Annotated in this window: 65 protein-coding genes, 2 tRNA genes and 1 pseudogene (2 of these 68 running past the window's edge); 33 read left to right on the top strand and 35 right to left on the bottom strand. The window is 62.5% G+C overall.

The genetic code is table 11. From position 1 onward, the window contains the following. Positions 1–457: the final stretch of an FAD-binding oxidoreductase gene (locus tag NKJ73_RS13595; RefSeq protein WP_352569759.1), read on the top strand. The gene continues 932 nt to the left of window position 1, outside the view; only the last 457 of its 1389 coding nucleotides appear in the window; its start codon lies off the left edge, out of view; it ends in the stop codon at positions 455–457. 40 nt (positions 458–497) lie between these two features. On the opposite strand, the gene NKJ73_RS13590 is transcribed toward NKJ73_RS13595, so the two are convergent. Continuing rightward, on the bottom strand, positions 498–1433 hold the full coding sequence (locus NKJ73_RS13590; protein WP_352569757.1) for a bifunctional helix-turn-helix transcriptional regulator/GNAT family N-acetyltransferase: 936 nt from the start codon (positions 1431–1433) through the stop codon (positions 498–500). A 217-nt stretch (positions 1434–1650) separates the two neighbouring features. Here NKJ73_RS13590 and groES point away from each other — a divergent pair, with 217 nt between their 5' ends. Both groES and groL read left to right on the top strand, forming a co-directional pair. Then, positions 1651–1947 (top strand): co-chaperone GroES, encoded by a 297-nt coding sequence (groES, locus tag NKJ73_RS13585; protein ID WP_006203049.1) that lies wholly within the window; start codon positions 1651–1653, stop codon positions 1945–1947. 62 nt (positions 1948–2009) lie between these two features. After that, complete coding sequence (groL, locus tag NKJ73_RS13580) at positions 2010–3665, top strand: chaperonin GroEL (protein ID WP_352541606.1); 1656 nt, start codon at positions 2010–2012, stop codon at positions 3663–3665. A 246-nt stretch (positions 3666–3911) separates the two neighbouring features. Here groL and NKJ73_RS13575 read toward each other — a convergent pair whose 3' ends face one another. After that, positions 3912–4511, bottom strand: a complete 600-nt coding sequence (locus NKJ73_RS13575) for a TetR/AcrR family transcriptional regulator (RefSeq protein ID WP_352517833.1) — start codon at positions 4509–4511, stop codon at positions 3912–3914. 144 nt (positions 4512–4655) lie between these two features. On the opposite strand from NKJ73_RS13575, the gene NKJ73_RS13570 reads away from it, so the two are divergent. Genes NKJ73_RS13570 through NKJ73_RS13560 form a run of 3 tightly spaced genes read left to right on the top strand, consistent with a single transcriptional unit; the run spans position 4656 to position 6518 of the window. After that, a complete protein-coding gene (locus NKJ73_RS13570; protein WP_352569826.1) occupies positions 4656–5618 on the top strand; it encodes a zinc-dependent alcohol dehydrogenase family protein in 963 nt (320 codons plus the stop codon). Positions 5619–5668: 50 nt separating this feature from the next. Then, entirely contained in the window at positions 5669–6115 is a 447-nt protein-coding gene (locus tag NKJ73_RS13565; RefSeq protein ID WP_352569755.1) for an OsmC family protein, read from the top strand. A 16-nt stretch (positions 6116–6131) separates the two neighbouring features. Further along, entirely contained in the window at positions 6132–6518 is a 387-nt protein-coding gene (locus NKJ73_RS13560; protein WP_352569753.1) for a nuclear transport factor 2 family protein, read from the top strand. 26 nt (positions 6519–6544) lie between these two features. Here the strand turns inward: NKJ73_RS13560 and NKJ73_RS13555 are convergent, their stop codons facing one another. Together NKJ73_RS13555 and NKJ73_RS13550 are read right to left on the bottom strand one after the other, a co-directional pair. Continuing rightward, complete coding sequence (locus NKJ73_RS13555; RefSeq protein WP_023677602.1) at positions 6545–7156, bottom strand: LysE family translocator; 612 nt, start codon at positions 7154–7156, stop codon at positions 6545–6547. Between the two features lie 86 nt (positions 7157–7242). Next, complete coding sequence (locus NKJ73_RS13550; protein ID WP_352569751.1) at positions 7243–7662, bottom strand: nuclear transport factor 2 family protein; 420 nt, start codon at positions 7660–7662, stop codon at positions 7243–7245. Positions 7663–7826: 164 nt separating this feature from the next. Here NKJ73_RS13550 and NKJ73_RS13545 point away from each other — a divergent pair, with 164 nt between their 5' ends. Beyond that, positions 7827–8756 (top strand): AraC family transcriptional regulator, encoded by a 930-nt coding sequence (locus NKJ73_RS13545; RefSeq protein WP_352569749.1) that lies wholly within the window; start codon positions 7827–7829, stop codon positions 8754–8756. A 37-nt stretch (positions 8757–8793) separates the two neighbouring features. On the opposite strand, the gene NKJ73_RS13540 is transcribed toward NKJ73_RS13545, so the two are convergent. The 7 genes from NKJ73_RS13540 to NKJ73_RS13510 all read right to left on the bottom strand — a co-directional run bounded on the left by NKJ73_RS13540 (position 8794) and on the right by NKJ73_RS13510 (position 12296). Then, the gene (locus NKJ73_RS13540; protein ID WP_352569825.1) at positions 8794–9132 is read right to left on the bottom strand and encodes a YkgJ family cysteine cluster protein; all 339 of its coding nucleotides are present in this window, start codon (positions 9130–9132) and stop codon (positions 8794–8796) included. Positions 9133–9182: 50 nt separating this feature from the next. Further along, positions 9183–9347: a hypothetical protein gene (locus NKJ73_RS13535; protein WP_352569748.1), complete on the bottom strand. Its 165-nt coding sequence runs from the start codon at positions 9345–9347 to the stop codon at positions 9183–9185. 1 nt (position 9348) lies between these two features. Then, positions 9349–9756 carry a hypothetical protein gene (locus NKJ73_RS13530; RefSeq protein WP_352503387.1) on the bottom strand — a complete coding sequence of 136 codons (408 nt, stop codon included), beginning with the start codon at positions 9754–9756 and terminating at the stop codon, positions 9349–9351. Beyond that, on the bottom strand, positions 9756–9983 hold the full coding sequence (locus NKJ73_RS13525) for a hypothetical protein (protein WP_023677608.1): 228 nt from the start codon (positions 9981–9983) through the stop codon (positions 9756–9758). Before NKJ73_RS13525 ends, NKJ73_RS13530 begins: the two co-directional genes overlap by 1 nt. 344 nt (positions 9984–10327) lie before the next feature. Then, the gene (locus NKJ73_RS13520; RefSeq protein ID WP_010915421.1) at positions 10328–10537 is read right to left on the bottom strand and encodes a cold-shock protein; all 210 of its coding nucleotides are present in this window, start codon (positions 10535–10537) and stop codon (positions 10328–10330) included. Between the two features lie 439 nt (positions 10538–10976). Continuing rightward, positions 10977–11768, bottom strand: a complete 792-nt coding sequence (locus NKJ73_RS13515) for an SDR family oxidoreductase (RefSeq protein WP_352569747.1) — start codon at positions 11766–11768, stop codon at positions 10977–10979. Positions 11769–11834: 66 nt separating this feature from the next. Then, positions 11835–12296, bottom strand: a complete 462-nt coding sequence (locus NKJ73_RS13510; protein WP_352569746.1) for a RidA family protein — start codon at positions 12294–12296, stop codon at positions 11835–11837. Positions 12297–12393: 97 nt separating this feature from the next. Here NKJ73_RS13510 and NKJ73_RS13505 point away from each other — a divergent pair, with 97 nt between their 5' ends. After that, positions 12394–13245, top strand: coding sequence for a LysR family transcriptional regulator (locus tag NKJ73_RS13505; RefSeq protein ID WP_352569744.1), 852 nt, complete (start codon positions 12394–12396; stop codon positions 13243–13245). 18 nt (positions 13246–13263) lie between these two features. Here NKJ73_RS13505 and NKJ73_RS13500 read toward each other — a convergent pair whose 3' ends face one another. Together NKJ73_RS13500 and NKJ73_RS13495 are read right to left on the bottom strand one after the other, a co-directional pair. Next, positions 13264–14019: an SDR family NAD(P)-dependent oxidoreductase gene (locus NKJ73_RS13500; RefSeq protein ID WP_352472658.1), complete on the bottom strand. Its 756-nt coding sequence runs from the start codon at positions 14017–14019 to the stop codon at positions 13264–13266. Between the two features lie 77 nt (positions 14020–14096). Further along, positions 14097–14765 carry a glutathione S-transferase family protein gene (locus NKJ73_RS13495; RefSeq protein WP_352569743.1) on the bottom strand — a complete coding sequence of 223 codons (669 nt, stop codon included), beginning with the start codon at positions 14763–14765 and terminating at the stop codon, positions 14097–14099. Positions 14766–14911: 146 nt separating this feature from the next. Between NKJ73_RS13495 and NKJ73_RS13490 the strand changes: the two genes are divergently transcribed. Beyond that, complete coding sequence (locus tag NKJ73_RS13490) at positions 14912–15091, top strand: CsbD family protein (RefSeq protein ID WP_254820647.1); 180 nt, start codon at positions 14912–14914, stop codon at positions 15089–15091. A gap of 64 nt (positions 15092–15155) precedes the next feature. Here NKJ73_RS13490 and NKJ73_RS13485 read toward each other — a convergent pair whose 3' ends face one another. Further along, entirely contained in the window at positions 15156–16286 is a 1131-nt protein-coding gene (locus tag NKJ73_RS13485) for a metallophosphoesterase (protein WP_352569742.1), read from the bottom strand. A gap of 119 nt (positions 16287–16405) precedes the next feature. Between NKJ73_RS13485 and NKJ73_RS13480 the strand changes: the two genes are divergently transcribed. Continuing rightward, the gene (locus NKJ73_RS13480; protein ID WP_352569741.1) at positions 16406–16999 is read left to right on the top strand and encodes a hypothetical protein; all 594 of its coding nucleotides are present in this window, start codon (positions 16406–16408) and stop codon (positions 16997–16999) included. A 62-nt stretch (positions 17000–17061) separates the two neighbouring features. Here NKJ73_RS13480 and NKJ73_RS13475 read toward each other — a convergent pair whose 3' ends face one another. Further along, positions 17062–17655, bottom strand: a complete 594-nt coding sequence (locus NKJ73_RS13475; RefSeq protein ID WP_352468363.1) for a TetR/AcrR family transcriptional regulator — start codon at positions 17653–17655, stop codon at positions 17062–17064. 150 nt (positions 17656–17805) lie between these two features. Between NKJ73_RS13475 and NKJ73_RS13470 the strand changes: the two genes are divergently transcribed. The 5 genes from NKJ73_RS13470 (at position 17806) to NKJ73_RS13450 (ending at position 22242) form a co-directional block, all read left to right on the top strand. Next, a complete protein-coding gene (locus NKJ73_RS13470; RefSeq protein WP_352569740.1) occupies positions 17806–18588 on the top strand; it encodes an NIPSNAP family protein in 783 nt (260 codons plus the stop codon). A gap of 113 nt (positions 18589–18701) precedes the next feature. Further along, on the top strand, positions 18702–19460 hold the full coding sequence (locus NKJ73_RS13465; RefSeq protein WP_023677620.1) for an SDR family NAD(P)-dependent oxidoreductase: 759 nt from the start codon (positions 18702–18704) through the stop codon (positions 19458–19460). A gap of 263 nt (positions 19461–19723) precedes the next feature. Next, on the top strand, positions 19724–21121 hold the full coding sequence (gene fumC / locus NKJ73_RS13460; RefSeq protein ID WP_352569739.1) for a class II fumarate hydratase: 1398 nt from the start codon (positions 19724–19726) through the stop codon (positions 21119–21121). 128 nt (positions 21122–21249) lie between these two features. After that, positions 21250–21684, top strand: a complete 435-nt coding sequence (locus NKJ73_RS13455; protein WP_023677622.1) for a DoxX family protein — start codon at positions 21250–21252, stop codon at positions 21682–21684. 144 nt (positions 21685–21828) lie between these two features. Next, entirely contained in the window at positions 21829–22242 is a 414-nt protein-coding gene (locus NKJ73_RS13450) for a DoxX family protein (protein WP_352569738.1), read from the top strand. Positions 22243–22260: 18 nt separating this feature from the next. Here the strand turns inward: NKJ73_RS13450 and NKJ73_RS13445 are convergent, their stop codons facing one another. The 3 genes from NKJ73_RS13445 to NKJ73_RS13435 form a co-directional block, all read right to left on the bottom strand. Further along, the gene (locus NKJ73_RS13445; RefSeq protein ID WP_352569737.1) at positions 22261–22887 is read right to left on the bottom strand and encodes a hypothetical protein; all 627 of its coding nucleotides are present in this window, start codon (positions 22885–22887) and stop codon (positions 22261–22263) included. A gap of 63 nt (positions 22888–22950) precedes the next feature. After that, a complete protein-coding gene (gene ppx / locus NKJ73_RS13440; protein WP_352569736.1) occupies positions 22951–24483 on the bottom strand; it encodes an exopolyphosphatase in 1533 nt (510 codons plus the stop codon). Next, entirely contained in the window at positions 24483–26684 is a 2202-nt protein-coding gene (locus tag NKJ73_RS13435; RefSeq protein WP_352458380.1) for an RNA degradosome polyphosphate kinase, read from the bottom strand. The genes ppx and NKJ73_RS13435 overlap by 1 nt, the downstream gene beginning before the upstream one ends. Positions 26685–26833: 149 nt before the next feature. Here NKJ73_RS13435 and NKJ73_RS13430 point away from each other — a divergent pair, with 149 nt between their 5' ends. Both NKJ73_RS13430 and NKJ73_RS13425 read left to right on the top strand, forming a co-directional pair. Further along, positions 26834–27079 carry a zinc-finger domain-containing protein gene (locus tag NKJ73_RS13430; protein ID WP_352569735.1) on the top strand — a complete coding sequence of 82 codons (246 nt, stop codon included), beginning with the start codon at positions 26834–26836 and terminating at the stop codon, positions 27077–27079. A 19-nt stretch (positions 27080–27098) separates the two neighbouring features. Further along, entirely contained in the window at positions 27099–28313 is a 1215-nt protein-coding gene (locus NKJ73_RS13425) for an FAD-dependent monooxygenase (RefSeq protein WP_352569734.1), read from the top strand. Positions 28314–28340: 27 nt separating this feature from the next. Here the strand turns inward: NKJ73_RS13425 and NKJ73_RS13420 are convergent, their stop codons facing one another. Continuing rightward, positions 28341–28976, bottom strand: coding sequence for a TIGR02117 family protein (locus NKJ73_RS13420; protein ID WP_352569733.1), 636 nt, complete (start codon positions 28974–28976; stop codon positions 28341–28343). Positions 28977–29080: 104 nt separating this feature from the next. Here NKJ73_RS13420 and NKJ73_RS13415 point away from each other — a divergent pair, with 104 nt between their 5' ends. The 3 genes from NKJ73_RS13415 to NKJ73_RS13405 are packed head-to-tail and all read left to right on the top strand — an operon-like array spanning position 29081 to position 31107. Further along, complete coding sequence (locus NKJ73_RS13415; RefSeq protein ID WP_023719742.1) at positions 29081–29344, top strand: metal-sensing transcriptional repressor; 264 nt, start codon at positions 29081–29083, stop codon at positions 29342–29344. Then, positions 29341–30363, top strand: a complete 1023-nt coding sequence (locus NKJ73_RS13410) for a cation diffusion facilitator family transporter (RefSeq protein WP_502894598.1) — start codon at positions 29341–29343, stop codon at positions 30361–30363. The genes NKJ73_RS13415 and NKJ73_RS13410 overlap by 4 nt, the downstream gene beginning before the upstream one ends. Positions 30364–30393: 30 nt before the next feature. Next, complete coding sequence (locus NKJ73_RS13405; protein WP_352569732.1) at positions 30394–31107, top strand: HoxN/HupN/NixA family nickel/cobalt transporter; 714 nt, start codon at positions 30394–30396, stop codon at positions 31105–31107. A gap of 74 nt (positions 31108–31181) precedes the next feature. Here NKJ73_RS13405 and NKJ73_RS13400 read toward each other — a convergent pair whose 3' ends face one another. From NKJ73_RS13400 to NKJ73_RS13375, 6 genes and pseudogenes are all read right to left on the bottom strand, one after another. After that, a complete protein-coding gene (locus tag NKJ73_RS13400; protein WP_352569731.1) occupies positions 31182–31298 on the bottom strand; it encodes a cupredoxin domain-containing protein in 117 nt (38 codons plus the stop codon). Between the two features lie 77 nt (positions 31299–31375). Next, positions 31376–31699, bottom strand: a pseudogene (locus NKJ73_RS13395) (copper oxidase); the annotation flags it as partial. Between the two features lie 254 nt (positions 31700–31953). Beyond that, positions 31954–32703, bottom strand: coding sequence for an amino acid ABC transporter ATP-binding protein (locus NKJ73_RS13390; protein ID WP_502905376.1), 750 nt, complete (start codon positions 32701–32703; stop codon positions 31954–31956). Between the two features lie 70 nt (positions 32704–32773). Further along, positions 32774–33931, bottom strand: a complete 1158-nt coding sequence (locus NKJ73_RS13385) for an amino acid ABC transporter permease (protein WP_352569728.1) — start codon at positions 33929–33931, stop codon at positions 32774–32776. Between the two features lie 4 nt (positions 33932–33935). Continuing rightward, a complete protein-coding gene (locus NKJ73_RS13380) occupies positions 33936–35123 on the bottom strand; it encodes an amino acid ABC transporter permease (RefSeq protein WP_023677634.1) in 1188 nt (395 codons plus the stop codon). A gap of 63 nt (positions 35124–35186) precedes the next feature. Continuing rightward, entirely contained in the window at positions 35187–36215 is a 1029-nt protein-coding gene (locus NKJ73_RS13375; RefSeq protein ID WP_023677635.1) for an amino acid ABC transporter substrate-binding protein, read from the bottom strand. Between the two features lie 427 nt (positions 36216–36642). Here NKJ73_RS13375 and NKJ73_RS13370 point away from each other — a divergent pair, with 427 nt between their 5' ends. The 4 genes from NKJ73_RS13370 to NKJ73_RS13355 all read left to right on the top strand — a co-directional run bounded on the left by NKJ73_RS13370 (position 36643) and on the right by NKJ73_RS13355 (position 39692). Continuing rightward, positions 36643–37812, top strand: coding sequence for a cystathionine beta-lyase (locus NKJ73_RS13370; RefSeq protein WP_352569727.1), 1170 nt, complete (start codon positions 36643–36645; stop codon positions 37810–37812). 253 nt (positions 37813–38065) lie between these two features. Continuing rightward, positions 38066–38737: an RNA polymerase sigma factor gene (locus NKJ73_RS13365; RefSeq protein WP_023677637.1), complete on the top strand. Its 672-nt coding sequence runs from the start codon at positions 38066–38068 to the stop codon at positions 38735–38737. Positions 38738–38841: 104 nt separating this feature from the next. Beyond that, a complete protein-coding gene (locus NKJ73_RS13360; RefSeq protein WP_023677638.1) occupies positions 38842–39366 on the top strand; it encodes a DUF4142 domain-containing protein in 525 nt (174 codons plus the stop codon). A gap of 14 nt (positions 39367–39380) precedes the next feature. Next, the gene (locus tag NKJ73_RS13355) at positions 39381–39692 is read left to right on the top strand and encodes a cupredoxin domain-containing protein (protein WP_352569824.1); all 312 of its coding nucleotides are present in this window, start codon (positions 39381–39383) and stop codon (positions 39690–39692) included. Positions 39693–39799: 107 nt separating this feature from the next. Here NKJ73_RS13355 and NKJ73_RS13350 read toward each other — a convergent pair whose 3' ends face one another. The 3 genes from NKJ73_RS13350 to NKJ73_RS13340 form a co-directional block, all read right to left on the bottom strand. Continuing rightward, a complete protein-coding gene (locus NKJ73_RS13350; RefSeq protein ID WP_352569726.1) occupies positions 39800–41020 on the bottom strand; it encodes an anion transporter in 1221 nt (406 codons plus the stop codon). Between the two features lie 59 nt (positions 41021–41079). Beyond that, positions 41080–41156, bottom strand: a tRNA-Arg gene (locus NKJ73_RS13345). A gap of 60 nt (positions 41157–41216) precedes the next feature. Then, positions 41217–41522 (bottom strand): ETC complex I subunit, encoded by a 306-nt coding sequence (locus NKJ73_RS13340; protein ID WP_023677641.1) that lies wholly within the window; start codon positions 41520–41522, stop codon positions 41217–41219. Between the two features lie 160 nt (positions 41523–41682). Between NKJ73_RS13340 and NKJ73_RS13335 the strand changes: the two genes are divergently transcribed. Next, a tRNA-Pro gene (locus NKJ73_RS13335) sits at positions 41683–41759 on the top strand. A 123-nt stretch (positions 41760–41882) separates the two neighbouring features. Here NKJ73_RS13335 and NKJ73_RS13330 read toward each other — a convergent pair. Then, positions 41883–42710: an alpha/beta fold hydrolase gene (locus NKJ73_RS13330; RefSeq protein WP_352569725.1), complete on the bottom strand. Its 828-nt coding sequence runs from the start codon at positions 42708–42710 to the stop codon at positions 41883–41885. 131 nt (positions 42711–42841) lie between these two features. On the opposite strand from NKJ73_RS13330, the gene NKJ73_RS13325 reads away from it, so the two are divergent. After that, the gene (locus NKJ73_RS13325) at positions 42842–43870 is read left to right on the top strand and encodes a GlxA family transcriptional regulator (RefSeq protein WP_352569724.1); all 1029 of its coding nucleotides are present in this window, start codon (positions 42842–42844) and stop codon (positions 43868–43870) included. Between the two features lie 441 nt (positions 43871–44311). On the opposite strand, the gene hdaA is transcribed toward NKJ73_RS13325, so the two are convergent. The 3 genes from hdaA to NKJ73_RS13310 are packed head-to-tail and all read right to left on the bottom strand — an operon-like array spanning position 44312 to position 46774. Beyond that, on the bottom strand, positions 44312–45013 hold the full coding sequence (gene hdaA, locus NKJ73_RS13320; protein ID WP_352569823.1) for a DnaA regulatory inactivator HdaA: 702 nt from the start codon (positions 45011–45013) through the stop codon (positions 44312–44314). Between the two features lie 5 nt (positions 45014–45018). Beyond that, positions 45019–46245 (bottom strand): AI-2E family transporter, encoded by a 1227-nt coding sequence (locus NKJ73_RS13315; protein ID WP_352569723.1) that lies wholly within the window; start codon positions 46243–46245, stop codon positions 45019–45021. After that, complete coding sequence (locus NKJ73_RS13310) at positions 46217–46774, bottom strand: CDP-alcohol phosphatidyltransferase family protein (protein WP_023677645.1); 558 nt, start codon at positions 46772–46774, stop codon at positions 46217–46219. Before NKJ73_RS13310 ends, NKJ73_RS13315 begins: the two co-directional genes overlap by 29 nt. A 200-nt stretch (positions 46775–46974) precedes the next feature. On the opposite strand from NKJ73_RS13310, the gene NKJ73_RS13305 reads away from it, so the two are divergent. The 7 genes from NKJ73_RS13305 to NKJ73_RS13275 all read left to right on the top strand — a co-directional run bounded on the left by NKJ73_RS13305 (position 46975) and on the right by NKJ73_RS13275 (position 51720). Next, positions 46975–47625 (top strand): glutathione S-transferase family protein, encoded by a 651-nt coding sequence (locus tag NKJ73_RS13305; protein ID WP_352569721.1) that lies wholly within the window; start codon positions 46975–46977, stop codon positions 47623–47625. Between the two features lie 133 nt (positions 47626–47758). Then, positions 47759–48391 (top strand): hypothetical protein, encoded by a 633-nt coding sequence (locus NKJ73_RS13300; protein WP_352569720.1) that lies wholly within the window; start codon positions 47759–47761, stop codon positions 48389–48391. A gap of 135 nt (positions 48392–48526) precedes the next feature. Continuing rightward, entirely contained in the window at positions 48527–48934 is a 408-nt protein-coding gene (locus NKJ73_RS13295) for a hypothetical protein (RefSeq protein ID WP_352569719.1), read from the top strand. Positions 48935–49043: 109 nt separating this feature from the next. Further along, entirely contained in the window at positions 49044–50108 is a 1065-nt protein-coding gene (gene purM, locus NKJ73_RS13290) for a phosphoribosylformylglycinamidine cyclo-ligase (RefSeq protein ID WP_352472623.1), read from the top strand. Next, positions 50105–50812 carry a phosphoribosylglycinamide formyltransferase gene (gene purN / locus NKJ73_RS13285; RefSeq protein ID WP_352457663.1) on the top strand — a complete coding sequence of 236 codons (708 nt, stop codon included), beginning with the start codon at positions 50105–50107 and terminating at the stop codon, positions 50810–50812. Before purM ends, purN begins: the two co-directional genes overlap by 4 nt. Before the next feature lie 50 nt (positions 50813–50862). Beyond that, positions 50863–51195 (top strand): hypothetical protein, encoded by a 333-nt coding sequence (locus tag NKJ73_RS13280; protein ID WP_352569718.1) that lies wholly within the window; start codon positions 50863–50865, stop codon positions 51193–51195. 9 nt (positions 51196–51204) lie between these two features. Next, the gene (locus NKJ73_RS13275) at positions 51205–51720 is read left to right on the top strand and encodes a SixA phosphatase family protein (protein WP_352569716.1); all 516 of its coding nucleotides are present in this window, start codon (positions 51205–51207) and stop codon (positions 51718–51720) included. Positions 51721–51830: 110 nt separating this feature from the next. Here NKJ73_RS13275 and NKJ73_RS13270 read toward each other — a convergent pair whose 3' ends face one another. The 3 genes from NKJ73_RS13270 to NKJ73_RS13260 form a co-directional block, all read right to left on the bottom strand. Beyond that, entirely contained in the window at positions 51831–52103 is a 273-nt protein-coding gene (locus NKJ73_RS13270) for a DUF680 domain-containing protein (RefSeq protein ID WP_352452971.1), read from the bottom strand. A 276-nt stretch (positions 52104–52379) separates the two neighbouring features. Continuing rightward, the gene (locus NKJ73_RS13265) at positions 52380–52616 is read right to left on the bottom strand and encodes a DUF680 domain-containing protein (protein ID WP_352452970.1); all 237 of its coding nucleotides are present in this window, start codon (positions 52614–52616) and stop codon (positions 52380–52382) included. A 377-nt stretch (positions 52617–52993) separates the two neighbouring features. After that, on the bottom strand, positions 52994–53244 hold the 3' end of the coding sequence (locus NKJ73_RS13260; protein ID WP_502905375.1) for a cation:proton antiporter domain-containing protein. It continues 1972 nt past the right edge of the window; the window shows 251 of its 2223 coding nt (coding positions 1973–2223); its start codon lies off the right edge, out of view; it ends in the stop codon at positions 52994–52996.

Genomic DNA, 53244 nt, shown 5'->3' with positions numbered 1-53244 from the left:
CGGGGACAGCCTCTTTCCGCGCGGGCGGCGCTACTACTGGAAGGCGCAGTTCATGCGCGAAATCACAGATCAGGCGATCGATACCATGCTTGCGGCTTACATGACTGCACCCAGCGAATCGCTTCTAGTCCTGCAGCAGGTTGGCGGCGCCATCTCGCGAGTACCGATGGACGGAACGCCCTACGCCAACAGAGATGCACTTTACGATTGCTTCCCGATATCGATCTGGGACAATCCGTCTGACGACGAAACGCACATCCGATGGGCGCGCGACCTGTGGGATGCAATGAGACCGTTCTCGACCGGCGGCGTCTACGCCAATAATCTCGGCGAAGAGGGCACTGATCGGGTTCTGGCGGCTTACGGCGAGAATTATCCGAGGTTGGCCGCACTAAAGAACAAGTATGATCCCACCAATTTCTTTCGCTTGAACCAAAACATTAAGCCTGCGACCTGAGCGACCGCCCCAGGCCGATGCTCGAAATTCTGCGGCGCTGCTACAGCTCCAAATTCCAGTTCTGGCCGACCAGATCCTTGCCGAAGGAATGGTGGCGCTCCTCGTTGGTCAATTTAAAGCCCGCAGCCTCATAGATGTGGCGAGCGGCGGCGAGCACGTCGTTGGTCCACAGCGTCAGTGTCCTGTAGCCCCTGGCGCGGCAAAAGCCGACACATTCCTCGACCAGCCGCTTGCCGATGCCGAGGCCGCGCGCCGACGGCTCGACATAGAGCAGGCGCAACTTCGCCACCGCGTCCGACTGGCGCACGACGAAGACCGAGCCGACGACCTCCCCTTCCCGCTCGGCGATCCAGCTGCGTTCCCATTTCGGATCGAAGGATTTGACGAAGGCACCGAGGATTTCGGCGACCAGCGCTTCATAGGTTTCGTCCCAGCCATATTCCTGCGCGTAGAGCAGGCCCTGGCGATGAATGATCCAGCCGATGTCGCCGACTTGCAGGGGCCGCAGCATATAGGGAATTTTGGGTTCGGCGCTTCCGCCCAGCAAACGCTGCACCGTCTGCATGGCCTTGACCAGCCTGTCCTGTTCGGGAACTGGAAGCCGTTCGAGCAAAGCCGCGACCTGGTCGTGCGAACCCTGGTTCAGCGGCGCGAAGGCCTGCCGCCCGGCCTTGGTCAGCGCGATCGATGAGCGCCGCGCATCCGCCTCGATCGTGGCGCGCTCGACCAGATCACGCTCCTCGAACTTCTTCAGCAGCCGGCTGAGATAACCGGCATCGAGGCCGAGATCGCGCGCAAGGTCGGTGGCGGTCAGGCCATCGCGATGCGCCAGCTCATAGAGCACCCGCGCCTCGGTCAGCGAGAAGGTGCTTTTCAGCAGCCCTTCGTCGAGCAGCCCGATCTGGCGGGTGTAGAAGCGGTTGAAGGCCCGCACCGCGTCGATCCGCTCCTTGCCTGGGTGATGATGAATGGTCATGGCATCCTCCTCCCGGCAAGATCAGCGATTTAGTTGACTTGGTCAAGTATCCGTTTGAAGCAATTGTCCTGATTATGCCCAGCGGGCGCCTTGACTCGCACGAGCTGCCAGCCTATTTCAGCGCCACGTTAGCACTCCCCCAAGATGAGTGCTAACCACATGTCCGGCGCCGCCGGACGGAGGAACTGTTCTCACCATTCTCATCGAGGAATAAAAAATGGCAAAGTCGAAGTTCCGCCCGCTTCATGACCGCGTGGTCGTTCGTCGGGTCGAATCCGAATCCAAGACCGCGGGCGGGATCATCATCCCCGATACGGCTAAGGAAAAGCCGCAGGAAGGCGAGATCATCGCCGTCGGTTCCGGCGCCCGCGACGAAGCCGGCAAGCTCGTCCCGCTGGACGTCAAGGCCGGTGACCGCATCCTGTTCGGCAAGTGGTCGGGCACCGAAGTCAAGCTCAATGGCGAAGACCTTCTGATCATGAAGGAATCCGACATCATGGGCATCATCGGCTGAATATCGGCCTCACCCTCGTTTAAATCTTCGGGCTCAATCCAAGCCCCTGCCAGGAGCTAAAAATGGCTGCCAAAGACGTAAAATTCTCCCGCGACGCTCGTGAGCGCATGCTGCGCGGCGTCAACATCCTCGCCGACGCGGTGAAGGTCACGCTCGGCCCCAAGGGCCGCAACGTCGTCATCGACAAGTCGTTCGGCGCACCGCGCATCACCAAGGACGGCGTCACCGTCGCCAAGGAAATCGAGCTTGAGGACAAGTTCGAAAACATGGGCGCGCAGATGGTCCGCGAAGTTGCTTCGAAGACCAACGACATCGCCGGCGACGGCACCACCACCGCGACCGTTCTGGCACAATCGATCGTCCAGGAAGGCCACAAGTCGGTTGCCGCCGGCATGAACCCGATGGACCTCAAGCGCGGCATCGACCTCGCCGTCGCCGACGTCGTCGCGACGCTGATCAAGAACGCCAAGAAGATCAAGACCTCGGAAGAGGTTGCCCAGGTCGGCACTATCGCCGGCAATGGCGACGTGTCGGTCGGCTCGATGATCGCGGAAGCGATGCAGAAGGTCGGCAATGAGGGCGTCATCACCGTCGAGGAAGCAAAGACCGCCGAGACCGAGCTTGAAGTCGTTGAAGGCATGCAGTTCGACCGCGGCTATCTCTCGCCCTACTTCGTCACCAACGCCGAGAAGATGGTTGCGGATCTGGAAGACGCCTACATTCTTCTCCACGAGAAGAAGCTCTCCAACCTGCAGGCCATGCTGCCGATCCTCGAGGCCGTCGTGCAGACCTCGAAGCCGCTGGTCATCATCTCGGAAGATGTCGAAGGCGAGGCCCTGGCCACGCTGGTCGTCAACAAGCTGCGTGGCGGCCTGAAGATCGCTGCCGTCAAGGCGCCGGGCTTCGGTGATCGCCGCAAGGCCATGCTGGAAGACATCGCCATCCTCACCGGTGGCCAGGTCATTTCCGAAGACCTCGGCATCAAGCTCGAGAATGTCGGCCTGAACATGCTCGGCCGCGCCAAGAAGGTGTCGATCTCCAAGGAGAACACCACCATCGTCGACGGCGCCGGCAAGAAGGCCGAAATCCAGGGCCGCGTCGCCCAGATCAAGCAGCAGATCGAGGAGACCACCTCGGACTACGACAAGGAGAAGCTGCAGGAACGTCTCGCCAAGCTGGCGGGCGGCGTTGCCGTCATCCGCGTCGGCGGTGCGACCGAAGTGGAAGTCAAGGAAAAGAAGGACCGCGTCGATGACGCCCTCAACGCGACCCGCGCGGCCGTCGAAGAAGGCATCGTTCCCGGCGGCGGCGTCGCACTGCTGCGCGCTTCGCTGAGCATCAAGGCAACCGGCGCCAACTCCGACCAGGCCGCCGGCATCAACATCGTGCGCCGCGCGCTGCAGGCTCCGGCCCGCCAGATCGCGGCCAACGCCGGTGCGGAAGCATCGATCGTTGCCGGCAAGATCCTTGAGAACAAGGGGGCAACCTTCGGCTACAACGCCCAGACCGGCGAATATGGCGACATGATCGCCATGGGTATCGTCGATCCGGTCAAGGTTGTGCGCACGGCTCTGCAGGACGCGGCCTCGGTCGCCGGCCTGCTGGTCACCACCGAAGCCATGATCGCGGAGGCTCCGAAGAAGGAGTCGGCTGGCGGCGGCATGCCTGGCGGCATGGGCGGCGGCGGCATGGGCGGCATGGGCGGCATGGACTTCTAATCCAGCCAATCTCGCAAGCTTACGGAAAGGGCGGCAGCGATGCCGCCCTTTTTCGTTGATGTGGCGGAGATTGAGAGGCCGTCCGATCTCAAGTAAGCAGGCGCATATCCCGCAGGACGCGTCTGTTCGGCCACCATGCCGTTACTTCCAGGCGTCGCGGCGGCGCAGAACATCAATCGTCGAGCTGCAGCCTTGGCCCTTTTGGCGGAACGCCGCGCCGCCTTCGATGCGATGAAGGCATAAACGTCAATGCACCGCTGCGGTGGCACTCTTGGCCGGCAATGCCCCCTCAATCAGCGCCGCGACCTCATCGGCTACCGCCAGCACCGGGGCGCGGTCGTGGGTGGCGCGTGCGATCACCATCAGTCCTTCAAGCGATGATTCGACCAGCAATGCCAGCGCGTGCGCGCGCCGTTCGGGCACCCCTGCCCTGACGAAGGCCGCCCTGAGCAAGCCTATCCATTGCTCGAAGGCGGACCGGCACAACTCGGCCAGTTCCGGCATGTCGATCGGCGAGTCCAACACCACGGGTGCGATCGGGCAACCGAGCGTGAACCGATTGTCTTCCAGCATGCGCGCGACCGACTGGTAGATGTGGTGGACAGCCACCGCCGGGTCCTTTTCGGCAGCGAGCGCGGCGTCCAGCCTCTGCGTCACATCGGCGACGCTGTCGCGCGTCACTTCGATGACCAGCTGATCCTTGCCGCCCGGAAAGTGAAAGTAGAGCGAACCTCTCGGTGCGCCTGAGGCGCTCAAAATATCGTTGAGCGACGTGCCGTGGTAGCCGCGCTGCCTCAGCAGCAGCCCGGTCGTCTCGAGTATGCGGGTGCGGGTGTCGTTCGCCATGTCAACCTCTGTCAGGAGTGAGCATTATAGGCCTTGCATCGAATATGACAATCGGTCTATATAATATGTAGATCAGTCTACATATGCGAGAGGCAGATGCGCAGTTGTCGTCTTGAAGGAACCCGCGGGATCAAGTGCCTGGTGATGCGCGACGAGGCGCAGCCGACGCCGAAGCCGCACGAGATCGTCGTGCGTGTCCGCGCCACCTCGCTCAACCGCCGCGATATGATGATCCTCAACGGCACCTACCCGCTGGCGCCGCGCCAAGGCGTTATCCCGCTGAGCGACGGTGCCGGCGAAGTCGTTGCCGTCGGCGAGGCCGTCACCCGCTTTGCCGTCGGCGACCGCGTCACCGGCAGTTATTTTGCGCGCTGGATCGACGGCCGCATCAATGCCGGTCTGATCGACCAGCTTGGCTGCACGCTGGACGGGATGCTGGCCGAATACGCCGTGCTCGACGAGCAATGGGCGGTGCGGCTTCCCGATCATCTCGACTGGCAACAAGCGGCGACACTAACCTGCGCCGGCCTGACCGCCTGGAATGCCGTGACGGCGGCCGAAATGCCGAAGCCCGGCCAATGGGTTCTTGTCATCGGTTCAGGTGGCGTCGCGCTATTTGCGCTGCAATTCGCCAAGCTGCTCGGCTGCCGTGTCGTGGCAGTCAGCTCGCGCAACGAGAAGCTGGACCGGCTGCAGGCGCTGGGCGCCGACCTCGTCGTCTCGACCGCCGACATGCCGGAATGGGGTGCTGCGGTGCGCGAGCAGACCGGCGGCATCGACCTCGTCGTCGAGACCGGCGGCCCGCCGACCTTCGCGCAATCGATGATCGCCTGCGCGCTTTACGGGCGCATCGTGCTTCTCACCATACAGAATGCGAAAGGCGGGACGGTGCAGATCCCCGGCCCGGTCTACCAGCGCAGCCTCGCCACCATCAGCCGCCTGTTCGTCGGCAATCGCACCAATCTCGAAGCCATGCTGCGCGCCATCTCGGTGCATCGGCTTAGGCCTGTCATCGACAAGGTGTTCGCCTTCGACGAGGCCAACGACGCCTACCGCTATTTCCAGCAAGGCGACGTCTTCGGGAAAGTGGTCGTCGACAGCGCCTGACTGGTCCGCCCCAAAATCTGATCGACCCCTCAAATCAAAGGAGAGACACAATGACCATTCGTGAAGCAGAGGCCCAATGGCAGGGATCGTTGAAGGAAGGTTCGGGCCGGCTGAAGCTCGGCAGCGGCGTCTTCGAAGGCGCCTACTCGTTCCCGTCGCGTTTCGAGAACGGTCCCGGCACCAATCCCGAGGAATTGATTGCGGCGGCGCATACCGGCTGCTTCTCGATGGCGCTGAGCGCCGTCCTCGGCCGCGAAGGTTACACTCCCGCGCGCATCCACACGATCGCGAAAGCGCATCTCGGCGCCACCGCGGCCGGACCGACGCTGACCCGTATCGAGCTGGAGACCGAGGCAAGCGTCGCCGGGCTGGCGGCGGGGGAGTTCGAGCGGCTGGCGCAGACGGCCAAGGAGAGCTGCCTCGTGTCGCGGGCGCTGGCCGGCGTCGCAGTGATCACGCTCAAGGCCCGCCTCATCGAAACCGCTACCGATCACTGAAGGGAAGGAATATCCAATGACACAGGAACTCGTCATCGACATCGCCGCAGCCAAACGCTCCGCCGAAACGGCCGAGATCATGCGGCGCTACAACGACGTCTTCCAGCGCCACGACCCGTCGGCGCTCGACGATCTGGTGGCGGAAGATTGCGTGATCGAGAACACCACGCCGGCCCCGGACGGCGCCCGCCGCATCGGCAAGGGCGCCTGCGTCGAACTGTGGTCGGCGATCGCGACCGGACCCGGCACGCGCTTCGACATCGAAGAAACTTTCGTCGCCGGCGACCGGGCGACGATCCGCTGGCGCTACTGGATGGCCGACGGCAATTCGCTGCGCGGCGTCAACCTGATGCGCGTGGCGGACGGGCAGATCGTCGAGGCCATGGGCTACGTGAAGGGTTAGGTTGGCGCTGCCCGCGATCTTCCTGTCTACCGGTCCGCCAGCGCCAGTTTGGCGCCGAGCATGACAAAGGCTCCGGCGAAGGTACGGCGCATCCAGGTCAGCACCTTTGGCCGCGACACGACATGGCTGCGGATCGACGCAGCAAAAATGCCATAGCCGACAAAGACCACGAAGGTGAGCAGCATGAAGATGCTGCTGAGCTCCAGCATTTTCGACAGCGCATGCGGTTCGGTGGTGCTGACGAATTGCGGCAGGAAGGCAAAGAAGAAGATCGACAGCTTCGGATTGAGGATGTTGATGAGGATGCCCGAAGTGATCACTTTGCCGGCCGAGCGCGGCGCGACATTTTCTTCGACGCTCAGGCCGCCCTTCTCCTTCAGCGTGTTCCAGGCCATGTAGAGAAGATAGGCGACGCCGAGATATTTCAGCGTCTCGAAGGCGACGGCACTGGTATGCAGCAGTGCCGCGAGGCCGGTGATGGCGGCCGCCATGTGCGGAATGATGCCGAGCGTGCAGCCGAAAGCGGCAATGATGCTGGCGCGCGCACCACGCGAAAGCCCGGCGCTCAGCGTATAGAGAACGCCGGTACCGGGCGAAGCCACGACAATCAGCGACGTCAACAGAAATTCGATGCTCACGGATGGTCTCCCGGTGCTGGCCCTGCCGCCGGCAGCGTAATCAGCGAAACGTGCGGGCACAAGTCAGCCTGAGAGCCTATGCGCATTCAGACCATGCTGTTGGCGTGCAGCTTGCTATCGGCTATAGGCTGCCGAACTTCCCAGTGTTCGACCAGCTTGCTGTCCTTCAGCCTGAAAATGTCGACAATGGCTAGGCCCTCCTCCTCCGGTTCGCGTTTTGCGTGCATGTGCACGATGACGAAATCCCCTTCGGCAAAAATCCGCTTCACCTCTCCCTTCACGAGGGGAAATGACTGTTTGAGCTGCTGCAGATAGGCTTTGAAGCCTTCCGCACCATCCGCAATGTTCGGATTGTGTTGGATGTAGCGTTCGCCAAAATGCATCGAAGCAGCTTCGATGTTGCCTTGGTTTACTGCTTTGTCGATGAAGTCCAGGACGATCGCCTTGTTGGTGTCGAGCAAATTATGGGTCTTGGCTGGAACTGGATTTGATGGTTCGTCACGCACGTTTTTGCTCCTTCAGGTGCCTGCTTCTGCCTGTTGTGGACAGGAGCGTCCGCAGGCCCGGCCGACATTGCCAATATAATCAGCCACGCTTGTGAGATGGTCGATATGCTATTCGCCTGGATTCTTATCCAATCGTCTAATATCGTCTGGTTCATTGTCGGAGGATGGTTCTCATGGACGCCTTGTCCGAACTTCTTGCTTCGCTGCGATTTGGCAGCGCCATGATCGGCAGCGCGACCCTGCATCGGCCATGGGGTATTTCGGTGGATCCGACAAGGAATGCCGCCATCCACGTCATACAGAACGGCGAATGCTGGTTGCGGCTGACTGGTCAAAAAGAGCCGATCCGCTTAGGCGAGGGAGATGTCATCCTTGTCGCGAGCGGTATCGGGCATGCCCTTTGCAATCCGGCGGATGCACCGACGGCATCGATATCCGCCGTCCTTTCCGCAAATCGGAGCGGACTGGAACCGAAAAGCGAGAGCGACGCGACAACTCTTCTTTGTGCGAGATATTCACTCGACGGCGTCGGGCCATACCCGATGGTTTCGCTGCTTCCTCCGCTGATCCATTTGACCCGAAATCAGATTGGCACCAGCGAGCCGCTGCGGCTTGCCCTGGAACTTCTGCAGGTCGAAGCGAAAGGCGATCTCGGCGGCCACGACATTGTCGCCCCACGCCTTCTCGACAGCACGTTGATCTTCTTGTTGCGTGCCTGGATCGAACATCAGCCACTCGGAACAGGGGGATGGTTTGGCGCCTTGCGCGACAAAGGCATTGCGCAGGCTTTGCGCCTGATCCACGAGCGGCCGGGCAATCCCTGGACCATCGCTTCCCTTGCCAGCGGCGCAGCACAGTCCCGGGCCACCTTCGCGCGTCGCTTCGCTCAACTGGTAGGACAGCCGCCGCTGTCCTATGTGACCCGGTGGCGGATGAACGTTGCCGCCAAGGCTCTGCGGGAAACGAACCAGAACATTGGCGAGATCGGGCGCGCCGTCGGATATGAATCGGTGCCGTCGTTCTCGCAGGCATTCAAACGATTGACCGGACGATCGCCCGGCCTCTACCGCAGCGACTTTCGCGCATCTGATTGACGAAATTCAAACCGAGACGCCAGCCCGAGGGCCGTCATTACAGCGTCGGCAGACCGTGAGCCCGACGCGCGATCAGGCAGTCGTCATCGCCCGGCATGCAGGCGCGGCAGACGTCGGGGCGGATGTCGTAGATGCCGCAGGCCGTCGACTTGCCGACCTCGCCGCACAGTGCCGAACAGCGCGCGCCGTCGCAGCGCATACCGGCTTCGTCGGCAGCCACGTATTTTTGCGGGATAAGGTCGAGCTGCGCGTCATCCTCGGTGGAGAAGCGCGGCCATCTGGACGAGTAGGCGCAGCAGGCGCCACAGGTCTGGCAATCGAAGGCAATCGGAGCGGCGCCCTCTTGTGGCGACGAAAACTCCTCTGCGACCGCCAGGGCAAGCAGCCTTGGCGCAGATTTCCGGTCGGCATTTTGCTGCAAGGGCGCTATTTCTTCTTGGGCTTGCGCGGCGGTGCTTCCGCCGGCGACCTGAACAGATCGGTGCCCGCTTCGGCGGCTTCGCCGGTTTTTGGCGCGGCCGTCGGCTTGGCCGGCTTCACGGCGGCAGCAGGCGCTGCCGGCTGGCCCTTGGCGGAAAACTTGATTGCCATATCAATCCTCGTCAGAGAAACGCGATGATGGCGCATTCGGATTGCGAAGGCGGCCGATGAGCGCCGAAACGGCCGTGATGTTCATTTCTTCGGGCGACCAGTTCCTGGCTTCCTCGATGTGCCGGGGCGCCAGCTCGCGATGCGTGCTGCCGCTGTAGGCGGCATCCTGAAAGGTCACGCGCTCGCGGGTCTTGGTGTTTTCCCGGACGTATTCGATCAGATAATTGGGGCATTCGGCACGACCGCGCACGCCGAGCCGAACCTGGGCATCGCCGTGGACACGCCTGCAGCGCTCGAGCTTTTCGAGCACGCGCCGGACATATTCGACCGGCTTGTCTAGTTCGCCCACGACATCGGCGATGGTCGAATCTGCGGCGATCGCCTTTTGAGGCACGCGTTTGGTGGCCATCAGCGTTTGCCTGCGCGTTTCGGCGAGGCCGCGAGCGCAACCGCCGCCGCCATGTCGTCGGCTTCCTTCTCCAGGCGCAATTCGCGCAGCCGCGCGGTCTTGGCTTCGCGGGCCTGGCTGACGGCATCCCGTTCGGAATTGATGCGGTCGAGCGACATCGACTGGGTCCGCGTCTTGCTGAAAATGGATTCGGCCTGGTCGCGGGGTTTTTTCGAAGTTGCGGTCAAGGTCTTTCTCCCGGTTCGGAGCACGCCGCCGAAAAGTGGCGAGACTGGTCTTTCGGCCAGGATCCTGCACAAAGCAATACGGCAGCCGGTTTCAAATTGCTGGAACGTCCTTAGCACGTCCGGGCCGTCGAGCGGCGCTCTTTCGGCGATCGAAGCGCAAAAATGAAAAAGGCCAGGCACCGCCTGACCTTCCATGAGAGCGCCCGCGCATCCCGAGAGACGCGCAAGGAAACGTTCTTCTCATGCGCATGAGCGGGGACTTAACATCCCCGCGATCATGCGCTGGAATTTGCCATTCACCAGTGCCAGTACATCCGTGGTCACCGGTGAGGCTTAATTCCGTTTTAGGCCGCCTTCAACTGGTCGGCGGACATCTTGCCTGACTTGTTGTCGCGGACCATCTCGTAGCCAAGCTTCTGGCCCTCGACGATGTCGCGCATTCCGGCGCGCTCGACGGCTGAGATGTGGACGAAAACGTCGGCAGAACCGTCGTCAGGCTGAATAAAACCAAAACCTTTGGTGGCGTTGAACCATTTAACTGTGCCTGTGCTCATAACGAACCCTTTCCATGGCAAATATTCGTTCGCCGTCATGCGGATGCACAACAACGTTTGTCTCGATTTTGATGGGGGAAGTTCGCCAAAGGCGCGCCTAAGCACGCGGATAACAAAAGTCGGTCAAACAAATATCGACAAAATTCTTATAGACTTCTTTGCGCGTTGTGTCAATTTTTTTGATTTGCCACACTCGCGGAGACGCGCGGCGGCGGCCCGCGCCAGCACATCGGACGGCGAAAGCCGGGCTATTGCCCGCCGAAAAAACCAATCAGCCGGGAACCATTTTGGCACCGCGGGCATTCTTTCGGTGTCGAAAGCCGTTCTTGAAAGAGCGATCTTGAGAGAGGCGGACGACAAACAGGACGCCCCCCGCGCAGATAAAAGGCACGAGGGGCGTTCCTGTGATGCGACCATTCGCGCCGCTGCACCCTGCCCCTCACAGCATGGCCCGGCTGAACCCGCCATCCACCGGCAAAGCCACGCCGGTGATATAGGCGGCGTCGTCGCTGGCCAGGAATGCGGCAACCGCGCCGAATTCGGCGGGGGTCCCGTAGCGCTTTGCCGGGATTTCGGCCTGACTCTCGGCGGCGATCACAGCAGCGTCCACACCCCTGTCGGCGGCGTCCATCGCGTCGAACTGTTTCGTCCGGTCCGTCGCAAAACGGCCAGGCAGCAACAGGTTGACGGTGACGCCGTCCGCCGCCACTTCGCCGGCCAGCGTCTTGGCCCAGCCGGCAAGCGACGCGCGCAACGCATTCGAAGCGGTGAGGCCGGGGATCGGCTCGCGGACGGACGTGGAGGAAACGGCGATGATGCGCCCCCAGCGCCGCGACCGCATGCCTGGCAGGAAAGAAATGGCGATGCGCATCTGGCTCAGCACCATGCTGGTGAACTGCTTCTCCCAGACGCTCGCATCGAAGACGCTGGCCGCGAAGGGCGGCGGGCCGCCGCCATTGAGCAGGACGATGTCGATCCGCTGATGCTCGTCCTCGATGGCACGGATCAGCCGGGAGACGCTGTCGTTATCGGAAAGATCGGCGCTGAAGGTCGAGCAGACGGGGCCGGCGGACTCGATCGCGCGCCGCGCCGCATCCAGGGTCTCCTTCCCTCGTCCGGCCAGGATGATCTCGGCGCCTTTCGCCGCGAGCGCTTCGGCGACGCCGAAACCCAGGCCCTTGCCTCCGCCGAGAACCAGCGCCTTCCGCCCCTCAAAATTTGTACTTATCAAGCCAAGCCTCCCCTGGTTTCGCTGCGCACTCCCGGATAAGCCCTGAGTGCATGCTTTGGGCGTGCATCAGCGGACATGCACAATGGCGTCGGCTTCGACCGGAACATTGGCCGGCAAGCCGGCCATGCCGAGCGAGCAGCGGGCATGCTCGCCACGCTCGCCGAAAACATGGAGCAGAAACTCGGATGCTCCGTTGCCGACCTCCGAATAGGCCGCAAAGCCGGCCGCCGCGTTCACATAGACGGTCAGCTTGGCGAATTTCACGACGCGGTCGAGATTGCCGTCCAGTTCCTTGTCGAGCCAATAGACGATGTTGGCCGCGCAGAGCCGGGCGGCGTTCCGCGCCGCGGCCAGATCGATCTCTGCGCCGACCTGGCCGATCGCAGCGATCTCCTGCCCGATCTCGGGGATCTGACCGGAGACATAGACGATGTCTGCGACCCGAACCGTCGGCGAGAACGGCAAAGCGGGCCGATCGAGCGACGGCCAGGCGACACCGAACTCCTCAAATCTTCGTCTGTAGGACAAGGTGGCTGCTCCTGTTTTCGTTCGTGCGAGCAGACCTTGAATTCAGATCGGGCTTTCGGATAGCCTGATAGTGCTGACACAGCTATCAGGAATTCTTATGACTGGAGATATCGACGTCAGACTGCTGCGCGCATTCGTCACCGTGGCCGATACGGGAACGGTGAGCCGAGCGGCCGATCGGCTTGCCCGCACCCAGGCGGCGGTGAGCATGCAGCTTCAGCGCCTCGAGGGTGCAGTCGGCGCCGAGCTGCTGCGCCGTTCGCCGCGCGGCGTGACGCTGACCGAGGCCGGCGAGATCCTGCTCGCCTTCGCCCGCAAGGCCATCGCGATCGGCGACGATGCCAGGCGCGAGATAGAAGGCCGCAGGCTGGTCGGCCGTGTCCGGCTGGGCATCGTCGAGGATTTGGCGGTGACACGGCTGCCGTTGATCATTGCCGACTTCCGCCGCCGGCATCCTTCCGTGGAGATCGAGCTGACATCGGCCAGCAGCAGCGATCTCAGCAAGTCGCTGGGCGAAGGAAGATGCGACATCGTCATGGCCGATCCGGCACGCTTCACAATGGCGCCGCGAGGCCATCTGTCACGACAGCTGGTCTGGGCGGCAAGCCGCATGATCGAGATCGATGACGAGGTCGAGCTTCCGCTGATCATCTTCGAAGGCGCCTGCTCCTGGCAGGACAGGATGCTGGCTTCGCTCGCCGAGGCCGGGATCGGCTGGAAGATCGGCTGCCGCGTGTCGACCTTCGCGACACTGATCTCGGCGCTGAGGGCTGGGCTCGGCATCGGGCTTCTGCTGCAGGAAGGACTGCCGCCCGACTGCCAAAGCCTCAACGGACGCTTCAACCTGCCGCCGGCGCCGATGGCGGATTTCGGCGTCTATCTCGCGAGGGACCCGTCGCGGCTGGTCGAGGAGTGTGGCGATTTCCTGCGAGCGGGATTCGAAGCGTAGCGAAATATCTGACGCCGTTCACCGTTCCTGGTCGGTCGGGCGGATGACGATCTCGTTGACGTTGACATGTGCCGGCTGGCTCACTGCGTAGAAAATGGCCGCGGCGATGTCCTCGGCGGTCAGCGCCTCCATGGCGGCAAGCCGCTTATCCAGATCAGCCTTGAACGCCGGATTGGTGATGTGGTCGCCGAGCTCTGTGCGCACCAGGCCGGGCTCGATGACGGTGACGCGAACCTTGTCGGCGTAGACTTCGCGGCGCAGCGATTCGGAAAAGCCGACGACACCGAACTTGGTTGCCGCGTAGCCGCTGGCGCCCGGATTGGCGACACGGCCGGCGACCGACGAGACATTGACGATGTGACCCTTGGCGGCCCTCAGATGCGGCAGCGCCGCTTTGGTGACGCCCATCAGCGCCAGCAGGTTGAGCTCGACCATGCGGCGCCAGTCGTCGAGCATCGCCTCGGCGGCCGGCGACAGAAGCATCACTCCGGCATTGTTGACGAGGATGTCGAGACGGCTCCATTCGGCGACAACCTTGTCGACCATGGCCGTGACATCGTCATTGCTGGTGACGTCGGCCTCGATGCGGAGCGCCGTGCCGCCGGCCTTTTCGATACGCGCGGCCAGCGCTTCGAGACGATCGGCGCGGCGTGCGGCAATCGCAACCTTGGCCCCGGCGGCGGCCAGCGCCACAGCCGTTGCCTCGCCGATGCCCGAGGAGGCGCCGGTGACAAGCGCGACCTTGCCGGCCAGTGCGGAAGAAACAGCTGTCATTGTGAAATCTCCAAGGCCCCTGCCCGATCTTCAGATAGGCCGCGGGCCGCGAAGTGGAAGACCGGCTTTGCTTGGTTCTACTCGTCTGGGCCGGGCTCCGGCCAAGGCTCTTTCGCCGCCTCGGCATACCAGTGGCGCATCGCCGGCATCGAAAGCACGGCGTCGACATAGGCGCGGGTATCGGTTGCCAGCGTGCCACCATAGGTGTCGAAGCGGGTGACGACCGGCGCGTACATGGCGTCGGCCGCGGTGAAATGGCCAAACAGGAACGGGCCGCCTTTGCCGTGCTTTTCGCGGCATTGCCGCCACAAATCCTCGATGCGCGCCCGTTGCGCCTCACCTTCGGCGTCGAGCGGCCTGTGGCCTTTCGGCCGGCGCAAATTCATCGGCCAGCCATAGCGGACCTCGCGAAAGCCCGAATGCATCTCTGTCGCCGCCGAGCGGGCCAGCGCACGAGCGCCGATGTCGGCCGGCCAGAGCTTTTTCTCGGGAAACAGCTCAGCAAGATATTCAAGGATGGCAAGGGTTTCCCAGACGATCCGGACCTCGCCAATCGGCAGCCGATGGTTCAGCACCGGCACCTGGCCGGTCGGCGATATCCTGGCCAGATTGGCCGCGGTCTCGGGCGTGCGCAGGCGCACAAGACCTTCCTCGAACGGGATCTCCAGATGCTTCATCGCCAGCCATGGCCTCAGCGACCAGGACGAGAAGCATTTGTTGCCGATGAAGAGCGTGAATTCAGCCATTGTCCCTCCGGCCCTGTCTGTTCGGGCTTCTCGCGCACCCTATCCTGTCGGCTTCGCGGCCGGAAGCTATCCCAATCGACGGGCAGAACCCGGAACCTAAGCGATCCGCGACCGTTTCTCCAGGCGAACGGTTCAGGAGATGCGAGATGGTGAACAAGGATCAGGTTGCCGGCGTTGCCAAGCAAGCCAAGGGCTCGGTCAAGCAGACCGCCGGCAAGGCCACCGGCAACAGGCGCACCGAGGCCGAAGGCGACGTCGACAAGGCGACCGGCAAGATGCAGAAGGCTTACGGCGACGTGAAGGACAAGGTGAAGAAGGCGCTTTGAGGGTGGCCCTTCGCAAACCAGGAAAAGGCGGCTCGGCCGCCTTTTTTGCGTCCTCTCCTGCCCGTCAGAAAGTCAGGCTTTTGCTGTATGGATTGGTGAAGGTGACCTCGCCATGATCTCCTGCGGCTTCGCCCAGCACCACATCCATGCTGTTTCCGGTCACCCGCGCCAAGGCAAAGCCGCCCATGAAGGCGGCCTTCGGCTTGAACAAATCGAGCCCGTCACGGTGGTAGATCATCGGCGTCGCGTGCTGGTGACCATGGAAGATGCCGACGACGTTGTAACCCTTCAGCACAGCCAGCAGCGCCTGCCTGTCAGCTTCGCTCCACCAGTGCGGCGGACCCTTGCCGCCTTCGTCGAAGGTCTTCTCGGCTGCGTCCCATCTTTCGATCGAAAAAGTATCCCAGCCATAATGCTGGAACAGGATGACCGGGCGGCCGTCGCCGGCATAAGTCGCCAGGTCCTGCTTCAGCCATGGCAGGCTGCTGGCGGCGCCATGGCCGGTATCGCCGGCAAAACGGTGCGTCTGGACAAGATGCAGACCGCCCCAATCCCATGAATAGCAGTCGGTCCCGACGTCGTAGTCGGTCGCCGGCGCGGGCGGCTTGAAGAACACGCCGGGGCGGTGGTTGACCTCGACGTAGTCGCGCATTTCGCGGCGGTACCAGTCGACATGCGAGCGCGGGCCGTTCTGGTCGAGGTCGTGGTTGCCGAGGCCGACATAGACCGGCATGTGCACATGGTCGGGGCCGACACCTTGCTGATAGCGCTGGCTGAACTGAAGCAGCTGCGTGCCCTCGCTGGGCTGGATGATCTGGCCGCCGCCATCATCGGTGATGTCGCCGCCAACGACGAGGCCGAGCGGCGTGCCGATGTTGCCCGTCGAGCGCAGGCCGGTGGCAACGCCATCGATTTCGGTCGGCCATTGCCTGTCGCCGACGCCGTTGAGTGCGGCGACATTGCGCAGCAAGGCAGCGTCTGTCTTGCCCTCCTGCTCGCAATGCGGGCTCAATCCGTTTGCCATGCGGCAGGCATGGACATCGGCGATGAACAGAAAAGTGGCGTCGATCGGCGGGATGCGCTGGCCGGTCTGGCCGAAGGCCGGGTGCGAAACGGCGCCGGCCGCGGCAAGGCCCGCTGCCTGCATCAGGAAGCTGCGCCGGGAAACCGGCCGGGCGGGAATGCGATACATCATGCGCTAAAATTCAGCACGACGCGGACCGGCAGTCCAGTTGCTCGCAAAGTATGTCGACACGTTCTCCCAGGTCTGGCATTGCTTTCGGCATTCAACTTGCGCGGGCAGAGGAGGACGCCTTGAAAACTGCATCCATCGGCATGACAATGGCCATTCTGGCGGCGACGAGTGCGGCGCATGCCTCCGAGTGCATCGACGCCAAATCGGCCAAGGCCGGCTTCATTCTCGAAAGGCCCGGCATCCACAGCGAATTTCGACCGGCGGCGGGAGGAATGGTGGCCGTGGCCAACAAATACCAGTCGCAGTCGCCGCAGTCGCAGTACCTGTTCGGCGGGCTGATCGAGGTGTTCCGCGACAGCAGCACGGGCCAGCTGGCGATGATCCCGTTTTCCGATCTCAGGAAGGTGTTCCCGCTGAAGGCGAGGGCCAAGAGCAAGATCGTGTTCGCCCGCCTTGCACCGAACAAGCCGCCGAAGGGCACCGAGACGCTGGAGATCAACGTCAAGGGCAAGGAGACGTTCAGCCTGGGTGATTGCAAATACTCCGTGCTCGCGGTCAAGCAGACGATCAGGAGCGAGGCCGGCGAGACGCGGGACGAGTTTACCGCGCTTTACGCACCCGACCTGCAGGCAGTTGTGGCCAGGCGCTATGACGAGGGCACCAGTGCCGAAAGCGTGGTCGGCTACGAGCTGATCAAGCCGCTGCCGAATTAGGAGAGCTCGGCCTCCCCGCCTCGGTCGCGATATCAGCGACTGCGGCCTCTGTCCTGCCAGCGTTAAAGCGCTCTGTGCAGTATCCTGCGACGTCGCCTCGTGACTCCCTGTTCCAATGCCATCAGGCAATCGCGCAGCACGCTTGCGTCCTGCGCGGTCTTGGCCATCGACATGGCGCCGGAATAGCTGGCGACAGCCAACGCTGCGAAGCGCTGCGGATCGATGCCCTGCTCCCGGCCCGCCTGCTGGTCGGCCCTGATCTTGTCGGCGATCGCCTGACGCCAGGTAGAAAAAATGCTGGCAAGGGCAATGCGGAAATCCGGATCGGCAAGCGACAGTTCATGCGCCAGGTTGTTGAGCGGGCAGCCGCGCACGAAACCCTGCCGCTCCAGCTCCGCCGCGACGGCCGCGAACACGGAGCGCACGCCCTCGCGCGCTGAGGGAGCCATCCGCACCGGCGCGATCCATGTCTCTTCAACCGCGGCGGCGACCCGCTCCTCGATCACTGCGAGCGCCAGCGCCTTCTTGGTTGGGAAATGGTGGTGCAGCGCGCCGCCGGTGACGCCCGCCGTCGCCATCAGGTCGCCCATGCTGGACGCATGATAGCCGCGTGCCTGAAACGCCTCCTCGGCGACATCGAGCACCTTTTTGCGCATGCCTTCGGGGTCGTTGGTGCGTTTTTGAGCCCGCGGCCTTGGGCGAGCGGATATCTCTGCTGACATCTTCACACGATAGCAGATTGACAAAACAGGACAACCGGTCTGTTTTGTAAAACAGGATGACTGTCCTGTTTTGGAGATCGCGCAATGAACCTGCCTTTGAACGTTGAATCTAAATCCGATATGCTCGCCTCGCCCGTTGTCGAACTCAGGCAATACACGCTGGAACCCGGCAGGCGCGAGACGCTGATCGGCATCTTCGACAATCACCTGATCGAGGGCCAGGAAACCGTGGGGATGACCATCATCGGCCAGTTCCGCGATCTCGACCGGCCGGATATGTTCGTCTGGCTGCGCGGCTTCGACGGTATGGAAGCGCGGAAAACCGCTCTGACCGCCTTCTATGACGGGCCGGTCTGGGCTGCCTGGCGCGACGCCGCCAACGCCACGATGATCGATTCTGACGACGTGCTGCTGCTGAAGCCGGCCTGGCCAGGCGCCGGCCTAGACCTCTCGGGATTGCAACGATTACCCCAGGCAGACCTCGAAAAACCGAGCGCAGGCAGTGATTTGCAGGCAATTGTTGTCATCAGGATTCATCAATTGCAACCGGGCCTGGAGGCCCGTTTCGCCAATGACTTCCAGACCGCGGCCCTTCCGGTGCTCGCCGCATTTGGCGCGTCGCCGCTCGCCGCCTTCGTTACCGAGCATGCCGAAAACAGCTTTCCGCGGTTGCCGGTGCGGGCCAGCGAAAACGTCTTCATCAGCATCACCGGTTTCGCCAGCGCCGATGCACATGCCCGCCACGAGGCAGCCTTGGCTGCCTCCCCGGAGTGGCAAGTGTTCGAGCAGAGCGTCCAGTCACGTATGGCCAAGCCGACTGAGACTTTGCGGCTGTCGCCAACCTCACAATCGCTGCTTGGGCGGTGAGACGAGGCGAAGTTTCATACGGTGGGATAGGCAGGCGACTTGACCCCGAGTGCCGGCGGCGCTGCTCTGGGGTTCATGCCGCCGGCGGAAGCGGCAGTGCGCGGGAGTGTTGGATGAGACTAGGCGGCAAACGGGCACTGGTCACCGGCGGCTCGGACGGGATCGGGCTGGCAATCGCCGAGGCTTTCTTGCGCGAAGGCGCGGACGTGCTGATCGTCGGCCGCGACGGCAAAAAACTCGACGCCGCCCGCAAGCAGCTCGGGGATAATGTCGAAGCGCTTTCGGCCGACCTGTCGGCCAGCGCCGGCATCGATGCCGTGGTCGAGCATGCCAGGCGCGGCCCACCTGTCGATATCCTCGTCAACAATGCCGGCGTGGCGTTCCTTGTGCCGTTCGAAACCGTCAGCGAGGATCAGTTCCAGCAGTCCTTCGCACTCAACGTCACGGCGGTATTCTTCCTCACCCAGCGGCTGTTGCCGCATCTCGCGCCGGGCGCGGCCTCGGTGATCAACATCTCGTCCTATTTCGCGCATAAGATGATCCCGAAGCGGCCGTCCAGCCTCTATTCGCTGTCGAAGGGCGCGCTCAATTCGCTGACCAAGTCGCTCGCCTTCGAGCTCGGGCCGCGCGGCATAAGAGTCAACGCCATCGCGCCCGGCACGGTCGACACAGCGATGCGGCGCAGGTCGATCGAAAACCTGCCTGAGGCCGCGCAAGCCGAGCTCAAGGCCTATGTCGAGCGCAGCTACCCGCTCGGCCGCATCGGCCGAACCGGCGACCTTGCCGGCATCGCCGTCTATCTCGCCAGCGACGAAGCGGCATGGACCAGCGGCGGAATCTTCGCCGTGGATGGAGGATACACGGCGGGGTGAGGTTGCGATCTCCCCCCTCGAGGGGGAGATGGCCGGCAGGCCAGAGGGGGTCGTCTCGCGTGGAACACCAGCCTGTTCCGTCCGCTATGGGAGTTGCGTCAAAACCTACCGACCCCCTCTGTCGCCTTCGGCGACATCTCCCCTCAAGTGGGGAGATTGCCAGCACCTTCAACCGATTTGCATTCCCGTTACCGGCAATCTCCGCTTGAAGGCATTTGTGCAACGCGATACGCCGTTTGCAAATTGCAAACCGGAGAGACTTCGTGAGCGCGCCAGAGACCAGAACCGAAACCGACACGTTCGGTCCCATCGAGGTCGCCGCCGACCGTTACTGGGGCGCGCAGGCGCAGCGTTCGCTGGCCAATTTCAAGATCGGCTGGGAAAAGCAGCCGGCCTCGATCGTGCGGGCGCTGGGCATCGTCAAGCGGGCGGCAGCGGAGGCCAATATGGAGCTGAAGCGGCTCGATCCGGCGATCGGCAAGGCCATTATCGAGGCCTCCCAGGAGGTCATCGACGGCAAGCTCAACGAGCATTTCCCGCTGGTCGTCTGGCAGACCGGTTCGGGCACGCAGTCCAACATGAACGCCAATGAGGTGATCTCCAACCGGGCGATCCAGCTTTTGGGCGGCGTCATGGGGTCGAAGAAGCCGGTGCATCCCAACGACCACGTCAATATGAGCCAGTCGTCGAACGACACCTATCCGACTGCAATGCACATCGCCTGCGCCGAGCGCATCATCCACGACCTGCTGCCGGCGCTAAGACATTTGCATGCGGCACTCGAGGCCAAGACCAAGGCTTTCGCCCATATTGTGAAGATCGGCCGCACCCATACACAGGACGCGACGCCGCTGACGCTTGGCCAGGAATTCTCGGGCTATGCGGCTCAGGTCGCCTCGTCGATCAAGCGCATCGAGATGACCCTGCCCGGCCTGCAGGAATTGGCACAGGGCGGCACCGCGGTCGGCACCGGCCTCAACGCGCCGGTCGGCTTTGCCGAAAAGGTGGCGTCGCGCATCGCCGCAATCACCGGCATCGATTTCGTCACCGCGCCGAACAAGTTCGAGGCGCTCGCCGCCCATGATTCCATGGTCTTCTCGCACGGCGCCATCAATGCCTGCGCGGCGGCGCTGTTCAAGATCGCCAACGACATCCGTCTGCTCGGTTCCGGCCCGCGTTCGGGCCTCGGTGAATTGTCGCTGCCGGAAAACGAACCGGGCTCGTCGATCATGCCGGGCAAGGTCAACCCGACCCAGTGCGAAGCGATGACGCAGGTTTGCGTGCAGGTCTTCGGCAACAATGCGGCGATCAGCTTCGCCGGCAGCCAGGGCCATTTCGAACTCAACGTCTACAATCCGCTGATGGCCTATTGTTTCCTGCAGTCGGTGCAGCTGCTGGCCGACGCTTCGGTGTCGTTCACCGACAATTGCGTCGTCGGCATCGAGGCCCGCGAGGACAACATCAAGGCGGCACTCGACCGTTCGCTGATGCTGGTGACCGCGTTGGCGCCGACGATCGGCTACGACAACGCGGCCAAGATTGCAAAGGCGGCGCACAAGAACGGCACAACGCTGCGCGAGGAAGCGCTGGCCACCGGGCTGGTCAGCGAAGCCGACTATGAGCGGCTGGTGCGGCCGCAGGACATGACGCATCCGGGGTAAGTTGATCGCGAAAACGTTACCTGGGTGAACAATCCGTAACCAATCTGGCGTCTTTGGTGAACAGTCGGCCTGCGCTAACTAGACGGGTATCCCAAGCCGTTTGGCCAAACCCTTCTGGAGAGTTACGCATGTCCACCAACACGTCCACCAACACTTCGTTTGCCGGTTCCGGCACCGCCGCCGGCGCCTCGGGCACGATCCTGCTCGGCCGCATCCTGCTTTCGGTCATCTTCCTGCTTTCCGGCTTCGGCAAGCTGACGGCGATTGCCGGCACGGCCGGCTATTTCGGCAGCCTCGGCCTGCCGCTGCCGATGGTGACCGCCATTGTCGTCGGCCTGATCGAACTGCTTGGCGGCCTCGCCATCCTCGTCGGCTTCCAGACCCGGATTGTCGGCTGGGTGATGGCGATCTTCACCGTTGCCACCGCATTGGTCGCCCACACCGGCTGGGCCGATCAGATGCAGATGATCAATTTCCTGAAGAACGTCGCGATTGCCGGCGGCTTCCTCGTGCTGGCCTCCTCGGGCCCAGGCGCCTATTCGATCGACGCCAAGCGCGGCTGAAGCAGTCCAGCATTGCTTGGACAAAAGGGGTGCGGAATTTTCCGCGCCCCTTTTTCGTTGTCGGTTTGTGCCCTTCGGTCCGCTGACGGAAAACCTGCTAAGATCGGGCGCCAGGCCAAGCGGCCGTCGACAACGGAGGTGAAGATGCCCCGCAATGCGCTGCTTCTGCTTTCCCGATTGCTGCTCGCCGCACTTTTCGTTCCGTCCGGCTTCCACGCGCTTACTGACGTTGCCGGCACATCAGGCTATTTTGCCGGCCTCGGCCTGCCGCTGCCAACGCTCGTAGCCTGGGCGACAGGCCTGTTCGAGCTGATCGCCGGGCTGCTCATCCTCGTCGGCTTCAAGACGCCGGTCGTGGCGCTGCTGCTCGCCGCCTTTTGCGTCGCGACAGCGTTCATCGGCCACTATGGCCAGGGCGGCGGCGATCCGACGCTGACCTTCATGCATTCGCAGATGCTGATGAAGGACATCGCGATATCAGGCGGTTTTCTGGCGCTGGCGATGGCTGGCGCGGGTGCATGGTCGGCCGACGGCCGGATGGCTGCAGGGACTGGCTAAGCTGCCGCCCGGTTCGGCTCATTTGCTGTCGAGAAAGACGAACTCCGCAAGCCTGGTTATGTTTATGGGCTGAGAGAGAAAGGCGCCATGCCCCATTCGACCGACGCTGATGGTCAGGCAAACCTGTCTGCTTTCCACCGCGATCGGCAGCCATTCATATCCATATTGATCTGCGCCCTTGGGGGAGTAGCTCCGAAGATTGCTGTCAATCGCGACATACAGGTAGTTGCGCAATTGGATCAGGCTTGCCCTCTTAACGTATGGCAACAGGTCGGTTCGGCCCACGATAGGCTCAAGAAAGTTGCCGAGGGGCTGATGAACGGACACGGTTCGATCGACAGCGCCAGGACAGAGATTAACGTCCGCATAAAACGTGTTCATCGAAATCGATCTTTGAAATTTGATCATTTCGTCGCTTATTCTAAATACAAAATATTTTATCTTTTGCCCGCTTTTAGGTTTTAGAAAACCTGTGAGCAAATTGAACGGTGTTTTTCCGTCTGCGGCTTTTGGATAACTCTTCTCAAACTCAAACGCGCCTTTTGCAGCAACGGAAACCTTGGAAACCGTCTGAGCTCTGGCCGCGTCGAAAATCAACAATGGCAGGATGGAAAGCAGCAGCAGCAGGATTTGACTGGATTTCACGACCTTCTCCCAAGCGTGGAGCTCGCAGCGAATTGCCACATGCAATTGGCGTCGTGCCTCAAACTACTTCACTGAAATACTGGGCCCGCCCTCGACCGCCAGCACCAGCCGGCGATTGGTGACCTTTGCCAGCTGTGCCAGCCGGCCGGCCGGCCGCTCGCCGTAAAGATCGGCCAGCGCTGCCGGCAGCACCAGCGCCAGCACGCCATTGCCGCGGTTTTCCCATTTCAGCCGTGGCATGACGCCTGGCATTGCCGCAGTCAGCAAATAGACGACGCGCAGCAGCGCGGCCAGCACGCGGGCGCGCTCGAGATAGCGCGGTGTCGCCAGTCCGCGGATTTCCGGAGCGGCTTCATTGAACACGCCCTCGTGGCGAAACAGGCTGACAAGCGCCAGGAAGGCGCGGCCGGGATGGTCGACGCCGATGAACGAGGCGTGGGCGATGATGTTGAGCGATTGCTTGCCGCGATATTCGGGATGGGCACGCCAGCCGATATCGGCGAGCAGGCAGGCGGCGTGGCGGTAGCGCGCCTCATCCCTGGTTTCGTCGATGCCGAAGGCAGCGAACGCCTTGCCGGTCCACTCGACAAGCTCATGCGCGTGGTCGACCGAGCGCGAGCGCAGGCGGGCAAGCTCTTCCGCCGCCGAGATTAGCGGATCGGCTTTCTGCTCGGCCTTGTCGAGCAGCGAGTAGAGAAAGCCCTCGCGCACGCCCAGCGCCGACACGATGATCTTCGACGGCTGCATCGCCGCCATGATCTCCTGCAGCACGATGGCGCCATAAGGCAGCAGCGAGCGGCGGTTCTTGGAGATGCCCTCGATGCCTTTGATCTTATCGATCTCGGCCTTGGCGACCTGTCGGAGGAAGTTCGCGGCGCTTTCGATGCCGATCTCGTAATGGTGCATGACGCCGAGCGGGTAGTTGGTCATTTCCATGTGCAGCCGGGCGAGGTTTCGCCAGGTGCCGCCGACCGTGTAGAACGCCCTGCCCTGCCCGCCCTTCAGCAATTTCGCCCGCGCCAGTTGCTCGCGCGTGATCCTTGCCGCCTGGGTCAGCGAGTTCTTCGCCATGTCCTGCAGGCGCAGGCCGCCCAACGGCAGCGTGATGCCGTCACCGATCGTCTCACCGTCAATGTCGATCAATTCGAGGCTGCCGCCGCCAAGATCGCCGGCGATGCCGTTGGCCGGATGGAAACCGGAAATGACGCCGAGCGCCGAATAATGGGCTTCCTCGCGGCCGCTCAGCACCTGGATCTCGGTCTTGAGCACATCCTCGGCGCGGTGGATGAAGTCGGGGCCGTTGACCGCCTCGCGGGCGGCGGCGGTCGCCAGCACATACATGCGCTGGGCGCCGGCCTGGTCGGAGAGCGCGCGGAAGCGGCGGAACTCTTCCATCGAGCGCGTCACCGCCTCGGGATCGAGTTTTCCGGTCGAAACGATGCCGCGGCCGAGGCCGGCCAGCATCTTTTCGTTGAACAGCAAGGTCGGCGAGCGCGCCAGCCCCTCATAAATGACAAGACGGATCGAGTTCGACCCGATATCGATGATGGACAGCGGTCGGCGGTCCTGGAGCCGGCCCTGGGATGCTGAAATCATCAGCCCGTCGCTGCGTTCTGTTTCTTGCGGCGCTTGAACTGCGCGATGCGCTTGGGCGCATGCGACTTCAACGCATCGCCCCGTCCGGACAGGCTCGGATTGGTCATGAAATATTCCTGCGCGTTGAACGGTTCCTCGCCCTCTTCCAGCACGACGCGCCGGGAGGTTCCGTCAGCCAATACGTCGAAACTTTGCTGGTTGTCCATGATGTTGCCGAGCATGATCTGGCCGAGCACCTGTTCGTGCACAGTTGGATTGGTGATCGGCACCATCGTCTCGACACGGCGGTCGAGATTGCGCGGCATCAAATCGGCCGAGGAGATGTAGACGATCGCCCCGTCCGAGGGCAGGCCGTGGCCGTTGCCGAAGCAATAGATGCGGCTGTGTTCGAGGAAGCGGCCGACGATCGATTTCACCCTTATGTTCTCCGACAGGCCGGGCACCTGCGGCCTCAGGCAGCAGATGCCGCGCACGACGAGATCGATCTCGACGCCGGCGCGGCTGGCATCATAGAGGGCATCGATGATGATCGGGTCGACCAAGGCGTTCATCTTCATCCAGATGCGGGCGGGCCTGCCCTCCAGCGCGTGACTGATCTCGTCCGAAATGTGCTTGAGGATGCGGTCGCGCAGCGTGAACGGCGATATGGCCAGCCGCATCTGCTCGGCCGGTTCGGCATAGCCGGTGATGAAGTTGAACAGCTGGGCGACATCGCGCGCGATCGTCGGGGCGGTGGTGAAGAAGGACAGGTCGGTGTAGATGCGCGCGGTGACCGGGTGGTAGTTGCCGGTGCCGAGATGCACGTAATTGCGCAGCCTGCCATCCTCGCGCCGCACGACCAGCGACATTTTCGAATGGGTCTTCAGTTCGAGGAAGCCGAAGACGACCTGGACGCCGGCTCGCTCGAGGTCGCGGGCCCAGCGGATGTTGGCTTCTTCGTCGAAACGCGCCTTGAGCTCGACCAGCGCTGTCACCGACTTGCCGGCCTCGGCGGCGTCGACCAAAGCGCGTACGATCGGGCTGTCGTTGGAGGTGCGATAGAGCGTCTGCTTGATCGCTACCACTTCTGGATCGGCCATCGCCTGACGCAGGAACTGCACCACGACGTCGAAGGATTCGTAGGGGTGGTGGACGATGATGTCCTTCTCGCGGATCGCCGCAAAACAATCGCCGCCATGCTCGCGGATGCGCTCGGGGAAGCGCGGATTGTAGGGCGTGAACTTCAGATCGTCGCGGGCGACGGCGACGATCTCCGAGATCTGGCTGAGCGCCAGCGGACCGGTGAGCACGCTGATCCGGCTTGCCGAAACGCCAAGCTCGCCGGCGACGAAGTCGCGCAGTTCGGGCGGCATCAGCCGGTCGAATTCGATCCGGATAACCGAGCCGCGGCGGCGGCGCTTCAGCGCCGTCTCGAACAGGCGCACCAGATCCTCGGACTCTTCCTCGACCTCGATATCGCTGTCGCGGATGATACGGAACGTGCCGGAACCCTTGACCTCGTAGCCCGGGAACAGCTTGCCGATATAAAGGCCGACCGCCTCCTCGAGCGGGATGAAGCGGACATGGCGCTTGCGATCCGGCAAGCGGATGAAGCGCCTCAGCGCCACCGGCAGGCGCAAAAGCGCGCTCATTTCCTCGCCGTTCTTACGGTGGCGCAATTGCAACGCCATCGAGAAACCGAGATTGGGAATGAACGGGAACGGATGCGCCGGGTCGATCGACAGCGGCGTCAGCACCGGAAATACCTGCTCCTGGAAATGGTCCTCGAGCCAGATCTTCTCGTCCTTGCTCAGCGCATCGCGGGTGATGCTCTCGATGCCTTCCTTGTCGAGCAGCAGCATCAGCGCCGAAAGGCTTTTCTGCTGGTCCTCCTGCAGGCGCTCGACCTCGCGCAGCAATTGTTCAAGCTGCTGCTCGGGCGTGCGCCCATCCGGGCTCTTCAGCACGATGCCCTCGCGCACCTGGCCGGCAAGACCCGCAACGCGGACCATGAAGAACTCGTCGAGGTTGGCGGCCGATATCGACAGGAAGCGAACACGCTCGAGCAGCGGATGATTGGCGTTCAGCGACTCTTCGAGCACGCGCCGGTTGAATTGCAGCCAGGAAAACTCCCGGTTGACGAAGCGGTCGGGATTGCCGCCTTCGCGGCTCGCCGCCTCGACGGTGATGAATTCGTTCTGCACCGGCTTCAGTTCGTTCATGGTTTCCGCTCTTCCCACACCGTTCGACGACCATAGCCTTAACCGGCTTAACTTATCCTCTGACAGGCTTTTGCGACAGTTTCATTTCATCGATCTTGCAAAGAGACGGGTTATGATCCAGATGCAATCGACAAGATCAGGAGACGACGATGGCAGGCGGTTCCATTCCCCATTTCCAGAACGATGCGGGCTATCCGGCAATCGACATCGGCGTCAAGGAATTCATGTGCACCGGCGCCAATCCGCCTTTCGACCACCCCCATGTATTTCTCGACATGGGCGACGACAATGAAAAGGTCTGCCCGTATTGCTCGACGCTCTATCGCTATTCGCCGAAGCTGAAGGCATTGGAAACGGCGCCGCCGGGCTGCCTTTATATCGACCAGGCCGCCTGATTCTTCCGCGACAAACCTGATGCAGGAAACGCAGTCCCGGCAGGTGGTCATCGCCGGGGCGGGCGTCGCCGGGCTGACCGCGGCACTGGCCTTCGCCGAGCGCGGCTATCGGATAAAGCTGTTCGAACAGGCGCAGCACCTCGAGGCTGCCGGCGCCGGTATCCAGCTCTCACCCAACGCGACGCGCATCCTACGGCAGCTCGGCGTACTCGATCGGCTGCTGGCGACGGCGGTGCGGCCGGAGGCGGTCGTGCTCAAGGATGCCGCCACGCTGCGCAAGCTGGCGCGCGTACCGCTTGGCCAGGCGGCCGAAACGCGCTGGGGAGCGCCCTATCTCGTTGCCCACCGCGCGGATCTGCAGTCAGCGCTGATGCAGCGAGTTTCGGAGCAGCCCGGTATCGATCTGATCGCCGGCGCGCGGGTGACCGACATCGCAGCCGGATCGAAAGGTGTTACCGTCACTGCATCGGCTGATGGCGCCACGGTCGAGGCTGGCTGTCTGCTGATCGGCGCCGATGGCGTCTGGTCGTCGGTGCGAGAAACGCTTGCCCGCAACGCAGCCGATTTCCGGAGAAGCCGGTTTTCGGGCGAGCTTGCCTGGCGCGCCACGGTGGCCGCCGACAGCCCCGCCGGACAAACCTTTGCAGCGATCGGTGCGCCCGATTGCGTTACTGCATTCCTCTATCCCGGCTTCCATATGGTCGCCTATCCGGTCAGTCGTGGCACTGCCTTCAACCTCGCCGCCTTCACTGGGGGCGAGCGCATCGCCGAGGGCTGGTCGGGGCATGCCAACCCCGCCAGCCTCGCCAGCGCCATGCGCGGTACCGCGCCGGCGCTGGTCCGTCTGGCGAGCGAGGCGGCGCCGTGGATGGCATGGCCGATCCACACCGTCGAGCAGCGGCGATGGACGACGCCGGAAGGCATCGCGCTGATCGGCGATGCGGCGCACGCGATGACGCCGTTTGCCGCACAGGGCGCGGCGATGGCGATCGAGGACGCGGCGACGCTTGCCGGCTTCGTTGCGGCCTCCACAGCCGATCTTGAGGGGGCGCTTGCCGCCTGGGAACAGGCGCGGCGGCCGCGCGTCGCCCAGGTCGCCCGCCGCGGCGCCATCAACCGCCTCGCCTGGCATGCGGCCGGGCCGGTGGCGATGGCCCGCAACCTGTTCCTGGCGATGCGCTCGCCCGAAAAGCTCGCCGCCGATCTCGACTGGCTCTATGGTTGGTGGGCGTAGGACGCTCGGCGGTCCTAAGTCGCCTTGTCAATTGTAAAGCCGCATCGACAGGCCGAGCGAGGCCGGCAGCGGATTCCACCAGCCGGTGCGCAGCCCGGCCGTGCGCAATGCCGCCGCCGTCCAGGTGTTGCAGCCGATCAGCGCGTTGGAATAGGCCGCACTCTCGATCGGGATGGCCCCGTTCGGCCCCTGCCGGAAGCTTGCCGCAATGTAATCGAGCAGCGCCGTAAACCGCTCCTCGCCGATGTCGAAGCCGGCGACGTCGCGATGCGGCTCGGCGATGTCGACGGAAATGTCGACATGCATTGCCGAGGCATCGACCGTCAGCGCCTTCATCACCGGCACCGCCTTCAGCTCCGACCAGGTCGGCGTCTCCAGATAGAAGGCGCGGCCGCCCCAGCCGAAGACGATGTAGCGGACCTCCGCCACGTCTGCTGGAATGCCGGCATCGACCAGGAAATGGAAGCGCCGGCGCACATCGTCGTCGACCGGGATGGCGATGTCGGTGTGGATCGGATTTTGCAGCACCAGGATACGGTGGCTTGTGCCGATCGGATCGGCAACGGCCGCCGGCCAGAGCGGGCGCGGCAGCAGCGTGCCCAGCGCCACCGCAAGGACTGCTGCAACGACCAGCAGGCCAAGAAAACGGGCAAGCTTCTTCATGGGAAAGGCATAGAACAAGCCATGCTCAAGGTGAAGCCCCTCCGAAAGGTGCACAGCTGACTTAGAGCTTGACGCGTATCCTCCCCGGGAGGATACGCTCAAGCATGTCAGATCACCTCCACGCCTCGCATCCTTCCATCATAAAGCGCCTGAAGCGCGCGCAAGGCCACCTTGCGGCGGTGCTGGCGATGATCGAGGCGCATCGCCCTTGCGTTGACCTGGCGCAGCAGCTTCATGCCGTCGAAAGGGCCATCAGCAGCGCCAAGCGCGAGCTGATCAACGATCACATCGAGCATTGCCTGACGGACAGCGTCGAAACCGGCGGCAACTCGCTGGCGGAACTCAAGCAGCTGGCGAAATATCTATGAATTCCATCGTAGCCCCCATTCTGGAATGGCTCGGGCTCGGCTCGCACGCCGCACATCATCACGGCGGTCACGGTCCGCACGGTCACAGCCATGGCGTCATCGACGCGACAATTGCCACCACCGACCGGGGCATCTGGGCAATCAAATGGTCGTTCGTGATCCTGGCCATCACCGCGGCATTGCAGATGGTCGTGGTTGCGTTGTCGGGGAGCGTGGCATTGCTGGCCGATACGATCCATAACATCGGCGATGCGACCACGGCGATCCCGCTATGGATTGCGTTCGTGCTGGCGCGGCGCAAGCCGTCGCGGATCTTCACCTATGGCTTGGGCCGGGTCGAGGATCTGGCCGGCATCATCATCGTGCTCATCATCCTGTTCAGCGCTGTAGTCGCTGCCTACCAAGCCATCGACAGGCTGATCAATCCACAAGTGGTGACACACCTGGGCTGGCTGACTGCGGCGGGTATTGTCGGCTTCCTCGGCAACGAGGCGGTTGCCGTGTTCCGTATCCGCGTCGGTCGCGAAATCAACAGCGCGGCACTGATTGCCGACGGCTACCACGCCCGCACAGATGGACTTACCAGCCTTGCCGTGGTCATCGGAGCCATCGGCGTTTGGTTCGGCTTTTCCTTGGCCGATCCGATCGTCGGTCTGCTGATCACGATTGCGATCTTCGGTATCGTCTGGCAATCGGCCCGCTCGGTGCTGACCCGCATGCTGGATGGAATCGAACCCGGTGTGATGGACGAAATCCGACATGCCGCCGAGCATGTTCCGGGCGCGCGCATTGTCGATGCCAAGGCGCGCTGGATCGGTCATAGATTGCACGCCGACATCGCAATTGCCGCGGACGGAACCCTGCCGCTGTCGGCGGCGAACAAGATCGCCGCAGCGCTGAAGGACGAACTATCCCAGCATATGCCGGCCCTGGCTGAGGCGAATGTGCGGTTTTCAACGGAACGTGGAGAGAACGACCATCCTCACGAGCACACGCATGACCACGGCCACATGCACTGACGCTCGCCGATTTTCTGCTAGTCTCGTCCGATGTTCCAGACGCTCGTCGAATTTCAGCGCACGATCTATCTGACGCTCGGCGAACAGATCAAGCTGCTTGCGGCCGGAGGCAATTGGCTGGCGTTCGTGGCCTTCCTGCCGATGGGCGTCGTGTTCGGGGCTGCCCATGCGCTGACGCCGGGGCACAGCAAGGCCGTCCTGGCGACTTATCTTGCCGGTTCGGATGCGAAGGTCTCGCGTGGTCTGCTCGTATCTATCACGCTATCGTTCACGCATGTGACGATTGCCGTTCTGATTGCGGCTCTCTCGCTGCCACTGGTCTCAATAGCATTGGGCAGCGTCGGCCGCGCTCCGCTTCTGGAGCACATCAGTCGCGGGCTGCTCGGCCTCATTGGCGTCTGGATGCTCTGGCGCGCTTTGAGCCACAGCCATCACCACAGGCACGAGGGCGAGGCTGTCGGCGTCATGGCAGGGCTGATCCCATGTCCGCTTACGCTTTTCGCGATGACTTTCGCGATGTCCAGGGGTGTTCCGGCAGCGGGCGTCCTGTTTGCCATCACCATGATGGTCGGCGTGGCGCTGACGCTGTCCTGCGTCGCCGTGTTGTCGATCGTGTTTCGGGAACGGCTTGTACAGTTTTTCGCGCGCCAGCCACGGCTGTTCGAAACCATCTCCCGGGCCATCGAGGGCGCCGCCGGTCTCGCCCTTGCCGGCGTCGCTGTCTGGCAGATCACCTCAGCTTGAGAGAAAATTTGGCCCCAGCCACTGCATGGCGTCCGGGCCGGTGCACCGGCTGGAACGAGCCTAGGCGACGCCGGTCATGTCACCTCGATCACGACCATCAGCCCGCCGCCGCCCTTCTCCTCGACATTGTTGTTCGTGGTGTGATGCGGGATGTGGCAATGGATCAGCCAATGCCCCGGACGCTGCGCCATCCAGATCACGTCGTAGCGCTGACCCGGCCCGACGTTGATCGTATCGGCAAGGAAACGACCCGAAGCGGGGACCGTCTCGGCAGGCCGAGCGCCGCCGTGACGGCGGCGGCAAGAATGATGCCGGTGGCATCGCCGGCGACGCAGTGGATGGTGGAGCCGACGCCCTGCTTCCAGAGCGGCCGGGTGAACACCTCATGCTCGCCCGGCCGTGGCTCCTTGTCCGCGAGCACGTAAAGCAGCAAGCCGAGCGGACCCATATAGAGGGTGACCAGGATGAAGCCCCATTTCATCACCACCGGCTCGGGATTGTTGCGATATTGGTCGAAGCCGACATAAAGCGTCGAAGCCAGCGCCAGCGCGAACCAAACGACAAGGAAATAATCGATCGGTTGGATGAGCATCAGGATGAAACCTTGACCTGCCGCCGCACGCGCCCACGCTGCTTGTTATACAACTCCCAATGGAAATGAACGCGGAAGGCGCGCTTATGATCCGCGCCGGCCTTGGTACCAGGTTGCAACGTGACCACTCGAACGGCCTGAAGCACGCTTGCTATCTTCTCGCGCAGCGCACGGTCAGCGCTCGTCGAATACGCGCGAAGCCAGCAAGACAGAGAGCCCGGTCCGCCGGTCTTGTCCCGAACCGGCGTACAGGATCAGTGCAGGATCTGCGACAGGAACAGCTTCGTGCGCTCATGGCGCGGGTGGTCGAAGAACTCGGCCGGCGTGTTCTGCTCGACGATCTGACCCTGATCCATAAAGATCACCCGGTTGGCGACTTTGCGCGCAAAGCCCATTTCGTGGGTGACGCAGAGCATGGTGATGCCTTCCTCGGCCAGCCCGACCATCGTCTCCAGCACTTCCTTGATCATTTCCGGATCTAGAGCCGAGGTCGGCTCATCGAACAGCATGATGCGCGGGTTCATGCACAGCGAGCGGGCGATCGCCACGCGCTGTTGCTGGCCGCCGGAAAGCTGGCCGGGATATTTGTTGGCCTGTTCCGGGATCTTGACGCGCTTGAGGAAATGCATGGCGATTTCCTCGGCCTGTTTCCGCGGCATCTTGCGCACCCAGATCGGCGCCAGCGTGCAATTTTCCAGAATGGTCAGATGCGGGAACAGGTTGAAGTGCTGGAACACCATGCCGACCTCGCGGCGCACCTCGTCGATCTTCTTCAGATCGTTGGTCAGTTCCTTGCCGTCGACTATGATCTTGCCCTTCTGGTGTTCCTCCAGTCGGTTGATGCAGCGGATCATCGTCGATTTGCCGGAGCCCGACGGGCCGCAGATGACGATGCGCTCGCCGCGCATCACCTTTAGATTGATGTCCTTCAGCACATGGAATTCGCCGTACCATTTGTGCATGGCGATGATGTCGATGGCAACATCGGTGGTGGAAATATGCATCTTGGCGGCATTGACCTTGATCTCTTCCGCGCTGACGGCGTTTTCTATGGCCATGACAAGGTCCCCTTTTTTAGCGTTTGTGGCCGGTGTCGAGACGGCGTTCCGTGTACATTGAATAGCGCGACATGCCGAAGCAGAACAGCCAGAAGATGAAGGCCGCGAAGACCAGGCCGGATCTGGCCGTCTGCGGCGTCGCCCAATTGGCGTCGGAGAAGTTCTGCTTGACGATGCCGAGGAGGTCGAACATCGAGATGACGATGACCAGGCTGGTGTCCTTGAACATGCCGATGAAGGTGTTGACGATGCCGGGAATGACCAGCTTCAGCGCCTGCGGCATGACGACCAGACCCATCTTCTGCCAGTAGCTGAGGCCGAGCGAATCGGCGCCCTCATACTGGCCTTTGGGGATCGCCTGCAGGCCGCCGCGCACCACTTCGGCCATGTAGGCGGCGGCAAACAGCGACACGCCGATCAGCGCGCGCAGGAACTTGTCGAAGCTGACGCCGGCCGGCAGGAACAGCGGCAGCATCACGCTGGCAAAGAACAGCACCGTAATCAGCGGGATGCCGCGTACCGTCTCGATGAAGATCACGCACAGCAGCTTGACGATCGGCATGTTCGAGCGCCGGCCGAGCGCCAGCACGATGCCGACCGGCAGCGACACAGCTATGCCGACGAAGGACAGGCTGAGCGTCACCAGCAGTCCACCCCAGAGCGGGGTTTCGACATAGGGCAGGCCGAACATGCCGCCGATCAGCAGAACGAAGGCGACGACCGGCAGTGCAAAAAAGAGAAGAATGGCATTCAGCCCCTTGCGCGGTACGCGCGGAATGAGCAGCGGCACCAGCAGCGCCACGAAGAGGATGGCCACCAGGATCGGGCGCCAACGCTCTTCCAGGGGATAGCGGCCGAACATGAACTGGCCGAACTTGGCGTTGACGAAAGCCCAGCAGGCGCCGGTCCAGCCGTCCGACTGGATGCCGCCCTGCGCCACGGTGGCGCAGACCGTGCGGTCCGGTCCCGTCCACTGGGCGTTGATGAAAGCCCAATTGACGATCTGCGGCAGGATCATGGCAACCAGCACGATGCCGATGATGGTCAGGATGGTGTCGCCGGTCGATGCGATCAGATTCTTGCGGACCCAGGCGGTGAGGCCGCGCTCGCTCGACGGCGCCGGCTGCGCCAGCGCCATCTCCGTCCGCACCCAGGACATATCGTGCTCTTGCATGGCCCTACCTCTCCACCAGCGCCATCCTGGCATTGACGACGTTCATGATCGCCGACGTGATCAGGCTGAGCGCCAGGTACACCGCCATCATGATCACCACGCCTTCGACTGCCTGCCCGGTCTGGTTCAAGACCGTGCCGGCCGTCGCCGTCAGGTCCGGATAGCCGATGGCGATGGCGAGCGAGGAATTCTTGGTCAGATTGAGATACTGGCTGGTCAGCGGCGGAATAACGATGCGCATCGCCTGCGGCACGACGACAAGCCTGAGGATCGATCCCGAGCGCAGCCCGAGTGCCGCGGCCGCCTCGGTCTGGCCTGCGCTGACGCCCCTGATGCCGGCGCGCACGATCTCGGCGATAAAGGCGGCCGTATAGCAGGACAACGCCAGATAGAGTGACAGGAACTCGGGCCTGACCTGAAAGCCACCGACGAGATTGAAGGTCGACTGCTTTGGAAATTCAAAGCTCAGCGGAAAGCCGCTCAGCGCGTAGGCCAGCAGCGGCAGGCCGACGATCAACGCCATGGATGTCCAGAACACCGGGAATGGCTGTCCCGTCGCCATCTGCCGCTGCCGCGCCTTGCGGGCGACGAACCAGGCCATGGCGATGCCGAGGAGCAGTGCGACCAGGATCAGCCAGGAGCCCTCGCCCCATATAGCGCGGGGAAAATAGAAGCCGCGCTGGTTGAGAAAGGAGCCGAACGGCAGATTGATGCTCTCGCGTGGCGGCGGCAGCACGGCGAGCACGCCGGAATACCAGAAGAAGATGACCAGCAGCGGCGGGATGTTGCGGAACACCTCGACATAAACGGTGCAGATCTTCCTGATCAGCCAGTTATGCGACAGCCGGCCGATGCCGACGATGAAACCGATGATGGTGGCGGTGATGATGCCGACGACAGCAACGATCACGGTGTTGATAAAGCCAACCAGGATGGCACGGAAATAGGTCGAATCCGATGAATAAGCGATGGCGCTTTCGCTGATGTCGAAGCCGGCGCGGCCCTTAAGAAAGCCGAAGCCGGAAGCGATGTGCAGCCGCGTCAAATTGGCGATGACGTTGTGGGTAACCCACCAGACACCCGCTACCAGCAGGACGAGGACCAGTGCTTGAAAGAATATGCCGCGGACGCGCGGATCATTGATGAAGGAACCGCGGCTTGGCTCCTCGCGAAGAACTTCCTGCGATGCCATTCGACAGTCCCCTGGAAAGAGAGACCGGAAGGCAGACGATCTGCCTTCCGGATCCATTTTCGATCAGCGGATCGGCGGAGCGTACTGCAGGCCACCCTTGGTCCACAGCGCGTTGATGCCGCGGGCGATCTTCAGCGGGCTGCCGGAGCCGACATTGCGTTCGAACATCTCTCCGTAATTGCCGACGGCCTTGACGATGTTGACGACCCAGTCGTTGGAGACACCTAGATCGGTGCCGATCTTGGTGTCGGCTTCCTGGCCGAGCACGCGCTTGATCTCGGGATTGTCCGAGTTCTTCATCTCGTCGACATTGGCCTGGGTGATGCCCAGTTCCTCGGCGTTGAGCAGCGCGAAATAGGTCCACTTGACGATGTGATACCACTGGTCGTCACCCTGGCGCACGGCCGGCCCAAGCGGCTCCTTGGAGATGATCTCGGGCAACACGACGTGGTCGGCCGGCGAGCTGAGCGTCAGGCGAATGCCGTAGAGACCCGACTGGTCGGTGGTGTAGACGTCGCAGCGGCCGGCGTCATATGCGGCGTTGACCTCATCCAGCTTTTCGAAAACGACGGGGTTGTACTCCATCTTGTTCGACTTGAAATAGTCGGCAAGGTTGAGCTCGGTCGTGGTGCCGCTCTGCACACACACTGCCGCGCCCGAAAGCTGCAGTGCCGAATTCACGCCCGGAAGCTTCTTGGCGTTGATCATGAAGCCCTGACCGTCATAATAGGTGACGCCGACGAAGTTCAGGCCAAGCGCCGTATCGCGGTTGATGGTCCAGGTGGTGTTGCGCGACAGGATGTCGACCTCGCCCGACTGCAGCGCGGTGAACCGCTCCTTGGCGCTGAGCGGCGTGAACTTGACTTTGGTGCCATCGCCGAAGACGGCGGCCGCCACGGCGCGGCAGAAATCCACATCGATGCCTTTCCATTCACCCTTGTCGTCAGGCGCCGCGAAGCCAGCAAGACCCGTATTGGTGCCGCACTGGATGAAGCCTTTCGCCTTGACATCGTCGAGCGTGCTCGCCGATGCGGCCGAAGCCGCGAATCCAAACGCGGCGGCGCCCAAAAGGCCGATTGCAATGTGTTTCATGACCCACTGACCCTTTTCTGTTTTTTCCAGGCGAACCTGATTTTTTCCCGTGTGAACGCAGCTAAGTATCCCGGCCCGTTACCGGAATCCCGCATCGTCACCGACGCGCTGCCTCCCATTCACGAACAACATCGAAGGCGATTATTCCTGTGAGGTCAAGGGAAATGACCAAATCCGAAAGACTTTGAAAACCAACCGCCTGAAATGCCTGAAATTGCAGACAAACGCGCTCGCAAATTGGTCAGCGCGCCAATAAAGCCGGCAAAGTCCGACCGTGAGTTGCCAAGCGCACTTGGCAGCCTTCCCGCGGATCCACGGCTCGTTGCTGAATTGGCATATTCAAGACCTTGGCCTGGCGGGTGCGGTGCGGTTGCGCGGCCAATGCCGCCGCACTATGGCTAACGACCAACCCATGGGACGAAAAGCAATGGCAAAAGACGACAGCGAGATGGGCGTCAACACGCGGCTCGCCCATTCCGGCAACAACCCGCATGACTATTTCGGCTTCGTCAATCCGCCGGTGGTGCATGCCTCGACCGTGCTCTATCCCAATGCGGCGGCGATGGCTTCACGCAGCCAGAGATACACCTACGGCACGCGCGGCACGCCGACCACCGATGCGCTGAACAGCGCGATCGATGCGCTGGAAGGTTCGGCAGGCACGGTCGCGGTACCGTCCGGCCTGGCGGCGGTGACGCTGCCGCTGCTCGCATTCCTGTCGGCCGGCGATCATCTGCTGATCGTCGATTCCGTTTATCATCCGACCCGCAACTTCGCCGACACGATGCTGAAGCGGCTGGGCATCGAGGTCGAGTATTACGAACCGCGCATCGGCGCCGGCATCGCGGCGCTGATCAAGCCCAACACCAAGGTGGTGTTCACCGAATCGCCGGCCTCCAACACTTTCGAGGTGCAGGACATACCGGCCATCGCCAAGGCAGCGCATGCCGCCGGCGCCATCGTCATGATGGACAACACCTGGGCGACGCCGCTCTACTTTCGCCCCCTCGACCATGGCGTCGACATCTCGATCCACGCGGCGACGAAATACCCGGCCGGCCATTCCGACGTGCTGCTCGGCACGGTGTCGGCCAATGCGGACTGCTGGAAGCAGCTTTTCGAGACGTTCAACACGATGGGCTGCTGCGCCGGGCCTGACGACGTCTACCAGGTGCTGCGCGGCCTGCGCACGATGGGCGTGCGGCTGGAGCATCATCAAAAGAGCGCGCTTTCCCTCGCCGGCTGGCTGGAGGGTCAGCCGGGCGTAGCGCAGGTGCTGCATCCGGGGCTGCCCAGTCATCCCGACCACGCCATATGGAAGCGCGATTTTTGCGGATCGAGCGGCATCTTCTCGATCGTTCTCGCGGGCGGCGGACAGAAGCAGCAGCACGCCTTCCTCGACGCGTTGAAGTTTTTCGGCCTCGGCTATTCCTGGGGCGGCTATGAGAGCCTTGCCGTGCCGGTATTCCTTGGCGACCGCACCATCGCCAAGGGCCCGTATGACGGGCCGCTGGTGCGCCTGCAGATCGGGCTCGAGGATGTAGGGGATTTGAAGGCCGACCTGGCGCGCGGGCTGGCGGCGGCCGCTGGGGCCTGAGCCAGCACCTTTTCAAACTGAGTCAGAAAATCGGCGTAACAGCCTGGAAAAATTGCGATCCTGAGCGATATCATGGCGACCGATCGGGCGATGATACGGCTCTACAAAATAGAGGCGGCGGTGTGGTGAAGGCGGTAGAATAGCCTCTGCCAGTCCTTGACACGGATTGAGGCTGGCCGGCGGGATCAGTCGGGAACCTTTTGTCGGCCGATGCATCCAATGTCGCGATGAGAAGCCTATCAGGAGATCGGCTATGCCTGCTGCGTTGACGGCAACGCCCGCCGCTTCGGGCGACATGCAGCTTGTCGGCCGCGCGCTGGCACGTGATGGCGATGCGTTCCGCACCATCATCAAGACGCACAACCAAAGGCTCTACCGCATCGCCCGAGGCGTCGTGCGTAACGACAGCGAGGCCGAGGACATCGTCCAGGAGGCCTATGTCAGCGCCTTTGCCCATCTCGAGGCCTTTCGCGGCGATGCCTCGCTCGCCACGTGGCTATCGCGTATCGTCATCAACGAAGCGCTCGGCCGCTTGCGCAAAAGGCGGCGAATGGTAGCGATGCCTGAAAACCCGCAAGCCGAAATCATCCGGTTTCCCCTCAACCCGAGCGACGATCCGGAGCGGACGATGGCGCAACGGCAGATCCTTGAGCTTGTCGAACGGGCAACCGACAGTCTTCCCGATGTCTACCGGATGGTGTTCGTGGCGCGCGTCATCGAGGGATTGAGCATCGAGGAAACCGCCGAACTGCTTGGCGTGCGACCAGAAACCATCAAGACCCGGCTGCACCGCGCCCGCGCGCTGGTGCGCAAGGCGCTGGACGACCAGATCGGCCCGGTGCTGCTCGACGCCTTTCCCTTCGCGGGCCGGCGCTGCGAACGGCTGACCAATGCCGTGATGCAGCGGCTTGGTCTTTCCGGATAGGCCGCGCCGATTTTCGCGGGAACGTTTGGCGGCGACCTGCATCCAATGAGCATCACTGAAAACGAAGCCCGATGCAGTTCCGCGTCGGGGCGAAGGAGAGCATCATGTTTATTCGATCGACCACGGCACTGGCCGCAGTTTTCCTGCTTAGCGCAGCGCCCTTGTCGCAAGCTGCCGACAAACCGACCGATCCGCAGATCGCACATATCGCCTACACAGCGGGCGTGCTTGACGTCGAAGCGGCCAAGCAGGCGCTGAAGAAATCGAAGAACAAGGAGGTCGTGGATTTCGCCAAGGACATGGTGCGAGATCACGAGGCGGTCAACAAACAGGCTCTCGACCTGGTCAAGAAGCTCAAGGTCACGCCTGAGGATAATCCGACCAGCAAGGCGCTGACCAAGGCAGCGGCCGAAGAACGTGCCAAGCTTGCCAAGCTCAAGGGCGCCGCGTTCGACAAGGCCTATGTCGCCAGCGAGGTGGCCTACCACAAGCAGGTCAATGGCGCGCTCGAAACACTGCTGATTCCGTCGGCCAGCAATGCCGAGCTGAAAAGCCTGCTGGAAACCGGCCTGAAAATATTCCAGGGCCACGAACAGCACGCCGAACACGTCGCCGGCATGCTGAAGTGAGGATTGGGCCGATGATGTCGAGGCGGCATCTGTGGGTTGCGCTGGCATTGGCCATGGTTGCCGCGCCGGCCAAGGCCGAAACCATCGAGGTGACGATCGAGAAGCTTGTGTTTTCGCCGGCAAAGATCGAGGCGAAGGTCGGCGACACGATCAGGTGGGTAAACAAGGACGTGTTCGCCCACACGGCAACCGTCAACGGCGCCTGGGAAGTGATGATCCCGCCGAAGAAGGCGGCGAGCCTGACGGTGAAGAAGGCGGAATCGGTCGATTATTTCTGCCGCTTCCATCCCAACATGAGAGGCCATCTGACGGTGACATCGCCCTGACTGGCTGATGCATGTCGCGCAAAAGTGTGCAGCGGTTTTGCGATAACGACATGCATAAACAACAGCCCAATGCGTGTCGCATGAGGCCGGTCTAATGCGACGCGCTTTTAGGCCGCCAGCCATGCCGTCCCTACAAGAAGCGTGACCAGCGTCAACGGCAGGCCGACCTTGAAGAAGGCGATGAAGCCCAGCGGTTTGCCGGAGACCCGCGCGTGCTCGGCAACGATCAGATTGGCGACCGAGCCAAGCAGCGTGAAATTGCCGGCCAGCGTCGAGCTCATGGCGACGACTAGCCAGGCCCGCTCGGGGTTTTCCAGTCCGGGCACGAACGGCTTCAGCGCCAGCACGGCCGGGACATTGCTCATGATGTTGGACAGCACTGCGGTGAAGCCGGACAGCCGCCAGACATCATTCAGCCCGAGGTCCTTTGCCGAGGCGACGATGTCGGGCGTCAGCAGCGTCTTCTCCGCCCCGGCGACGACGATGAACAGCCCGGCGAACATGAACAGCAGCGGCCCATCGATCTCGCGATAGATGCGCTCAGGTTTGATGGCGCGGGTCAAAAGAAGAATGGCGCCGCCGATCAGCGCTGCCTTGGCGACTGGAACGCCGGCGAAGAAGGCGATCGCCAAACCGACACAGACGACCACCGCCTTCACCACCTGCCCCGGCAGCATGCGGCCGCGATAGACTTCGGGGCTGAGCTCGGCCTTGCGCGAAAATTCGGCGCGGTAGACGATGCGGATGATGACGATGACGGCGACGAGGCCGAACGCCGCGACCGGCGCCAGCGCCGCCGAGAAGGCCGGATAGGAAATCCCCGACAGCGCGCCGATGACCATGTTCTGCGGATTGCCGGTGATGGTGGCGACGCTGCCGCAATTGGACGCCGTGGCGGTGGCGATCAGATAGGGAACCGGATTGCGGTTGATGACGCGGGTGACATGGACGACGATCGGCGCCATGACCAGGCAGATGGCGTCGTTGACCAGGAACGCCGACAGGACGCCGGTCAACAGCGTCACCATCACCAGCAGCATGAACGGCGCATGCGCATGCTCGATGGCGAACCCGCCGAGCGCGCGAAAGGCGCCCGACACTTTCAGATGCGCCACGACGATCATCATGCCGAGCAGAAGCGTGATGGTGTCGAAGCTGATGGCGCGGTAGGCGTCCTCCATGTCGAGCGCGCCGATGGCGATCATCGCCGCACCGCCGAGCAGCGCGATCCCTGCCCGGTCGAGGCGCAGCCCGGGTATCCTGCCGATTGCGACGCCGGCATAGGTCAGGACAAGGATCAGCAATGCCGCCGCGCCCATCGCTGTCATGTGTTGGAAATCCTGTGCGACTGGCGAGTGAACCTGTCCGGAATGGACATTGAAAATATTGGCGATCCCGACAGGATTCGAACCTGTGACCATCGGCTTAGAAGGCCGGTGCTCTATCCAGCTGAGCTACGGGACCGCTGGCCGGCCGCACGACCGGCTGATTTGTTCTTGGCGCCGGCACGGGCCGGCATGGCCGTCAATGCGTCCAGGGCGTCCTGCGGTCATAGCGGAAATTCTCCGCATAAGAAATCTGGCGGCGCTTGATTTCCTTCGGCTCCTCGACGCGAAAAGCGAGCCCTTCCTTCTCGGCATAGGCCACCGCCTCTTCCCTGGTGTCGAAGGTCAGCCTGATCTGGCTTCGCATGTCGCCGGACGTGGTGTAGCCCATCAGCGGATCGATCTTCTTGCGCTGCTCCGGATCGAATTCCAGCACCCAATAGCCGGTCTTGGCCTTGCCGGACTGCATCGCGGTTTTGGCTGGGCTGAAAATGCGGGCTGACATGACCACCTCATTGCTGGTTGCAAGCACACGACCCCGAGACCACATTACTGTTCTCTGGCCATGCACTAGCCCGTCATTACTGCGCAATGCCGTCGGCAGCAAGGCCGATGGCTTTTTACGCTTGCTTTGGCGGGCTGAAATCACTAGGCAACAGACCGTTCGGAGTGTAGCGCAGCCTGGTAGCGCATCTGGTTTGGGACCAGAGGGTCGGGAGTTCGAATCTCTCCACTCCGACCATTCACCAAGCGAATCTCGTCGGCAGCGCAAGTGGATCACGCTCAAGCGTGTCTCCGTCGCCGGTCATGTTTAAGCGACGGACGGACAGCACGAGCCCGCGCTGCCCGTCCGACATGTAAGCCGTCAGCCCTGGATGAAGGCCAGCAGATCCGGATTGATGATCTCCGGGTGGGTGGTGCACATGCCGTGCGGAAGGCCCTTGTAGACCTTGAGCGTGCCGTGCTTCACCAGCCTGGCCGCAAGCAGCGCGGAATCGGCGATCGGTACGATCTGGTCGTCGTCGCCATGCATGATCAGGACGGGAACCTCGATGTTCTTGAGGTCGTCGGTGAAATCGGTCTCCGAGAACGCCTTGATGCAGTCGTAATGGGCCTTGGCTCCGCCCATCATGCCCTGGCGCCACCAATTGTCGACGGCGCCTTGCGAGACCTTGGCGCCCTCGCGGTTGAAGCCATAGAACGGGCCGGCCGGCACGTCCCTGTAGAACTGGGCGCGGTTAGCGGCCAGGGCGGCACGAAAACCGTCGAAGACTTCAATCGGCAAGCCGCCGGGATTGCTGTCGGTCTTGACCATAATCGGCGGCACGGCGCCGATCAGCACCGCCTTGGCAACACGGCCGCCGCCGCCATAGAGCGCGACGTAACGCGCCACCTCGCCGCCACCGGTCGAGTGGCCGATGTGGATCGCACCCCTGAGATCGAGATGCGCCGCCAGCGCCGCAACATCGGCGGCGTAGGTGTCCATGTCGTTGCCGGTCGCGGTCTGCGACGAGCGGCCGTGGCCGCGGCGGTCATGTGCGATGACGCGGTAGCCCTTTTCGAGGAAGAACAGCATCTGGTTGTCCCAGTCGTCTGAGCTCAGCGGCCAGCCGTGATGGAACACGATCGGCTGGCCCTTGCCCCAATCCTTGTAGAAAATCTCGGTGCCGTCATGGGTGGTGAATGTGCTCATGGTTCTACTCCTTGATGAAAAAGTCGGGGGGTAACAGGGAAGCTTTTAGCCCCCTTCAGCTGGACAAATTATAACAGTGCGGTCAGGGTGAGCATTGGCAAAACGGACATTCAACGTGGCAAAACTGACAAATGACGGCGGCGCGTGATCTGATCGAAATCGGCCTTGTCTTGTATCCCGGTGTGCAGGAAGCAGCCGTGCTCGGCCTGACCGATCTTTTCATGCTGGCAAACCGGCTGGCTGTCGAGCGGTCGCCCGAGGCGGCGAGGCTTCGCGTCAGTCATTGGCAATTGGAGGACGCGGGCCACACCGTAGTCCGCACCTTCGACAGCGACCCCGGCGCCGACAATGAACCAGCCATGGTTATCCTCCCGCCGACCTTGGGAGATCCGATCGCTCGGGAAGCAGCCGCGCCCTATGCCGGCTGGCTCAGGGATCGCCACACGGCAGGCGCGACGCTCGGTTCGGTCTGTGCCGGCGCTTTCGTGCTTGCCGAAACCGGCCTGTTGTCCGGCCGTGCGGCGACGACGCACTGGGCTTATCGCGACGCGCTGGCGCTACGCTTTCCCGACATCCTGCTCGACGCCGACAGGCTGGTCATCGACGATGGCGACATCATCACCGCGGGCGGCTACATGGCCTGGACCGATCTCGGCCTGAAGCTGGTGGACAGGGTGCTCGGGTCAGCCGTCATGATGGACACGGCGCGTTTCATGCTGGTCGACCCGCCGGGCCGCGAGCAACGTTTTTACAGTCCGTTTGCGCCGCGGCTGACCCACGGCGACGAAGCGATTCTCAAGGTGCAGCACTGGCTGCAGGCGAACGGCGCGCGCGATGTGACGCTTGGCGCCATGGCCGATCACGCCGGGCTGGAGGAGCGGACTTTTTTGCGGCGCTTCCGCAACGCCACCGGCCTCAAGCCGACCGAATATTGCCAGCACCTGCGGGTCGGCAAGGCGCGCGAGATGCTGGAAACCACGATACGAGCGATCGACCAGATCGCCTGGGAGGTCGGCTATGACGATCCCGGCTCCTTCCGCAAGGTATTCGCCAGGATAACCGGCCTCGTGCCTGGCGATTACCGCCGGCGCTTTGGCGTGGAACAAGCGGCGCTTGGGGGAGACGATCGGTCTGAAACGGTAGCGAGGCTAGAGCAATGACGGACCGACCAATCGCGACCTGCGATGAGTGCGGCAGCACATATTTTTCCGACAGCAGCGCAATGGCCAGTCTATGTGCCGAATGCGCATCTCTGCTCTATGGATATCCAAACTGCGAACATAATTTCGAAAGCGGCCGATGCACGGCCTGCGGGTGGGACGGCTCTCGATCAAAATACGTCGCCGATATTATTTCCAGGCAAGACCGACAGCGTTGAGAATATCGCTATCAGCTGGCGAGAAAATCACACTTCAAGGCGACTGGTCGGATCGCCGCATATGGCAAGCTCGCCGGGAAGAGAACCCCAACCACCCATCTCCCGGCGAGCCTACTACCTGATTTGATACGCAATCAGGACCGGGATTAGCCGGCAAGCTCTTTGCTGCAAGACAGATGCCAGCTTTTGTTCCCGAAATGGGACAGTGGCGGAACTGGAATCGTCAAATCTCGAACTCGCCCTGCCCTTCGTCCATGGCGCTGACCGTCTCGGCTGCCAGGGCGCGGGTGATCGGCGTCTTGCGCTCGAGCGCGGTGCGGTCGAGCCGTTCGACCACCCGCATGGCAGTGGCCAGCGAGCGCTCGATGCGGCGCACCAGATATTGCACGACATGCGGCTCGACCTCGACCTGGCGGTCGGCGAACAGCTTTGTGATGACGCCGGCCAGCAGAAGATCGTCGGGTTCGTGGATCTCGACGGTAGCCGCCGCCTTCAGCCGCGACGCCAGGTCGGGCAGCCTGACGCCCCAGGCGGACGGGAAGCGCCGCGCCGTCAACAGCAAGCTCGAGCCGGCGCCGCGCACCGCGTTGATCAGGTGGAAGAGGCCGTGCTCATCGATCGGTTCGGCATCGATATCGTCGATCAGGGCCGGATGCGCACCGAGGTTTTCGATGCAGTCGCCGATGCGGCCGGCCTCCACTTTCACGGCGTCGGCGCGGGTCCGCCAAATCGAGGCCAGATGGGTTTTTCCCGAGCCGGCCGGCCCGGCCAGCACGACAACCGGCGACGGCCAGTCCGGCCAGCGGTCGACAAGCGCCGCCGCCTGGCTGTTGGTGCTGGAGACGACGAGCTCGTCGCGCGAATAGCCGGTGCCGTGGCCTAGATCGAGCGGCAATTGACGCGGCGGATCGATCTTGTCCGGCATCTGGCTCAACCGCGCGCGCCCCCGCGGCGCCGCACCTGCAGCGGCGGCACCGGCTCGTCGGCATGGCCCTTGTAGAGCGGCGATTCGAGATAGCGGGCGATGGCGAAACGCACCAGAACGGCAACGGCGGCGGAAGCCGGCACGGCAATCAGCAGGCCGACGAAGCCGAACAGCGCGCCGAAGGCAAACAGCGCAAACATCAGCCACACCGGATGCAGACCGACGCTTTTGCCGACCAACCGCGGCTGCAGGATATTGCCCTCGATGAACTGCCCGACGAAGAACACGCCGGCCACCGCCGCGATCATGGTCCAGTCCGGCCAGAACTGGACGAAGGCGACGCCGACGGCCAGCACCAGGCCGGTCAGCGAGCCGACATAGGGGATGAACGAGATCAGCCCGGCAAACAGGCCGATGAGGATGCCGAAATTCAGGCCCGTCAACGTCAGGCCGGTGGCATACATGGCGCCCAGCACCAGGCACAGCGTGCCCTGTCCGCGCACGAAGCCGGCGGTTGCCGTATTGATGTCCCTGGCGATCGCCCTGACGGTCTTGACATAGTCGCGCGGCACCCAGCTGTCGACGATTGCCACCATGCGGTCCCAGTCGAGCAGCATGTAGAAGGCGACGACCGGCGTCACCACGAACAGGCTGACCACCGAGACCAGCGCCACGCCGGAGCTCCAGATCGAGGTGAAGACGGTGGTCAGGAGGCCGAAGCCGGAGGTCAGCAGCGAGTTCAAGCCTTCACGCAGACCGTTGGCGTCGACGCCGAATTTTTCTTCCAGCCATTTCGGGTCGAAGCTGGTGATCAGGCCCTGCAGCCGGGTCAGATAGTCCGGCAGCTTGCTGGCGAAATCAGCCATCTGCGAGGCGAGCACCGGAACCAGGATGACGACGGCCAGCACCAGGACGACGATAAAGGCGATGAGGATGACCACCGTCGCCATCAGCCTGGACAGGCCGAGGCGCTCCAGCCGGTCGGCCACAGGATCGAGGAAATAGGCGAGCACCATGCCGGCAACGAAGGGCAGAAGGATGCCGCTGAAGACATAAAGGAAGACGGCGAGGATGATGGCGCTGACCAGCCAGAAGCGGATCTGGCGGCGAAACGACGCCGATGCCGCAGCCTCCGCTGCCGCGGCTTCGGCCTCGGCGTCGATGGACCGTTCGTCAGGTGCCCGGTGGTCAGGTGCCCCGTGTTCAGGTGCCGGGTGTGGAGCCTTCGCCATAGCCGCTCATATGCCTCAGCCAAGCCACGAGATAGGCCGCGGCCGAAGCCACGGTCAAGACCCCGGACAGCAATATGAGGGCCGGCCTCAGCGGATCGAGACGGATGTCGAAGGCGAGTTCGCCCAACACCACTGCCGCCAGCACGATCTGGATCGCGGTGTTGGCCTTCGACACCAGGAGCGGCTTCATCTCGACCGGATGCGCCATGACGGTGGATAAAAGCACGGCGCAGACGATCAGTGCGTCGCGCGACACCATGGTAACGACCAGCCACAGCGGCAGTTCGCCGCTGAAGCCCAGGACCACGAAAACCGAGACCAGCAGCAGCTTGTCGGCCATCGGATCGAGATAGGCGCCGAGCCTGGAAAACTGGTTGAAATGACGGGCGATGAAGCCGTCGACGCCGTCGGAAATGCCGGCAATGAGGAAGCCGGCAAAGGCCCAGTCCCAGCGTTCCTGCAGCATGGCCAGCACCACGGCCGGCACCAGCACGAAGCGCATGATCGTGATCATGTTGGGGATGGTCAAACGCATATCCCGTCGCTCTTGTTTGTCGATACATGATGGAGATGGAGGGTTACGGCAAGTGAGAAGCGACACAGAAGCTGCCAATCTCCCCACGAGGGCGCCAGCAATGAAATAGGTCAAGACCGATGTCGATTTCGGGGAGGCTCATTCGTCTCACGATAGGAAGCCGAGGAAATTTGCCCAGCAAGGAAACGGACGCGATGACAATCACTATCACAGCATTTGAACGATCGCCCGATGGCGGCAAGGGACTGGCGCGCGATACGCGCGTTCGCTGGGCGCTCGAAGAAGTGGGGCAGCCGTATGAGGTTCGTCTTGTTTCCTTCGCAGAAATGAAGGCGCCTGGCCATCTGGCCATCCATCCCTTCGGCCAGATCCCCACCTATGAGGAAGGTTCTCTCTCGCTGTTCGAAACCGGCTCGATCGTCTTTCACCTTGCTGAGCAGCATGCGGGATTGCTGCCGAAGGATCGCAATGCCCGCGCGCGTGCGATCACGTGGATGTTTGCCGCACTTAACACCGTCGAGCCGACGATCCTCGAATTAACGACGGCAAGAATATTCGAACGTGACAAGCCTTGGAGCGAGGAGCGCTTGCCGTTGGTAAAGGACCGTGTTCGCGCTCGGCTGGACAAACTCTCGGCCCACTTGGGCGTCGCCGACTGGCTCGATGATACGTTCAGCGCAGGCGATTTATTGATGGTATCGGTGCTGCTGCGACTAAGAATGTCAGGCATTTTGGACGAATATCAAAACTTGGCTGCCTATGTAGCGCGCGGGGAAGCTCGGCCGGCTTATATCCGGGCTTTCGCCGCGCAATTTGCAATCAACGCAGAGGGGCGTGAAGAATAGCCAGCGTTGAACTAACCAAATGGAAGCGAGCCCGAAGCGCGCTATCCTTTGGCCGTTAGGAAACAAGGCGCGCTTTGGATGGACTAATAGGCCGCTAGCAAGGCACGATGCGCAACAGAGAGGGAGTGGAACCTTGTCTTTGGCCGTTGGCGAAGTGCGTAAGTATCTCGATACGTTCATGACGGGACATGGCTTTCGCCGCATCCGGAAAGGCGTCTTTGAAGTCGACCGGAGCGACGATATCAGCCTGATTCTCGAAGAGGCCTTTACTGCAAGCCATGGCGATGTTCATTTGAACATGCTCGTTTACCTGGACTTTCTTACCGTCAGGCCGTTGCTTGAAAGGCTGTACGGCAAAAAATGGATCTGGCCCGGACTGTCGCAGTTTCATCCTGAAACGATATTTAACAATGAGCTGAAAGCTTATGCTCGTTACTTTGAGCACCTTGACCAGACGAGCATAGATAGGTTGCTGGGGAAATATGTCGAGCTGGCGCGACGGATCAGGGCTCAGAACCCGGACCTCGCCAGTTACGTCGCCGGACATAGCGAGTTGCTCGACAAACCTTACGAATTCACACAGCCCTTCGCAGTTCGAATCCTCGCGCTGATTGCCTGCGAAATCGAACTTGGGCACTACGAGCGGGTTAAGCAGGCTGTGCACTGGATTCGAACGAACAATGGCGGAATAGCGCTGAGCGGCTACGCCAAGGCACAACTCGACCGCGTCGACATGGTTCTGGCGGAACGAGAGGGGCGTCCATAAGGGGGGCAGCTTGGGCGACTGTCCACTCCTTTGTCGAGCCAAGACCGTCTGATCCCGCCGTCATCCTTGCGAGGTGCGGCCGTTCATGCGAAGAGCCCGTGAAGCGACAGCCTATTTCCCCACTGCTGAATGACGATGGCGCAGAGAATCACAATCGCTTGGCGAGTAACGCTTTGTTATCTGGCCGGACTGACGGAAAGTCTTTTGGTCTTCGCATTTTTCGGAGCCTCGCACCGCAACGTGGCAGCGCAGGATCTTCTTTCGACCTTCGCTCTTTATCTGGCCGTAGGCGTGGTCGTCTCTTGGCCCCTCTGGCTGACCGCCGCTGTCGTCGCGTTCGTTTTCTCAAGGTCAGTCGCTGCAAAGCCAGGTCTGTGGACTGCCGCGGCGGCTTTGATCGCCGCCGGCTTCTCGTATGGGACCCTGCCCTTCGACGGTGAGATCAGGTCTCTTGCCACCGTCGGAGGCCTCGCCGCAATTCTGGCAGGGATTTCTTTTTACTGTTGGAGTGTATCACGCCCGGTTCCGCCGTTATCCAACTGAAACACCATCATCACGCGCTTGCCTTGCGGGGCAAAACCGTTCATGCGAAGAGCCCGCAAGCGAATGAAACCAGCGACAGGCAAGCGCAACAGATGAGCAGGCGCCGGAAATGAGCAAGCGCAAGAACGGGCTCACCTATGCCGAAGCGGGCGTCGACATCGATGCCGGCAACCTCATGGTCGAGAAGATCAAGCCGCTGGTGCGCGCCACCCGCCGGCCGGGCGCCGATGGCGAGATCGGCGGCTTCGGCGGCCTGTTCGACCTCAAGGCCGCCGGCTTCACCGATCCGGTGCTGGTGGCCGCCAATGACGGCGTCGGCACCAAGCTGAAGATCGCCATCGATGCCGGCAAGCACGATACGATCGGCATCGACCTCGTCGCCATGTGCGTCAACGACATCGTCGTGCAAGGCGCCGAGCCGCTGTTCTTCCTCGACTATTTCGCCACCGGCAAGCTCGATCCCGACCAGGGTGCTTCGATCGTCGGCGGTATCGCTGCCGGCTGCCGGCAGGCCGGCTGCGCGCTGATCGGCGGCGAGACGGCGGAAATGCCCGGCATGTATCACGACAAGGATTACGACCTTGCCGGCTTTGCCGTCGGTGCCGCCGAACGCGGCCAGCTGCTGCCGACCGACGACATCGTCGAAGGCGACGTGCTGCTCGGCCTCGCCTCGTCGGGCCTGCATTCGAACGGCTTTTCGCTGGTCCGCCGCATCGTCGCCGTAAGCGGCCTTGGCTGGGGCGATCCGGCGCCGTTCAATGACGAGGCGACGCTGGCCGAGGCGCTGCTCGAGCCGACGCGCATCTACGTCAAGTCGATCCTCAAGGCGATCCGCAACACGCATGGCATCAAGGCGCTAGCCCATATCACCGGCGGCGGCTTTCCCGAAAATATCCCGCGCGTTCTGCCCAAGGATTTTTCGGCCGAGCTCGATCTCGGCGCCATCGAGGTGCCGCCGGTGTTTTCGTGGCTGGCCAAGACCGGCGGCGTCGCGCCGGAAGAGATGATGCGGACCTTCAATTGCGGCATCGGCATGATCCTGGTCGTCGCCTCCGGCCAGGCGGCGCAGGTCGCTGCCGTTCTGCAGGAGGCCGGCGAGACGGTGACGCCGATCGGCCAGATCGTGCCGCGCCGCGATGCCGGCGTCATCTATCGGGGCTCGATTGGCCTATGACCAGGAAACGGACGGTCGTACTGATCTCGGGGCGCGGCTCCAACATGACGGCGCTGGTTGCGGCGGCGAGCAACCCGGCCTATCCGGCCGAGATCGTCGGCGTCATCTCCGACCGCGCCAATGCCGCCGGCCTTGGCATCGCCGCGGCGCGCGGCATCGCCACCAGAGTGATTTCGCGCTCCGACTATGCCAGCAAGCAAGCGCATGACGAGGCGATCGATGCGGCCCTCTTGTCGTTCGGCGCCGAGATCGTCGCGCTGGCCGGCTATATGCGCATCCTCGGCGCGCGCTTCGTAGAGAAGTGGCAGGGCCGCATGATCAATATCCACCCTGCCCTGCTGCCTGCCTTCAAGGGGCTGGATACGCATGCGCGGGCGCTGCGCGCAGGCATGCGCATCCATGGCTGCACGGTGCATTTCGTCACGCTCGACATGGATGACGGGCCGATCATCGCCCAGGCCGCCGTGCCGGTGATGGTCGGCGACAATGAGGATACGCTGGCCGCGCGCGTGCTCAAGGCCGAGCACCAGCTCTATCCGCTGGCGCTGGGCCTAGTCGCCGAAGGCAAGGCGCGGATGGAAGGCGGCCGCACGGTGTTTTCGCGCTTCGCCGACGATGCCGACAACGCCACGTCGGTGGTGATCGCGCCCGACCCGCTGCGCGAAGAGACCGATCTCGAGCACCTGGCGCGGATCACGCCGTGAGGGTCCGCAGAAACGGCCAATAAATCGCCGGGGAATGACAGAATAGATCAATGGACGTTTTCGACAGCGCGATCCGGACAAAGCGTGATCTCGCCGGCGTCTTCGAGTACGACGAGGCGGACGATCCGAAAAGTGCCACGGCATATTTTTATCTCTGTCGGATCGAGGACGGACGAGTAGGTCCCGTCGTCGGTGCAATTCACCTTCGATCGGGCGATTGGGCCATCACTGAAGCAGACATTTTGGTCAGATGGGATAAAGATGAACGGCATGTAGGCCTGTTCATCTTTGGTGCGCTTTGGGCGAGTTTTGATACCGCCATGGGCACAAAACATGGCGGCGGCTATGGGAAAGACTTTCAGCCGGACATCTCTTGGACTTGAATTGAATCCATGAAGCAACTGCTGCTCCTGCGTCACGCCAAGTCGAGTTGGGACGATCCCGACCTCATCGACTTCGACCGGCCGCTGTCCGCGCGCGGGCTGAAGGCAGCACCACTGGTCGGGCGCGAACTGGCCCGGCGCGGCTGGCTGCCGGAGTTGGCGCTGGTGTCGCCGGCACTGCGCACCCGCGACACATGGCGGCTGGTCTCGGCGGAATTGCCGGCGAAGGTGCAGGCCAAATCTGCCCAGGCGCTTTACGAGGCAGCAGCGGCGGACATCCTCGCCAAGGTGCGGCAAGTGAAGGCGGGGACCGGAACGCTGCTGGTGCTTGGCCACAATCCCGGGTTGGAGGAGTTCGCGCGCGGTCTTGCCGGGGCTGGATCTGATGAAGCGGCGCTGAAAAAACTGGCGGAAAAATTCCCGACCGCGGCCCTGGCTCGGTTCGACGTCGATGGCGATTGGGCCGGTCTCACCTTCGGCAGCGCCCGGCTGACGCACTGCATTTGGCCGAAGGATCTTCGCTAGGGACTGCCTGACAGGCCGGGGGATCGCCGACCTTTCGGCCAAACCCGGCTTCGCACAAACAAAAGCGGCGGGCCAAGCCCGCCGCTCTTCGTGCTCCGGGGTTTGAGGAACTATCGGCCCCAGTTGCCCCGGCCAGATTGGGGCACTACGGGTTGATCAGTGCCGAACCGGGTCGTCGCCTCGGTGTCGACGGCGTTGTGCTCGGCCGTCAGCGGCTTGCGGATGGAACCGGTAAACCCGCTGTCGATGGTGCCGACAGGCGCGTTGCCAACAGGCGCGGCCGGCTGGTTGACGCCGTCCGAACCATAGTGATCACTGCCTGCAAAGGCGCTGCCCGTGGCGACGAGGACGATGGTGGCGACGGTAAGAGCAATCTTGGTCATTTCAGGTACTCCAGTGTACTGGTCATTCGTGAGTTGTCGTTGCTTTCGACGCATTCGAGATGAGAGCGCTGTCCGCGCCGACGAATACGCACCCGGCTTTTTCCGATGTGCACGTTGCTGGACGATTTCAGCAACCGAGATTGTGGCTACAGATGAAACCTGCAGATCAACGTATTCGATTGGCGCAGGATGCTATTCGGCGCACACGCCCGTTGATACGCGAAAGCAAGAGTAGCGGGCCAAGCCCGCCGCTCTTTGTGTTGCGGGCCGTGATAATCAGCGGCCCCAGATGCCTTGGCCGGATTCAGGCGCCACCGACTCGGAGGTTATCTTGGCACCGGTACGCTCGGAAGTAACTGGCTTGCGGATCGAACCGGTGAAGGTGTTGTCGACGTTGGCAGCAGCAGCAGCGGCCGGCTGGTTGACGTTGTCCGAGCCATAATGGTCGCTGCCGGCAAAAGCAGTGCCGGTGGCAACGAGGATGGCGGCGGCGGTAAGAGCGAGCTTGGTCATTTCGGGTACTCCGGTAGTTCTTTAGTCTGTCCGTCAAGTGGCGTGCCTCGGGAGGAATTCGCGTCGCTCGGACCACCCCGAGATGGGTCGGCAAGCCTGTCGTTTCCAATCACGAAAATTTTGTACGGGTGCGCCAAATTGGCCGCTTGAAATTCGACATGCAGCTCCTTGCGCCACAATGTTCTTATTTCTTTTCAACTAGTTATGGGTCAGTGGTGATTTGCCGCGCGAACATTCTTTGAGCCGGCGTTCACCCTTTCCTGTACTCTCTGTCAACAGAACCAAACCGTTCGTTTCGAGTTCTTTTACGTTTGGCTGATCAGCGCTTTCAGAGGCTCGATCGACATTCCTGCCGACGGATCAATGCGCCGTGAAATTCACGCTGCCAGCTCAGCGCCAGCGGCGTCGTGCTTGGGCCGCGCGCTGGCCAGAAGCACGACGGGGCAGTTGCAGGCGGCTAAAACAGCGCCGGCGGTTTCACCGAAGAACAGGTCCTCACCCGGACGTTGGGTGACGCCCATTACGACGATCGCCGCGCCTTTGGCCGCCTCCCGGGTGATCGCCTTGTCGGGTGTGACGCGGGTATGGAACGCTGTGTCGATATGCAGGCCGTAGCGGCCCGCCAGGT

Origin of the sequence: Mesorhizobium sp. M0074, from assembly GCF_040322975.1 — a bacterium.
Lineage (GTDB): Bacteria > Pseudomonadota > Alphaproteobacteria > Rhizobiales > Rhizobiaceae > Mesorhizobium.
This window is presented reverse-complemented; position numbering and strand designations above follow the sequence as displayed.

Bases quoted from the DNA above. Each gene is read 5' to 3' on its own strand.
- NKJ73_RS13590 (WP_352569757.1), bottom strand. From the start codon at position 1,433: ATGACCATTCATCATCACCCAGGCAAGGAGCGGATCGACGCGGTGCGG.
- groES (WP_006203049.1), top strand. From the start codon at position 1,651: ATGGCAAAGTCGAAGTTCCGCCCGCTTCATGACCGCGTGGTCGTTCGT.
- groL (WP_352541606.1), top strand. From the start codon at position 2,010: ATGGCTGCCAAAGACGTAAAATTCTCCCGCGACGCTCGTGAGCGCATG.
- NKJ73_RS13575 (WP_352517833.1), bottom strand. From the start codon at position 4,511: ATGGCGAACGACACCCGCACCCGCATACTCGAGACGACCGGGCTGCTG.
- NKJ73_RS13570 (WP_352569826.1), top strand. From the start codon at position 4,656: ATGCGCGACGAGGCGCAGCCGACGCCGAAGCCGCACGAGATCGTCGTG.
- NKJ73_RS13565 (WP_352569755.1), top strand. From the start codon at position 5,669: ATGACCATTCGTGAAGCAGAGGCCCAATGGCAGGGATCGTTGAAGGAA.
- NKJ73_RS13560 (WP_352569753.1), top strand. From the start codon at position 6,132: ATGACACAGGAACTCGTCATCGACATCGCCGCAGCCAAACGCTCCGCC.
- NKJ73_RS13545 (WP_352569749.1), top strand. From the start codon at position 7,827: ATGGTTCTCATGGACGCCTTGTCCGAACTTCTTGCTTCGCTGCGATTT.
- NKJ73_RS13535 (WP_352569748.1), bottom strand. From the start codon at position 9,347: ATGGCAATCAAGTTTTCCGCCAAGGGCCAGCCGGCAGCGCCTGCTGCC.
- NKJ73_RS13530 (WP_352503387.1), bottom strand. From the start codon at position 9,756: ATGGCCACCAAACGCGTGCCTCAAAAGGCGATCGCCGCAGATTCGACC.
- NKJ73_RS13520 (WP_010915421.1), bottom strand. From the start codon at position 10,537: ATGAGCACAGGCACAGTTAAATGGTTCAACGCCACCAAAGGTTTTGGT.
- NKJ73_RS13505 (WP_352569744.1), top strand. From the start codon at position 12,394: ATGACTGGAGATATCGACGTCAGACTGCTGCGCGCATTCGTCACCGTG.
- NKJ73_RS13500 (WP_352472658.1), bottom strand. From the start codon at position 14,019: ATGACAGCTGTTTCTTCCGCACTGGCCGGCAAGGTCGCGCTTGTCACC.
- NKJ73_RS13495 (WP_352569743.1), bottom strand. From the start codon at position 14,765: ATGGCTGAATTCACGCTCTTCATCGGCAACAAATGCTTCTCGTCCTGG.
- NKJ73_RS13490 (WP_254820647.1), top strand. From the start codon at position 14,912: ATGGTGAACAAGGATCAGGTTGCCGGCGTTGCCAAGCAAGCCAAGGGC.
- NKJ73_RS13485 (WP_352569742.1), bottom strand. From the start codon at position 16,286: ATGATGTATCGCATTCCCGCCCGGCCGGTTTCCCGGCGCAGCTTCCTG.
- NKJ73_RS13475 (WP_352468363.1), bottom strand. From the start codon at position 17,655: ATGCGCAAAAAGGTGCTCGATGTCGCCGAGGAGGCGTTTCAGGCACGC.
- NKJ73_RS13470 (WP_352569740.1), top strand. From the start codon at position 17,806: ATGAACCTGCCTTTGAACGTTGAATCTAAATCCGATATGCTCGCCTCG.
- NKJ73_RS13465 (WP_023677620.1), top strand. From the start codon at position 18,702: ATGAGACTAGGCGGCAAACGGGCACTGGTCACCGGCGGCTCGGACGGG.
- NKJ73_RS13455 (WP_023677622.1), top strand. From the start codon at position 21,250: ATGTCCACCAACACGTCCACCAACACTTCGTTTGCCGGTTCCGGCACC.
- NKJ73_RS13450 (WP_352569738.1), top strand. From the start codon at position 21,829: ATGCCCCGCAATGCGCTGCTTCTGCTTTCCCGATTGCTGCTCGCCGCA.
- ppx (WP_352569736.1), bottom strand. From the start codon at position 24,483: ATGATTTCAGCATCCCAGGGCCGGCTCCAGGACCGCCGACCGCTGTCC.
- NKJ73_RS13435 (WP_352458380.1), bottom strand. From the start codon at position 26,684: ATGAACGAACTGAAGCCGGTGCAGAACGAATTCATCACCGTCGAGGCG.
- NKJ73_RS13430 (WP_352569735.1), top strand. From the start codon at position 26,834: ATGGCAGGCGGTTCCATTCCCCATTTCCAGAACGATGCGGGCTATCCG.
- NKJ73_RS13425 (WP_352569734.1), top strand. From the start codon at position 27,099: ATGCAGGAAACGCAGTCCCGGCAGGTGGTCATCGCCGGGGCGGGCGTC.
- NKJ73_RS13420 (WP_352569733.1), bottom strand. From the start codon at position 28,976: ATGAAGAAGCTTGCCCGTTTTCTTGGCCTGCTGGTCGTTGCAGCAGTC.
- NKJ73_RS13415 (WP_023719742.1), top strand. From the start codon at position 29,081: ATGTCAGATCACCTCCACGCCTCGCATCCTTCCATCATAAAGCGCCTG.
- NKJ73_RS13410 (WP_502894598.1), top strand. From the start codon at position 29,341: ATGAATTCCATCGTAGCCCCCATTCTGGAATGGCTCGGGCTCGGCTCG.
- NKJ73_RS13405 (WP_352569732.1), top strand. From the start codon at position 30,394: ATGTTCCAGACGCTCGTCGAATTTCAGCGCACGATCTATCTGACGCTC.
- NKJ73_RS13400 (WP_352569731.1), bottom strand. From the start codon at position 31,298: ATGGCGCAGCGTCCGGGGCATTGGCTGATCCATTGCCACATCCCGCAT.
- NKJ73_RS13390 (WP_502905376.1), bottom strand. From the start codon at position 32,703: ATGCATATTTCCACCACCGATGTTGCCATCGACATCATCGCCATGCAC.
- NKJ73_RS13385 (WP_352569728.1), bottom strand. From the start codon at position 33,931: ATGCAAGAGCACGATATGTCCTGGGTGCGGACGGAGATGGCGCTGGCG.
- NKJ73_RS13380 (WP_023677634.1), bottom strand. From the start codon at position 35,123: ATGGCATCGCAGGAAGTTCTTCGCGAGGAGCCAAGCCGCGGTTCCTTC.
- NKJ73_RS13375 (WP_023677635.1), bottom strand. From the start codon at position 36,215: ATGAAACACATTGCAATCGGCCTTTTGGGCGCCGCCGCGTTTGGATTC.
- NKJ73_RS13370 (WP_352569727.1), top strand. From the start codon at position 36,643: ATGGCAAAAGACGACAGCGAGATGGGCGTCAACACGCGGCTCGCCCAT.
- NKJ73_RS13365 (WP_023677637.1), top strand. From the start codon at position 38,066: ATGCCTGCTGCGTTGACGGCAACGCCCGCCGCTTCGGGCGACATGCAG.
- NKJ73_RS13360 (WP_023677638.1), top strand. From the start codon at position 38,842: ATGTTTATTCGATCGACCACGGCACTGGCCGCAGTTTTCCTGCTTAGC.
- NKJ73_RS13355 (WP_352569824.1), top strand. From the start codon at position 39,381: ATGTCGAGGCGGCATCTGTGGGTTGCGCTGGCATTGGCCATGGTTGCC.
- NKJ73_RS13350 (WP_352569726.1), bottom strand. From the start codon at position 41,020: ATGACAGCGATGGGCGCGGCGGCATTGCTGATCCTTGTCCTGACCTAT.
- NKJ73_RS13340 (WP_023677641.1), bottom strand. From the start codon at position 41,522: ATGTCAGCCCGCATTTTCAGCCCAGCCAAAACCGCGATGCAGTCCGGC.
- NKJ73_RS13330 (WP_352569725.1), bottom strand. From the start codon at position 42,710: ATGAGCACATTCACCACCCATGACGGCACCGAGATTTTCTACAAGGAT.
- NKJ73_RS13325 (WP_352569724.1), top strand. From the start codon at position 42,842: ATGACGGCGGCGCGTGATCTGATCGAAATCGGCCTTGTCTTGTATCCC.
- hdaA (WP_352569823.1), bottom strand. From the start codon at position 45,013: ATGCCGGACAAGATCGATCCGCCGCGTCAATTGCCGCTCGATCTAGGC.
- NKJ73_RS13315 (WP_352569723.1), bottom strand. From the start codon at position 46,245: ATGGCGAAGGCTCCACACCCGGCACCTGAACACGGGGCACCTGACCAC.
- NKJ73_RS13305 (WP_352569721.1), top strand. From the start codon at position 46,975: ATGACAATCACTATCACAGCATTTGAACGATCGCCCGATGGCGGCAAG.
- NKJ73_RS13295 (WP_352569719.1), top strand. From the start codon at position 48,527: ATGGCGCAGAGAATCACAATCGCTTGGCGAGTAACGCTTTGTTATCTG.
- purM (WP_352472623.1), top strand. From the start codon at position 49,044: ATGAGCAAGCGCAAGAACGGGCTCACCTATGCCGAAGCGGGCGTCGAC.
- purN (WP_352457663.1), top strand. From the start codon at position 50,105: ATGACCAGGAAACGGACGGTCGTACTGATCTCGGGGCGCGGCTCCAAC.
- NKJ73_RS13280 (WP_352569718.1), top strand. From the start codon at position 50,863: ATGGACGTTTTCGACAGCGCGATCCGGACAAAGCGTGATCTCGCCGGC.
- NKJ73_RS13275 (WP_352569716.1), top strand. From the start codon at position 51,205: ATGAAGCAACTGCTGCTCCTGCGTCACGCCAAGTCGAGTTGGGACGAT.
- NKJ73_RS13270 (WP_352452971.1), bottom strand. From the start codon at position 52,103: ATGACCAAGATTGCTCTTACCGTCGCCACCATCGTCCTCGTCGCCACG.
- NKJ73_RS13265 (WP_352452970.1), bottom strand. From the start codon at position 52,616: ATGACCAAGCTCGCTCTTACCGCCGCCGCCATCCTCGTTGCCACCGGC.